General features: G+C 62.9%; 64 protein-coding genes and 1 pseudogene (2 of these 65 cut by a window edge). 23 read left to right on the forward strand and 42 right to left on the reverse strand.

The features are described 5' to 3' along the window. The 4 genes in view from RQ479_RS30495 to RQ479_RS30510 are tightly spaced (at most 3 nt apart) and all read right to left on the reverse strand, a layout consistent with a single transcriptional unit that may run on beyond the window. Nucleotides 1–856, reverse strand: the 5' portion of a protein-coding gene (locus RQ479_RS30495) for a hypothetical protein (protein WP_376703473.1). 1,232 nt of this gene lie to the left of the window's left edge; only the first 856 of its 2,088 coding nucleotides appear in the window; it begins with the start codon at nt 854–856; the stop codon falls past the left edge of the window. A 3-nt stretch (nt 857–859) separates the two neighbouring features. Next, nucleotides 860–3,682 carry a DUF4159 domain-containing protein gene (locus tag RQ479_RS30500; RefSeq protein WP_376703474.1) on the reverse strand — a complete coding sequence of 941 codons (2,823 nt, stop codon included), beginning with the start codon at nt 3,680–3,682 and terminating at the stop codon, nt 860–862. Next, nucleotides 3,679–4,593: a DUF58 domain-containing protein gene (locus RQ479_RS30505; protein WP_352466815.1), complete on the reverse strand. Its 915-nt coding sequence runs from the start codon at nt 4,591–4,593 to the stop codon at nt 3,679–3,681. Before RQ479_RS30505 ends, RQ479_RS30500 begins: the two co-directional genes overlap by 4 nt. Next, nucleotides 4,593–5,597 carry a MoxR family ATPase gene (locus RQ479_RS30510; protein ID WP_352466816.1) on the reverse strand — a complete coding sequence of 335 codons (1,005 nt, stop codon included), beginning with the start codon at nt 5,595–5,597 and terminating at the stop codon, nt 4,593–4,595. Before RQ479_RS30510 ends, RQ479_RS30505 begins: the two co-directional genes overlap by 1 nt. Before the next feature lie 145 nt (nt 5,598–5,742). Between RQ479_RS30510 and RQ479_RS30515 the strand changes: the two genes are divergently transcribed. The 3 genes from RQ479_RS30515 to RQ479_RS30525 are packed head-to-tail and all read left to right on the forward strand — an operon-like array spanning nt 5,743 to nt 8,283. Then, nucleotides 5,743–6,372, forward strand: a complete 630-nt coding sequence (locus RQ479_RS30515; RefSeq protein WP_352466842.1) for a DUF1285 domain-containing protein — start codon at nt 5,743–5,745, stop codon at nt 6,370–6,372. 13 nt (nt 6,373–6,385) lie between these two features. Further along, entirely contained in the window at nt 6,386–7,018 is a 633-nt protein-coding gene (locus RQ479_RS30520) for a CoA pyrophosphatase (RefSeq protein ID WP_376703475.1), read from the forward strand. After that, nucleotides 7,015–8,283 carry a CCA tRNA nucleotidyltransferase gene (locus tag RQ479_RS30525; RefSeq protein WP_376703476.1) on the forward strand — a complete coding sequence of 423 codons (1,269 nt, stop codon included), beginning with the start codon at nt 7,015–7,017 and terminating at the stop codon, nt 8,281–8,283. The genes RQ479_RS30520 and RQ479_RS30525 overlap by 4 nt, the downstream gene beginning before the upstream one ends. A 3-nt stretch (nt 8,284–8,286) precedes the next feature. On the opposite strand, the gene RQ479_RS30530 is transcribed toward RQ479_RS30525, so the two are convergent. The 3 genes from RQ479_RS30530 to hemF all read right to left on the reverse strand — a co-directional run bounded on the left by RQ479_RS30530 (nt 8,287) and on the right by hemF (nt 10,190). Beyond that, nucleotides 8,287–8,472: a DUF1059 domain-containing protein gene (locus RQ479_RS30530; protein ID WP_292662162.1), complete on the reverse strand. Its 186-nt coding sequence runs from the start codon at nt 8,470–8,472 to the stop codon at nt 8,287–8,289. A 284-nt stretch (nt 8,473–8,756) separates the two neighbouring features. Further along, nucleotides 8,757–9,017: a DUF1344 domain-containing protein gene (locus RQ479_RS30535; protein ID WP_352879080.1), complete on the reverse strand. Its 261-nt coding sequence runs from the start codon at nt 9,015–9,017 to the stop codon at nt 8,757–8,759. A gap of 258 nt (nt 9,018–9,275) precedes the next feature. Next, nucleotides 9,276–10,190: an oxygen-dependent coproporphyrinogen oxidase gene (gene hemF, locus RQ479_RS30540; RefSeq protein WP_352466818.1), complete on the reverse strand. Its 915-nt coding sequence runs from the start codon at nt 10,188–10,190 to the stop codon at nt 9,276–9,278. Nucleotides 10,191–10,295: 105 nt separating this feature from the next. On the opposite strand from hemF, the gene RQ479_RS30545 reads away from it, so the two are divergent. After that, nucleotides 10,296–10,553, forward strand: a complete 258-nt coding sequence (locus tag RQ479_RS30545) for a hypothetical protein (RefSeq protein ID WP_023679487.1) — start codon at nt 10,296–10,298, stop codon at nt 10,551–10,553. Here the strand turns inward: RQ479_RS30545 and soxR are convergent. Further along, on the reverse strand, nt 10,550–10,996 hold the full coding sequence (gene soxR, locus RQ479_RS30550; RefSeq protein WP_352466819.1) for a redox-sensitive transcriptional activator SoxR: 447 nt from the start codon (nt 10,994–10,996) through the stop codon (nt 10,550–10,552). The two genes, RQ479_RS30545 and soxR, sit on opposite strands and share 4 nt — an antisense overlap. A gap of 170 nt (nt 10,997–11,166) precedes the next feature. Further along, nucleotides 11,167–11,625 carry a tRNA (cytidine(34)-2'-O)-methyltransferase gene (locus RQ479_RS30555; RefSeq protein ID WP_352466820.1) on the reverse strand — a complete coding sequence of 153 codons (459 nt, stop codon included), beginning with the start codon at nt 11,623–11,625 and terminating at the stop codon, nt 11,167–11,169. Nucleotides 11,626–11,908: 283 nt separating this feature from the next. Between RQ479_RS30555 and RQ479_RS30560 the strand changes: the two genes are divergently transcribed. The 4 genes from RQ479_RS30560 to RQ479_RS30575 are packed head-to-tail and all read left to right on the forward strand — an operon-like array spanning nt 11,909 to nt 16,584. Then, nucleotides 11,909–12,451, forward strand: a complete 543-nt coding sequence (locus RQ479_RS30560; RefSeq protein ID WP_376703477.1) for a hypothetical protein — start codon at nt 11,909–11,911, stop codon at nt 12,449–12,451. A gap of 26 nt (nt 12,452–12,477) precedes the next feature. Then, nucleotides 12,478–14,367, forward strand: a complete 1,890-nt coding sequence (locus RQ479_RS30565; protein WP_376703478.1) for an ABC transporter ATP-binding protein — start codon at nt 12,478–12,480, stop codon at nt 14,365–14,367. Next, on the forward strand, nt 14,364–16,247 hold the full coding sequence (locus RQ479_RS30570) for an ABC transporter ATP-binding protein (RefSeq protein WP_352466823.1): 1,884 nt from the start codon (nt 14,364–14,366) through the stop codon (nt 16,245–16,247). The genes RQ479_RS30565 and RQ479_RS30570 overlap by 4 nt, the downstream gene beginning before the upstream one ends. A 22-nt stretch (nt 16,248–16,269) precedes the next feature. Then, on the forward strand, nt 16,270–16,584 hold the full coding sequence (locus RQ479_RS30575; protein ID WP_376703479.1) for a DUF6665 family protein: 315 nt from the start codon (nt 16,270–16,272) through the stop codon (nt 16,582–16,584). A gap of 27 nt (nt 16,585–16,611) precedes the next feature. Here RQ479_RS30575 and RQ479_RS30580 read toward each other — a convergent pair whose 3' ends face one another. Then, nucleotides 16,612–16,968, reverse strand: coding sequence for a cupin domain-containing protein (locus RQ479_RS30580; protein ID WP_376703480.1), 357 nt, complete (start codon nt 16,966–16,968; stop codon nt 16,612–16,614). 280 nt (nt 16,969–17,248) lie between these two features. Here RQ479_RS30580 and petA point away from each other — a divergent pair, with 280 nt between their 5' ends. The 4 genes from petA to RQ479_RS30600 all read left to right on the forward strand — a co-directional run bounded on the left by petA (nt 17,249) and on the right by RQ479_RS30600 (nt 20,849). Then, complete coding sequence (gene petA, locus RQ479_RS30585) at nt 17,249–17,809, forward strand: ubiquinol-cytochrome c reductase iron-sulfur subunit (RefSeq protein ID WP_292662137.1); 561 nt, start codon at nt 17,249–17,251, stop codon at nt 17,807–17,809. Between the two features lie 16 nt (nt 17,810–17,825). Beyond that, nucleotides 17,826–19,127 (forward strand): cytochrome bc complex cytochrome b subunit, encoded by a 1,302-nt coding sequence (locus RQ479_RS30590; RefSeq protein ID WP_376703481.1) that lies wholly within the window; start codon nt 17,826–17,828, stop codon nt 19,125–19,127. A gap of 89 nt (nt 19,128–19,216) precedes the next feature. Next, nucleotides 19,217–20,089 carry a cytochrome c1 gene (locus RQ479_RS30595; protein ID WP_292662132.1) on the forward strand — a complete coding sequence of 291 codons (873 nt, stop codon included), beginning with the start codon at nt 19,217–19,219 and terminating at the stop codon, nt 20,087–20,089. 214 nt (nt 20,090–20,303) lie between these two features. After that, nucleotides 20,304–20,849 (forward strand): adenine phosphoribosyltransferase, encoded by a 546-nt coding sequence (locus RQ479_RS30600; RefSeq protein WP_254819181.1) that lies wholly within the window; start codon nt 20,304–20,306, stop codon nt 20,847–20,849. A gap of 46 nt (nt 20,850–20,895) precedes the next feature. Here the strand turns inward: RQ479_RS30600 and RQ479_RS30605 are convergent, their stop codons facing one another. The 7 genes from RQ479_RS30605 to RQ479_RS30635 all read right to left on the reverse strand — a co-directional run bounded on the left by RQ479_RS30605 (nt 20,896) and on the right by RQ479_RS30635 (nt 26,298). Beyond that, entirely contained in the window at nt 20,896–21,366 is a 471-nt protein-coding gene (locus RQ479_RS30605) for a MaoC family dehydratase (protein ID WP_376703482.1), read from the reverse strand. Next, the gene (locus RQ479_RS30610) at nt 21,363–21,824 is read right to left on the reverse strand and encodes a MaoC family dehydratase (protein ID WP_352466830.1); all 462 of its coding nucleotides are present in this window, start codon (nt 21,822–21,824) and stop codon (nt 21,363–21,365) included. The genes RQ479_RS30605 and RQ479_RS30610 overlap by 4 nt, the downstream gene beginning before the upstream one ends. Nucleotides 21,825–21,959: 135 nt before the next feature. After that, entirely contained in the window at nt 21,960–22,934 is a 975-nt protein-coding gene (gene corA / locus RQ479_RS30615) for a magnesium/cobalt transporter CorA (RefSeq protein ID WP_376703483.1), read from the reverse strand. A 213-nt stretch (nt 22,935–23,147) separates the two neighbouring features. Beyond that, the gene (gene ychF / locus RQ479_RS30620; RefSeq protein WP_376703484.1) at nt 23,148–24,251 is read right to left on the reverse strand and encodes a redox-regulated ATPase YchF; all 1,104 of its coding nucleotides are present in this window, start codon (nt 24,249–24,251) and stop codon (nt 23,148–23,150) included. 77 nt (nt 24,252–24,328) lie between these two features. Continuing rightward, nucleotides 24,329–24,892 carry a hypothetical protein gene (locus RQ479_RS30625; RefSeq protein ID WP_376703485.1) on the reverse strand — a complete coding sequence of 188 codons (564 nt, stop codon included), beginning with the start codon at nt 24,890–24,892 and terminating at the stop codon, nt 24,329–24,331. A 3-nt stretch (nt 24,893–24,895) separates the two neighbouring features. Then, complete coding sequence (gene pth / locus RQ479_RS30630) at nt 24,896–25,630, reverse strand: aminoacyl-tRNA hydrolase (RefSeq protein WP_352466834.1); 735 nt, start codon at nt 25,628–25,630, stop codon at nt 24,896–24,898. Between the two features lie 23 nt (nt 25,631–25,653). Next, the gene (locus tag RQ479_RS30635) at nt 25,654–26,298 is read right to left on the reverse strand and encodes a 50S ribosomal protein L25/general stress protein Ctc (RefSeq protein ID WP_352466835.1); all 645 of its coding nucleotides are present in this window, start codon (nt 26,296–26,298) and stop codon (nt 25,654–25,656) included. 224 nt (nt 26,299–26,522) lie between these two features. On the opposite strand from RQ479_RS30635, the pseudogene RQ479_RS30640 reads away from it, so the two are divergent. Beyond that, nucleotides 26,523–26,609, forward strand: a pseudogene (locus RQ479_RS30640) (alpha/beta hydrolase); the annotation flags it as partial. Nucleotides 26,610–26,667: 58 nt separating this feature from the next. Here the strand turns inward: RQ479_RS30640 and RQ479_RS30645 are convergent. Both RQ479_RS30645 and RQ479_RS30650 read right to left on the reverse strand, forming a co-directional pair. Further along, entirely contained in the window at nt 26,668–27,417 is a 750-nt protein-coding gene (locus RQ479_RS30645) for an SDR family oxidoreductase (protein WP_352466836.1), read from the reverse strand. Nucleotides 27,418–27,612: 195 nt separating this feature from the next. After that, the gene (locus RQ479_RS30650; RefSeq protein WP_376703486.1) at nt 27,613–28,857 is read right to left on the reverse strand and encodes an MFS transporter; all 1,245 of its coding nucleotides are present in this window, start codon (nt 28,855–28,857) and stop codon (nt 27,613–27,615) included. Nucleotides 28,858–28,986: 129 nt separating this feature from the next. Here RQ479_RS30650 and RQ479_RS30655 point away from each other — a divergent pair, with 129 nt between their 5' ends. Beyond that, on the forward strand, nt 28,987–29,868 hold the full coding sequence (locus RQ479_RS30655; RefSeq protein ID WP_376703487.1) for a helix-turn-helix domain-containing protein: 882 nt from the start codon (nt 28,987–28,989) through the stop codon (nt 29,866–29,868). 92 nt (nt 29,869–29,960) lie between these two features. On the opposite strand, the gene RQ479_RS30660 is transcribed toward RQ479_RS30655, so the two are convergent. From RQ479_RS30660 to lgt, 6 genes are all read right to left on the reverse strand, one after another. Further along, a complete protein-coding gene (locus RQ479_RS30660; RefSeq protein ID WP_254819191.1) occupies nt 29,961–30,896 on the reverse strand; it encodes a ribose-phosphate pyrophosphokinase in 936 nt (311 codons plus the stop codon). A gap of 252 nt (nt 30,897–31,148) precedes the next feature. Then, nucleotides 31,149–31,769, reverse strand: a complete 621-nt coding sequence (locus RQ479_RS30665; RefSeq protein ID WP_376703488.1) for a hypothetical protein — start codon at nt 31,767–31,769, stop codon at nt 31,149–31,151. Nucleotides 31,770–31,821: 52 nt separating this feature from the next. Continuing rightward, nucleotides 31,822–32,973, reverse strand: coding sequence for a M24 family metallopeptidase (locus tag RQ479_RS30670; RefSeq protein WP_376703489.1), 1,152 nt, complete (start codon nt 32,971–32,973; stop codon nt 31,822–31,824). Beyond that, nucleotides 32,973–33,761, reverse strand: coding sequence for a peptidoglycan editing factor PgeF (pgeF, locus tag RQ479_RS30675; protein WP_376703490.1), 789 nt, complete (start codon nt 33,759–33,761; stop codon nt 32,973–32,975). The genes RQ479_RS30670 and pgeF overlap by 1 nt, the downstream gene beginning before the upstream one ends. 164 nt (nt 33,762–33,925) lie before the next feature. After that, nucleotides 33,926–35,014: a class I SAM-dependent methyltransferase gene (locus RQ479_RS30680; protein ID WP_376703491.1), complete on the reverse strand. Its 1,089-nt coding sequence runs from the start codon at nt 35,012–35,014 to the stop codon at nt 33,926–33,928. Beyond that, a complete protein-coding gene (gene lgt / locus RQ479_RS30685; protein ID WP_376703492.1) occupies nt 35,011–35,862 on the reverse strand; it encodes a prolipoprotein diacylglyceryl transferase in 852 nt (283 codons plus the stop codon). Before lgt ends, RQ479_RS30680 begins: the two co-directional genes overlap by 4 nt. Nucleotides 35,863–35,992: 130 nt before the next feature. On the opposite strand from lgt, the gene RQ479_RS30690 reads away from it, so the two are divergent. The 3 genes from RQ479_RS30690 to RQ479_RS30700 all read left to right on the forward strand — a co-directional run bounded on the left by RQ479_RS30690 (nt 35,993) and on the right by RQ479_RS30700 (nt 37,492). Beyond that, a complete protein-coding gene (locus RQ479_RS30690) occupies nt 35,993–36,295 on the forward strand; it encodes an accessory factor UbiK family protein (protein ID WP_352469177.1) in 303 nt (100 codons plus the stop codon). 330 nt (nt 36,296–36,625) lie between these two features. After that, on the forward strand, nt 36,626–37,126 hold the full coding sequence (locus RQ479_RS30695; protein ID WP_023678420.1) for a YbjN domain-containing protein: 501 nt from the start codon (nt 36,626–36,628) through the stop codon (nt 37,124–37,126). 6 nt (nt 37,127–37,132) lie between these two features. After that, nucleotides 37,133–37,492 carry a tRNA-binding protein gene (locus tag RQ479_RS30700; RefSeq protein ID WP_376703493.1) on the forward strand — a complete coding sequence of 120 codons (360 nt, stop codon included), beginning with the start codon at nt 37,133–37,135 and terminating at the stop codon, nt 37,490–37,492. A gap of 12 nt (nt 37,493–37,504) precedes the next feature. Here the strand turns inward: RQ479_RS30700 and RQ479_RS30705 are convergent, their stop codons facing one another. The 4 genes from RQ479_RS30705 to RQ479_RS30720 all read right to left on the reverse strand — a co-directional run bounded on the left by RQ479_RS30705 (nt 37,505) and on the right by RQ479_RS30720 (nt 41,434). Continuing rightward, nucleotides 37,505–38,527: a glycosyltransferase family 4 protein gene (locus tag RQ479_RS30705; protein WP_376703494.1), complete on the reverse strand. Its 1,023-nt coding sequence runs from the start codon at nt 38,525–38,527 to the stop codon at nt 37,505–37,507. A 206-nt stretch (nt 38,528–38,733) separates the two neighbouring features. Next, nucleotides 38,734–40,149, reverse strand: coding sequence for an ATP-binding protein (locus tag RQ479_RS30710; RefSeq protein WP_376703495.1), 1,416 nt, complete (start codon nt 40,147–40,149; stop codon nt 38,734–38,736). Between the two features lie 51 nt (nt 40,150–40,200). Continuing rightward, nucleotides 40,201–40,920, reverse strand: coding sequence for a response regulator (locus tag RQ479_RS30715; protein ID WP_023678415.1), 720 nt, complete (start codon nt 40,918–40,920; stop codon nt 40,201–40,203). Then, on the reverse strand, nt 40,907–41,434 hold the full coding sequence (locus RQ479_RS30720) for a MarR family transcriptional regulator (RefSeq protein WP_352456926.1): 528 nt from the start codon (nt 41,432–41,434) through the stop codon (nt 40,907–40,909). The genes RQ479_RS30715 and RQ479_RS30720 overlap by 14 nt, the downstream gene beginning before the upstream one ends. A 249-nt stretch (nt 41,435–41,683) precedes the next feature. Between RQ479_RS30720 and RQ479_RS30725 the strand changes: the two genes are divergently transcribed. The 3 genes from RQ479_RS30725 to RQ479_RS30735 all read left to right on the forward strand — a co-directional run bounded on the left by RQ479_RS30725 (nt 41,684) and on the right by RQ479_RS30735 (nt 43,853). Then, on the forward strand, nt 41,684–42,577 hold the full coding sequence (locus tag RQ479_RS30725; protein WP_376703496.1) for a branched-chain amino acid aminotransferase: 894 nt from the start codon (nt 41,684–41,686) through the stop codon (nt 42,575–42,577). 145 nt (nt 42,578–42,722) lie between these two features. Continuing rightward, nucleotides 42,723–43,034, forward strand: a complete 312-nt coding sequence (locus RQ479_RS30730; protein WP_352615707.1) for a hypothetical protein — start codon at nt 42,723–42,725, stop codon at nt 43,032–43,034. A 177-nt stretch (nt 43,035–43,211) separates the two neighbouring features. Continuing rightward, entirely contained in the window at nt 43,212–43,853 is a 642-nt protein-coding gene (locus tag RQ479_RS30735) for an MBL fold metallo-hydrolase (RefSeq protein WP_352469167.1), read from the forward strand. A gap of 70 nt (nt 43,854–43,923) precedes the next feature. Here RQ479_RS30735 and RQ479_RS30740 read toward each other — a convergent pair whose 3' ends face one another. The 3 genes from RQ479_RS30740 to RQ479_RS30750 all read right to left on the reverse strand — a co-directional run bounded on the left by RQ479_RS30740 (nt 43,924) and on the right by RQ479_RS30750 (nt 45,181). After that, a complete protein-coding gene (locus tag RQ479_RS30740; protein ID WP_352469166.1) occupies nt 43,924–44,334 on the reverse strand; it encodes a BA14K family protein in 411 nt (136 codons plus the stop codon). 192 nt (nt 44,335–44,526) lie between these two features. Further along, nucleotides 44,527–44,739 (reverse strand): cold-shock protein, encoded by a 213-nt coding sequence (locus tag RQ479_RS30745; RefSeq protein ID WP_006202521.1) that lies wholly within the window; start codon nt 44,737–44,739, stop codon nt 44,527–44,529. A gap of 229 nt (nt 44,740–44,968) precedes the next feature. Beyond that, nucleotides 44,969–45,181, reverse strand: coding sequence for a cold-shock protein (locus RQ479_RS30750; protein WP_006202520.1), 213 nt, complete (start codon nt 45,179–45,181; stop codon nt 44,969–44,971). A 497-nt stretch (nt 45,182–45,678) separates the two neighbouring features. Between RQ479_RS30750 and RQ479_RS30755 the strand changes: the two genes are divergently transcribed. Then, a complete protein-coding gene (locus RQ479_RS30755; RefSeq protein ID WP_352469176.1) occupies nt 45,679–46,077 on the forward strand; it encodes a Kazal-type serine protease inhibitor in 399 nt (132 codons plus the stop codon). Nucleotides 46,078–46,087: 10 nt separating this feature from the next. On the opposite strand, the gene RQ479_RS30760 is transcribed toward RQ479_RS30755, so the two are convergent. The 5 genes from RQ479_RS30760 to RQ479_RS30780 form a co-directional block, all read right to left on the reverse strand. Further along, nucleotides 46,088–46,312, reverse strand: coding sequence for a hypothetical protein (locus RQ479_RS30760; protein ID WP_292661267.1), 225 nt, complete (start codon nt 46,310–46,312; stop codon nt 46,088–46,090). Between the two features lie 35 nt (nt 46,313–46,347). Then, nucleotides 46,348–46,485 carry a hypothetical protein gene (locus RQ479_RS30765; protein WP_352664699.1) on the reverse strand — a complete coding sequence of 46 codons (138 nt, stop codon included), beginning with the start codon at nt 46,483–46,485 and terminating at the stop codon, nt 46,348–46,350. Nucleotides 46,486–46,523: 38 nt separating this feature from the next. Beyond that, nucleotides 46,524–46,769: a hypothetical protein gene (locus RQ479_RS30770; protein WP_352469164.1), complete on the reverse strand. Its 246-nt coding sequence runs from the start codon at nt 46,767–46,769 to the stop codon at nt 46,524–46,526. Then, nucleotides 46,766–47,032: a hypothetical protein gene (locus tag RQ479_RS30775; RefSeq protein WP_352469163.1), complete on the reverse strand. Its 267-nt coding sequence runs from the start codon at nt 47,030–47,032 to the stop codon at nt 46,766–46,768. Before RQ479_RS30775 ends, RQ479_RS30770 begins: the two co-directional genes overlap by 4 nt. A gap of 352 nt (nt 47,033–47,384) precedes the next feature. Then, nucleotides 47,385–47,594: a hypothetical protein gene (locus tag RQ479_RS30780; RefSeq protein WP_376703497.1), complete on the reverse strand. Its 210-nt coding sequence runs from the start codon at nt 47,592–47,594 to the stop codon at nt 47,385–47,387. Here RQ479_RS30780 and RQ479_RS30785 point away from each other — a divergent pair. Next, nucleotides 47,593–47,859, forward strand: coding sequence for a DUF1488 domain-containing protein (locus RQ479_RS30785; RefSeq protein WP_352469161.1), 267 nt, complete (start codon nt 47,593–47,595; stop codon nt 47,857–47,859). The genes RQ479_RS30780 and RQ479_RS30785 overlap by 2 nt on opposite strands. 183 nt (nt 47,860–48,042) lie before the next feature. After that, nucleotides 48,043–49,698 carry a sulfotransferase gene (locus RQ479_RS30790; RefSeq protein ID WP_376703498.1) on the forward strand — a complete coding sequence of 552 codons (1,656 nt, stop codon included), beginning with the start codon at nt 48,043–48,045 and terminating at the stop codon, nt 49,696–49,698. Here the strand turns inward: RQ479_RS30790 and RQ479_RS30795 are convergent. From RQ479_RS30795 to RQ479_RS30815, 5 genes are all read right to left on the reverse strand, one after another. Continuing rightward, nucleotides 49,685–50,038 carry a DUF1428 domain-containing protein gene (locus RQ479_RS30795; RefSeq protein ID WP_376703499.1) on the reverse strand — a complete coding sequence of 118 codons (354 nt, stop codon included), beginning with the start codon at nt 50,036–50,038 and terminating at the stop codon, nt 49,685–49,687. The genes RQ479_RS30790 and RQ479_RS30795 overlap by 14 nt on opposite strands. Nucleotides 50,039–50,095: 57 nt before the next feature. Further along, nucleotides 50,096–50,524 (reverse strand): VOC family protein, encoded by a 429-nt coding sequence (locus RQ479_RS30800; RefSeq protein WP_376703500.1) that lies wholly within the window; start codon nt 50,522–50,524, stop codon nt 50,096–50,098. Nucleotides 50,525–50,667: 143 nt separating this feature from the next. Continuing rightward, nucleotides 50,668–50,841 carry a hypothetical protein gene (locus RQ479_RS30805; protein ID WP_023719167.1) on the reverse strand — a complete coding sequence of 58 codons (174 nt, stop codon included), beginning with the start codon at nt 50,839–50,841 and terminating at the stop codon, nt 50,668–50,670. 213 nt (nt 50,842–51,054) lie between these two features. Further along, nucleotides 51,055–51,444, reverse strand: a complete 390-nt coding sequence (locus tag RQ479_RS30810) for a nuclear transport factor 2 family protein (RefSeq protein ID WP_376703501.1) — start codon at nt 51,442–51,444, stop codon at nt 51,055–51,057. A gap of 98 nt (nt 51,445–51,542) precedes the next feature. Further along, on the reverse strand, nt 51,543–52,994 hold the 3' portion of the coding sequence (locus RQ479_RS30815; RefSeq protein ID WP_376703502.1) for an ABC-F family ATP-binding cassette domain-containing protein. Its footprint extends 78 nt past the window's final position; 1,452 of the gene's 1,530 nt are visible here — the last part of the coding sequence; its start codon lies off the right edge, out of view; its stop codon occupies nt 51,543–51,545.

A 52,994-nucleotide genomic window follows, 5' to 3' on the forward strand; every position in this document is an offset into this window, starting at 1 on the left:
CGCCGGAAACAAGCAGCACGCGCAGATTTTCGCGGATGCCGTCGATCAGCGCGATGGCGCGGTTGTTGGTGTCGGTAAGTTCGCCCGGCTCGTGGTTGATGGCGAGTTCGACGATGTTGCGCCCGGCGTTGGGAATGGTCACCTGCAGCGGCATCGCCTGGCCGATGTTGGCGTGCTCGACCGATACCTGCTCGCCATTGACCGATACGCGGACGTCGACCGGGCCGGTTTCGTTGTTGGTGGCAATGACGCGATAGGTCATGTCGAGCGGCTTGCCGACGAGGCCGAAACGCGGCGCATTCTCGAAGCGGATGCGGCGGTCTTTTTCATGGTCGTTGCCGGTAATCAGCGCATGCAGCGGGGCATTGAAGTCGGGCGCGCCGGGTGGCGCGTCATGGACCTCGCCATCGGTAATCATGATGGCGCCGCCAATGCGCGACGGCGGCACGTCGCGGAAAGCATTTTCGAGCGAGGAAAACAACCGCGTCTCGGTGCGCTCGTCGGCGGCTTCGGACTTGCCGGCTTCGACGACACGGACGTCGAACTGCTTGAAGCGGCCTAGACGCTGCTGAAGCCCGGCCAATGCCGTGTCGGTCTGCTTGGTGCGGTCGCCGATATCCTGGCTCTGACTGCGGTCGACGACGACGGCGACGATGCTTTTCAGTGGCTCGCGTTCTTCGTCGAGGAACACCGGATTGAGCAGCGCCGCAGCCAGAGCAATCAGGGCTGCCAGGCGGAAGACCGCGCCGCGCTGGCGAAACCAAACGCCGACCAGCGCCAGCAGCAGCAGCGGCACCACAACCGCTGCGAGCAGCGGCCAGGTGATGAGCGGTTCGAAGGCGAGTGACCAGTTCATGGCCTATTGCCCCAGCCGTTCGAGCAGCACCGGGACGTGCACCTGGTCGGATTTGTAGTTGCCGGTCAGCATGTACATCATGATGTTGACGCCGGCGCGCAGCGCATAGATGCGCTGCATCGGATCCGACGGCACGGTCGGCAATAGCGGGTCGCCATTCTCGTCGACGGCCCAGGCGCCGGCGAAATCATTGGCGGTGATCATGATCGGCGAAACGCCGTCGCCGGTGCGCACCGGGCGGTTCTCGGTGTTGCTGGCTTCAAGCGATGCCTCGACCCAAAGCGGGCTGCCGGCAAAACGGCCGGGAAACTCCGGAAGGATGTAGAAGGATTTGGTCAGCACGTGGTCCGACGGCACCGGTTCCAGCGGTGGCACGTTGAGGTTGCCGAGGATGTCGCGCAGCCGCTCCGTTGCCGGGCTGGTCGAATCCGCACCAATGCCATTGGCGAACTGGTCGCGGGTGTCGAACAAGACAGTTCCGCCCTGCTGCATGTAGGCGTCGATGCGGGCGATGGCGGCCTCGCTGGGCATCGGGGCCGAGGGATCGATCGGCCAGTAGATCAGCGGATAGAAGGACAGTTCGTCCTTCGAAATGTCGACGCCGGCCGGTGCTCCGGGTTCGAGCGCGGTTTTTTCGATGAGGAAGCGGGCCAGGCCTTCGAGCCCGGCGCGGCTGATCGAATCGACACCCGGCTCGCCGGTCAGCACGTAGGCGATCCGGGTCTTTGAAATGTCCCCGATCGCCTCCGTATCTTCCGGTTTGGCGTCATCGGCGCGCGCGACGTCCGCGTGGCCAATCAAGGCGCCGAGCGCAATCAGCAGGACGGCTGCCGTCGCCGCAGCGCCGCCACGGCGCGGCCGGCGCGACAACAGGCCGCCCATCCAGAATACGGCAAGCGTGTCGAGCACCATCAGCACCAGGGCCGCCGTGACCAGCGGACCTTTGAGGTTGCGCTGCTCGTCGAAGGCATACTGGATGGTGGTGACCGGCACGGTGATTTCAGGCCGGGCCAGCGGCGTGAATGCGCTGTCGCCAACGAGCAGATTGTGAGCGAACACTCCCGTCTCGGAGCCGTAGAGGCCGGGCGGGTTTTCCAGCGTCACCGGCAGCGGGCCGGCGCCGGGCACCAGCGGCCTGGCATCGGGCGTCGGCGGCACCAGCGTGCCGTCGGCGGCGATCATGCGATAGGGTGCCAGCGACGTGGCGGCGGCCTCGGCATTGGCGACCGCCGCGCCCTGGTTGCGCGACAGTTGCACGATGCGCCGCAGCATCTCGACGAAGCTGCCGGAGATCGGCAGGTTGGACCACGTCGCCTCGGGGGTGACGTGGAACAGCACGAGGGTGCCCTTGTCCTTCTTCATCCCGGTCACCAGCGGCGTACCGTCGGCAAGCGTGGCCCAGGTGCGCTCGACGATGTCGGGCGTCGGTTCGGCCAGCACCTGCCTGGTGACGGTGACCTCGGTGGGCGGCGCGAGGTCGGCGAAGGGGCCGGTTTTCGGGAATTCAGTGACCGGCTGCGGTGCCGTCCATGACAGCGCGCCGCCAAGCGATCGCTCGCCGGTACGCAGCCGGACCGGCAGCAGATCGTCGTCATTGCCGGCAGCCGCCAGCCGCGAACCGGCAAAACGCACCAGCGTGCCGCCCTTGTCGACCCAGTCGACCAGCCTTCGCCGTGCCTGTTCCGGAATGGTGCCGACATCGGCCATGACGATCATCGCCGGTTTCTGGTCGAGCAGTTGCGGGATGGCATCGGCGAGATCGACGCTCGACGGCTCGACGAGATCGGCGAAAGGCTGCAGGGCGCGGCGGATGTAGTAGAGCGGCGACAGCAGCGGTTGCGCCTGGTCGGCCTCGGCCTGCGACAGCAGCCCGACGCGGCGGCGTTTTGAGCTCTCATCGAGCACGCGGACGGCACCGGCCTGGCGCTCGCCATCGAGCGCGATGTAGGCGAAGTCGTTACGCAGTTCGAACGGGACCGCCATCGTGCTGGTGGCGGTGGTTCCGCCCGGGGCGAAGGTCAGCGTCGCGTCGGCGATGCGGCGGCCCTTGTCGTCGAAGGCGCCGGCCGTCACCTGTGCAGGTGCCGGATCGCCCGGTGCGCGGATAGCGGTCAGGGCGAAGCCGTCGACCTGGTTGTCGGCGCCGGTCAGGCCGGTCAGCGACAGCCGGTCGGAGACGGCCCAGACGACGCGTGCCGCATTCTTCGACAACAGCGTGTTGAAGGCGGCTTCGTCGCCTTGCGCCGCCAAGCCATCGGCGAGCACTGCGACGCTGGCGCCCGGCAGCGACTCCAAGGCTGACGCGACGCGGGCGTAGACGGCGGGGCGGTCGGTCGGGATCGGCCGCGGCTTTGCCGCGCGCAGCCGGTCGAGCGCGGCAGCGGCATCGAAGGGACCGATCTCGGCATTCGGCTTCTCGGCAGTGAAAGCGATGAGCACCGGCACGCCGTTCGAATTGGCATCGGCGATCAGCCGCTCGGCGGTGGCGACGCGCTTGCCCCAGTCGGCGGCACTTGCCCAGTCATTGTCGATCACCAGCGCCAAGGCGGCGCCCTCGGCCGGCAGCTTTTCGCGCGGGTTGAAGACGGGTTCGGCAAGTGCTGCTACGATAAGCGCGGCCATCAGCAGCCTGAGCAGCGTCAGCCACCAAGGGCTCTGCTGCGGCGTTTCTTCGCGCCTCAGCACACGGGCGAGAATCCTGAGCGGCGGAAACACTTCGGTTTGCGGCCTGGGCGGGGTCAGGCGCAGAAGCCACCAGATCACCGGCAGCGCCAGCAGGCCCCACAGCACCATCGGCGCCCCGAAAGAGAGAGGCAGCCAACTCATGCGCGGGCCCTCCCGGCAAAGCTGCCCTCGGCGGTCATCGCCATATGGATGCGCACCAGCGCCTCGGAGGCAAGGCGATCGGTATGATTGACGGTAAAGCTCCAGCCAAGCCGTTTGCACCAGGCGGCCAGTTCCTGGCGGCGGGCGGCATAAAGCAGGCGATATTCCTCGCCCAGCATTTCGGCGCGGCCGGCGGTCAGCTTGTCGCCGGTCTCAGGATCGGTGAATTCGGTGCGCCCGGCATAGGGGAAGCTTTCCTCGGCCGGATCGGCGACCTCGATCAGATGTGCGCGCACGCCGTGGCGGGCGAGCACGTCCAGCCAGGCCATGGTGTCCTCGACCGGGTCGAGGAAATCGCTGACGAGGACGATGTCGCAGAAGCGGCGAATGCCGGACAGGTCGGGCTTTGCCGGCAGGTCGGCGGCGTGCATCAGTTGCGCCGCGATGCGCTCGGCCCCATTGCGGGCGGTGAACGGGTCGGTCAGGCCCGGCCAGGCAATGCGCTCGCCGCTGCGCGACAAAAGCTCGGCCATGGCCAGCGCCAGCACCAGGGCGCGCGATTCCTTGGAAACGCTGGCTCCGGTCGATTTGTAGAGCATGGAGGGCGAGGGGTCGGCCCACAGCCACACCGTATGGGCGGCCTCCCATTCACGGTCGCGGACATAGGTGTGGTCGTCGCGAGCGGAACGGCGCCAGTCGATGCGCGAGGAATCGCCTTCGACATAGGGCCGGAACTGCCAGAAATTCTCGCCGATGCCGCGCTTGCGGCGGCCATGCCAGCCGGCAATTACCGTGTTGACGATGCGGCGCGCCTCGACCAGCAGGTCCGGCACCAACGAAGCCCGCAACCGGCCTCTGGCGAGCGCATCGCGCGTCGCTGCCGGTGCCTGCGCTTCACCGATGCGCGCCATCAAATCCCTTTCGCGAGCTTCGCCACAATATCGCGAACCGTGGTGCCCTCGGCGCGGGCGGCGAAGGTCAGCGCCATGCGGTGCTGCAGCACCGGCTCGGCCAGCGCGCGGACGTCGTCGACCGACGGCGCCAACCGGCCGTCATAGAGGGCGCGGGCGCGGGCGCACAGCGTCAGCGCCTGACTGGCGCGCGGGCCTGGGCCCCAGGCGACGTGCTTGTCGGTATCGGCGTTGCCCTGGCCGGGGCGCGCCGAACGCACCAGCTTGAGGATCGCCTCGACGACGCTTTCAGGCACCGGCATGCGGCGGATGAGCGTCTGGATGTCCTTCAGCCGCGCCGGCTGCAGCACGTTTTCAGCCTTGGCATCCTCGATGCCGGTGGTTTCCAGCAGGATGCGGCGCTCCGCCTCGATCTCGGGGTAGAGGATGTCGACCTGCATCAGGAAGCGGTCGAGCTGCGCTTCCGGCAGCGGATAGGTGCCTTCCTGCTCCAGCGGGTTCTGCGTCGCGAGAACATGGAACGGTGACGGGAGGTCATGGCGCACGCCGGCAATGGTGACGTGGTATTCCTGCATCGACTGCAGCAGCGCCGACTGGGTACGGGGCGAGGCGCGGTTGATCTCGTCGGCCATCAGCAGTTGCGCAAAGATCGGCCCGGAAATGAAGCGGAACGAACGCTTGCCGAATTCATCTTGCTCCATCACTTCTGAGCCGAGAATGTCGGATGGCATCAGGTCGGGCGTGAACTGGATGCGGCGCGAATCGAGGCCGAGCACGATGCCCAGCGTTTCGACCAGCTTGGTCTTGGCGAGGCCGGGCACGCCGACCAGCAGTGCATGGCCGCCGGCCAGCAATGCAACCAGCGTGCGCTCGACGACACTTTCCTGGCCGAAGATGACCCGGCCGACGCCGTCGCGGATTCTCGAAATGTCGGCCAGCGCCTTCTCGGCCTGTGCCACCATGTCCTTTTCGCTGATCGGGCTTTCCTTGATCATAACGCTCATGCAGCATCGATCCTTCTGGTTGGAAATACCGCTTGGCACCTTGGGTGCCGCAGAATGCCGCGATTCGGCCTCGCATGGCGCCTGCAATGAACTTAAATCACAGACTTAGGCTGACAAGCGGAACAACAGTGACTATTTCGTGACCATGACGGAAGCCGCCGACCATCGTGAAGAGAGCCTGACGGCCGCGACCGAGGCGCGCGGGCTGGAGGCGCTGGTCTCGCGCGCGACGCGCGCCGGCAAGGGGCAGGCGCCGGTGGAACGCTGGAATCCGGCGTTTTGCGGCGATCTCGACATGGAGATCAAGCAGGATGGCACCTGGTTCTATCTGGGAACGCCGATCGGCCGGATGCCGCTGGTGCAGCTTTTTTCCTCGGTGCTGCGCAAGGACGAGGACGGTAGGACCTACCTGGTGACGCCGGTGGAAAAGGTCGGGATCCGCGTTGCCGACGCGCCCTTCATTGCCGTCGAGATGGACGTGTCGGGCGCCGGCGACGGACAAATCATCACCTTTCGCACCAATGTCGGCGACGTGGTCGAGGCTGGGGCGGGGCACCCGCTGCGCTTCGTCGATGAGGACGAGACAGGTGGCCTGAAGCCCTACGTGCTGGTGCGCGGGCGGCTGGAGGCGCTGGTGGCGCGGCCGGTGATGTACGAGCTGGTCGAGCACGGCGAAGAGATCGACATCGATGGCAAGACGACGTTTGCCGTCCGTTCCAAAGGCGAGGTCTATCCAATCATGCCGGCTGAGAAACTGAAACGGCTGAGCGCATGATGGACCGCCTATGATGGATCAGGTGACGCCGTTGCCGTTTTCCGCTGCCGGGTTTCGCCAGCGCGTCGCGGAGCAGCCGCTGGCGCATGCCGGCGACGATTTTGGCGACCACCGCTTCAATCCGGGCCATCCCAGGCTGAAGCTGGCCAAGGCGCTGCGCGATGCCGCCGTGCTGATCCCGGTGATCGATCATGGCCATGAAGCCACGGTCCTTTTGACCAGGCGGGCGGAAAAGCTGCGCAACCATTCGGGGCAGGTGGCTTTCCCCGGCGGAACCGTCGATCCAACCGATGCGAGCCCGGAAGCGGCGGCATTGCGCGAGACATTCGAGGAGATCGGTCTCGATAGGGATTACATCGAGATCATCGGCCGTCTGCCGGACTACGTCTCCGGCAGCGGCTATCGCATCGCCCCGGTGCTCGGGATTGTGCGGCCCGGTTTCAGCCTGACGCTGAATTCGGACGAGGTCGATGCCGTCTTCGAGGTGCCGCTGGGCTTTCTGATGGAGCCCGCCAACCACACCAGAGACAGTCGCATGTGGAACGACCTCGAATGGTTCTTTTACGAGATGCCCTATGGCGGCCAGCGCATCTGGGGCGTCACCGCGGGCATCATCCGAACGCTTTATGAAAGGCTCTATTCGTGAGCAATCCGGTGTCGATCGCGGGCAAGGCCGGCTGGCTCGGCGAAAGCCACCTGCAGCGCCTGCTCGCCGCGCTGACTGATGGCGGCGAGGAGGCACGCGTCGCCGGCGGTGCCGTGCGCAACGCGCTTATCGGACAGCCTGTCGCCGACATCGACATTGCCACCACCACGGTGCCTGAGGAAACCATCCGGCGCGCCGAGGCGGCGGGCTTCAAGACGGTTCCGACCGGCATCGAGCATGGCACCATCACCGCGGTCGCCCACGGCAAGGCCTATGAGGTCACCACGCTGCGTGCCGATATCGAAACCGACGGCCGGCGCGCCAAAGTGTCGTTCGGCCGCGACTGGAAAGCCGACGCTGAGCGGCGCGATTTCACCATCAATGCACTCTATGCCGAAGCTGACGGAACGGTCGTCGATCTGGTCGGCGGTATCGCCGATATCGAAGCGCGGCGGCTGCGCTTCATCGGCGATCCGGAAGCGCGCATCCGCGAGGATTATCTGCGCATCCTGCGTTTCTTCCGTTTCTTCGCCTGGTATGGCGACGGCAGGCCGGATGCCGAAGGATTGAAGGCTTGCGCCCGGCTGAAGCCGGGGCTCGACCAGCTCTCGGTCGAGCGTGTCTGGTGGGAATTGAAGAAATTGCTGTCAGCGCCAGATCCGTCGCGGGCGCTGCTGTGGATGCGCCAGGCCGGCGTTCTGACCGCCGTTTTGCCGGAAAGCGAGAAATGGGGCATCGATGCGATGCATGGGCTGATCAAGACCGAGAAGGATCTGGCCTGGGCGCCGGACCCGCTGCTCAGGCTGGAAGCCATCGTGCCGCCGGATGCCGCGCGCATGAAAACGCTTGCCGAGAGATTGAGGCTTTCCGTGAGCGAGGCAAGCCGCCTGCGGCATTGGGCGATCACGGCTGCCGTCGATCCGAAAACGACCGAAGGAGAGTTGGCGAAAAGGCTTTATTTTGGCGACCGCCAAGGCTTTGTCGATCGGTTGCGGCTGTCGCTCGCTTCCGCTCGTGCCCGCGCGGTCGAAGACAATGACGCACTGCTCGAAGCCGGCGGCTTCTCGCGCCTGCTTGCCTTCGCCGCAAAATGGCAAAACCCTGTTTTTCCGCTCAAGGGCGCCGATCTGACGACACTTGGCGCATCACCGGGGCCGAAGCTTGGTGCAACGTTGAAGAATCTCGAAAAGGAATGGGTCGAGTCCGGTTTTGCGCTTGATCGCGGCGCGCTGCTCAAGCGCGCCGCAGAGGCACTCGAATCCTAACCGTCACGCTGCGTCGCGAGCCTTTTCGATGCGCGAGCGGATCGCCTCGATCATCGTCTCGCGGATCACCGTCTCGCCGTGCGTCTCGCGCAGATGCTCGACGGCACGGCGCATGACCTCAGCCTCCTCCTCGGCGCGTGTGTGCCACTCGCAGCCGGGTACGAGCGACCCGCAATGGAATTCCTTCATCGGCTTCTCCTCATTTCCTCCTTGGAGCGCCGCGCCGCGCAATGACACGGTAGCTCCAGACCTTTGACCTCGCACATGATCCGGAACCGGATTCCGGTATCGGGATTACACGCTGGCCGGCTAAGCATAACACGATCGAACGGTTTTGGTTGCCTTAGAGCGCCGCGCGTCCAAGCTGACACGCGGCCCCCTAGTGATCGGGTTGCGAAAAGGCGGAGCAGCGCTGCTCCGCCCTCTTACGCTACCCAGGACGCAAGACCTCGTCTTGCTTCAGCGGGCAGGCATCACTTCACGATCTTGACCGCCTCGGCAATTTTGTCCTTGCCGTTCATATCCCACGTGACGCGGACCTTTTCGCCGACCTTCAGGCCAGGATCCTTGAAGGTCTGGGGCAACGTAAAGGTGGCTCCGTTATCCAGAACCAGGCTCATCGCCGTTCCATCAAAGCTTTTGATCGTGCCGGTGGTGTGCTTGACCGCAGCGAATGCGGCAGTACCAGAGGCGAGAACGGCAGCGGCGGCTGCAGTCATAATAAGCTTGCGCATGGCATGCTCTCCTGGAAAATGCGGGCACCCGCTTGGGAAAGGTGCCCCATTCGATCATGGGCCGTCCGGTCACGTCGGGTCGCGGATCTCGGGAGTAAAGAACCGCCGGCGTTTCCCGGCCCGACGCGACAAATAACCCAATCTTTTGAATAGAATATTAGACGAAAAAGATATTTTCTGGCGCGCGTTGCGCCACATTCGCCGTCAAATTCTGGGGATTTGGACCCGATTGCGGCTCACGTTGCGCTCACCGAGATTTTACGGCCATTTCACCTCAGGCGGCAGGCTGGACAGGATCGACGCGACATTGCCGCCGGTCTTCAGCCCGAAGATGGTGCCGCGATCGTGAAGCAAGTTGAATTCGACATAGCGGCCGCGGCGGATGAGCTGCTCGTCACGGTCGCCATCGGTCCAGTTATCATTGAAGTTGGCGCGCACCAGATGTCCGTAGACGACGAGAAAAGATCGCCCGACGTCCTGGACGAAGTTGAAATCGGCGTCCCAGCCGCCTTTGTCCTCGCCCGAATGCAGCCAGTCGAAGAAGATACCGCCGGTACCGCGTGGCTCGTCGCGGTGCGGCAGATAGAAGTACTCGTCGCACCAAGCCTTGAATTTCGCGTAGTCGGCGATCGCCGCGTTCTTCTCGCAGGCAAATTGCATCGCCCTGTGGAAGGCGATCGTGTCGGGGTCGTCCTGGCTGCGGCGGCGGTCGAGCACCGGTGTCAGGTCGGCGCCGCCCCCGAACCACTGGCGCGAGGTGACGACCATGCGCGTGTTCATATGCACGGCCGGCACGTTGGGGTTCCACGGATGGGCGATCAGCGAGATGCCGCTCGCCCAGAAGGACGGGTCCTCTTCGGCGCCCGGCATCTGCTTCCTGAATTCGGGCGAGAACTCGCCATGGACGGTCGAGGTGTGGACGCCGACCTTCTCGAAGACGCGGCCGTGCATCATCGACATGATGCCGCCGCCGCCCTTGCCGGCCTCGCGTTGCCACGGCGTCTTTTCGAAGCGGCCGGGCGACCAGCTGGCCTGCGGCCCGTGCAGGTCCTGCTCGATCTGCTCGAAGCTGGCGCAGATGCGCTCGCGCAACGTCTCGAACCACAGCCGTGCCTTCATCTTCTTCTGTTCGATGTCGGCTGGCAGCCCCGCCGGTATCTCGGGTCGTTGCAAATCCTGTCTCCGGTTGCGGGGCGTACCCCGACAAATGACTCGTCTTTTCCGGCCGCGATCCCTAATCTCTTAGGTGCAAGGGTCAAGTGTGAATGGAGTTCTTTCGTGCGCACCCCGGCAAGACCGCCGCTGGATGGCCTGAAGAAGAGGCTCGACCGTTCACGCGCCGAGAACGCGCGCATGCCGCGCGACGGATTTCTGCGCGAGACCTTCGTGCTGCCGCGCTCCGATGCTCGTCTCAAGGCGAAGGAATGGTTCGAGCGCTTTCCCAAGCAGGCCTATTGGACCGAGATCGAGAGCTGGTTCGAGCGGCCGGGCGACGTCATCGAATTCACCATCAGGCGGCTGCCGGCGGCGGATTAACGCTCGATCAGCAAACGTCTCGCTCCCGGCCCCCGGGTGCTCAGCCGGTCGCCCTTGTTCCTCAGCGGGCATTTGTCGATCGACATGCAGCCGCAGCCGATGCAGTCGGTCAGGCCATCGCGCAGCTTCTTGAGCTGGGCAATCTTCTGGTCGAGCTCGTCGCGCCAAGCCGTCGAAAGCAGGTTCCAATCCTCGCGCGTCGGCGTTCGGCCTTCGGGCAATGATCGAAGTGCGGCGCCGATCTCGGCCAACGAAATGCCGACCTCCTGCGCTACCTTGATGATCGCCACACGTCGCAGCACGTCGCGGCCGTAACGCCGTTGGTTGCCTGATGTGCGGTGGCTGCGGATCAGCCCGCGTGCTTCGTAGAAATGCAGCGCCGACACCGCCACGCCGCTGCGCGTGGCCACTTGGCCGACTGTTAATTCCGTTGCCGCAGCCATCTCCGATTTTCCGCTTGACCTCAAGTTAAGTTGAGCTTGTAGCGAAGAAGCCTCGAAGATGCAAACGGCAGGAGAAGGCGATGTGCGTCTGGATGAGAATGACCGGAGAGGACGCAGTGTTGCGTGAGGACGACGCCTTAGTCGCTGCGGCCGGCGATCACGTACACATCCTAGCGGAGCTGCCGGATCGCCTCGGCCGCCACCATCGCAACGGAAAGCGCGACGTTGATGCTGCGCGCGCCGGGCTGCATCGGGATGATCAGTCGCGCATCCGCCGCCTCGTGGACGGCATCCGGCACGCCTGCGGATTCGCGGCCGAACAGGAGAATGTCATCGGTGGCGAAGACGAAATCCGTGTAGGCGACAGCGGCTTTGGTCGACAGCAGCACCAGCCGCCGCTTGCCAAGTTTGCGCCAGTCCTCGAAGGCGTGCCAGTCGACATGCCGGGTGAGCGCCGCCATTTCGAGGTAGTCCATTCCGGCCCGTTTCAGCGCCCGGTCACTGAGCGGGAACCCCGCCGGTTCGACGATGTCGACGCCGAGACCGAGGCAAGCGGCGAAGCGCAGGATTGTCCCGGTGTTGCCGGCGATATCAGGCTGGTAGAGCGCGATGCGGAGACGGTCGTTCATTTCCGCGTCTTTCTAATAAGTGGCAGATCAGCCACAGAGCTCTCGCGGTTTTGGAAATTCCTGGACTGGCGGGTGGTCATTTTCTGCGAAGTCGGTTATATGGCCAGCATTGTCAACCCGAACCGATGGAGGGGTAATTCATGATGGCCATGCACATCCACCACCCCTCTCGTGGGCTTACCAGCCCGACGGCGGATTCGGCACGACGATTCTCCTGACTTTCTAGACTTCAATCGCACCGATTCCCGCCGAAACCTTTTTCGGCCTTTGAAGGAATCCTGCGATGTTTTTCAAGCTGTGGAAGGGGCTGAACGCCCCACCTGAACACACTTCGACCGATGTGACCTTTGCCGCGCTGCGCGTGCCCGCGGCCTGGGTTGGTTCACCCTTCTATCTGCATCTTCAACTGGAGGACGGACCGATGTTCGATCCCTGTAGAATACCCGGCTCAAGAAGCCTGCACGAGCGCAAGACTGCGACCTGGGCGCTTTTGATCGGCGAGACCTACTCGTCAGCGGTTCACGCCGAGACCCGCCAGCGCCCGCATCGCGGCATGCTGCCGGACGTCGATTTCTCGCGCGCCGTTCCGGACCATAGCCGGCCGTCGCTGGTGCGCCGGATCATCAGGCTGATCCGGCCTGGTGCAAAAACCGGCTCGAAAATCCGGATCGTCAAAACGTCGTCAGCATCGTCAAACGAGACTGTCGGCGAAAGGCCCGCGACAACCTATATAGCGCGAAGCAGGACCGGCGAGGCGGACGATTCCGTATCGCCGGTCCTTGACGCCATGCGGTCTGGGCACCTCGTCCGTTCCCGTGCCGCGTGAGCGGAACCAATATTGTGAGCATCACTATGTTTAGCTGGTTTGAAAAAAGGCTCGATCCGTTCCCTGCCAAGGAGCCGGTCGAGCCGCCAAGGACACTGATCGCCTTCTGCGTGCATTATACGCGCGGCGCGTGGCCCTACATCGCTCTCGATGCGGTGCTGGTGACGGCCATCGCGCTTGCCGAGGTGTGGATGTTCGGCTTCATGGGCCGGATCGTCGACTGGCTGTCGGCGCAGAATCGCGAGACGTTCCTGCAGACCGAGAGCTTGAAGCTGGCCGGCATGGCCTTCATCGTGGTTTTCGCGCTGCCGGCGACGGTCTGGTTCCATTCGCTGCTCAACCAGCAGACGCTGATGGGCAACTATCCGATGCGCATCCGCTGGCAGGTGCATCGCTATCTGCTCAAGCAGTCGATGAGCTTCTATCAGGACGAGTTCGCCGGACGCATCGCGACCAAGCTGATGCAGACGGCGCTCGCGGTGCGCGAATGCGTCATCAAGCTCATCGACGTCCTCAATTATATCGTCGTCTATTTTCTTGGCATGCTGTTCATCGTCGGCTCGTCAGACTGGCGGCTGGCTGCGCCGCTTGCCGTCTGGCTTGCCGGCTATGTCCTGCTGTTGCGCTATTTCATCCCGCGGCTGGGCAAGGTCGGCGAGGAGCAGGCCAATGCGCGCTCAACCATGACCGGCCGGGTCGTCGACAGCTACTCCAACATCCAGACGGTCAAGCTGTTCTCGCATGCGCGGCGCGAGGCATCCTTCGCCAAGGACGGTATGGCCGGCTTTCTCGACACGGTTTACCGATCGATGCGGTTGGTGACGCAGCTCTACGGCCTGCTCTACGTCCTGAATTCGCTGCTGTTGTTTTCGGTCACCGCAATCTCGCTATGGCTGTGGCTCGGCCAAGCCGTGACGATCGGCGCGGTCGCCCTGGTCATCGGCCTCGTGCTTCGGCTCTGGGGCATGTCGCAATGGATCATGTGGGAGATGTCCACGCTGTTCGAGAATATCGGCACGGTGCAGGACGGCATCGCCTCGATCTCGCTGCCGCGCCTCGTCGAAGACCGGCCTGGCGCCAAGGATATTGCCGTGACCAAGGGGGAGATCCGTTTTGAGGACATCCGCTTCCACTACGGCAAGCAGAAGGGCGTGATCGAAAGCCTGTCGCTGACGATGAAGCCGGGCGAGAAGGTCGGCATCGTCGGCCGTTCGGGTGCCGGCAAGTCGACGCTGGTCAATCTTCTGTTGCGCTTCTACGACCTCGAAAGCGGCAAGATCCTGATCGACGGCCAGGACATCGCGGCGGTGGCGCAGGACTCGCTGCGCGCCCAGATCGGCATGGTCACGCAGGACACCTCGCTGCTGCATCGCTCGGTACGCGAGAATATCCTCTATGGCCGGCCGGACGCCAGCAACGAGATGCTGATCGAGGCGGCGCGGCGCGCCGAGGCGCTGGATTTCATTGCTGGATTGTCGGATTCGAGCGGCCGCAAGGGTTTCGACGCGCATGTCGGCGATCGCGGCGTCAAATTGTCCGGCGGCCAGCGGCAACGCATTGCCATTGCCCGCGTCATGCTGAAGGACGCGCCGATTCTCATTCTCGACGAGGCGACGTCCGCGCTCGATTCCGAGGCCGAGGCGGCCATCCAAGAGAACCTCTACAAGCTCATGCAAGGCAAGACCGTCATCGCCATTGCGCACCGGCTGTCGACGATCGCAGCCATGGACCGCCTCGTCGTCATGGACAAGGGCCGCGTCATCGAGGAAGGTTCGCATGTGGAACTCGTTGCCATAGGCGGGCTCTACGCCCAGCTTTGGCAGCGCCAGTCGGGCGGCTTCCTGCTCGACGACGGCCCCTCTGTCAACGATGCAGCCGCCAACGATGCACTCGCCAAGGGTGAAGCCGCCGAATGATGACTGCCATCTACCGCTGGTTCGAGAACTGGGTCTATCCATTCCGGGAGCCCGCGGACCTTCGGCCACCTGCCGGCGTCAGGGGTTTCCTCTGGCACTATGTCGGGCAGGCGAAGATCGCCTTCTTCGCCATGCTGGTGATCGGCGGCATCGCGCCGCTGGTCGAAGCCGGATTGTTCTATTTCGTCGGGCGGCTGGTCGACATCCTCGACCAGCTTCCAGGCGAACGCAGCTGGCACGCGCTGTGGACTGCCGCCGGCCCGGAACTTGTCTTCATGATTGCCGTGGTGCTGGTCATCCGCACCATCGTCGTCGGCCTGTCGGCGCTGGTTGACGAGCAGACGATCACGCCGGGTTTCTACAATCTGGTGCGCTGGCAGGCGCATCGCCATGTCTCGCGCCAATCCTACGCCTTCTTCCAGAACGACTTTGCCGGACGTATCGCGACCAAGGTCTGGCAGGCGGGACAGGCGACCGGCGATCTGATGGAAAGCTTCATCGAGGTCGTCTGGTTCATGGTCGTCTATACGGTGACGACGCTGGCGCTGGTCGCCGGGCTCGACCTCCGGCTGGCGGTGCTGGTGGTGATCTGGATTACCGCCTTCGGCCTGCTGGCCAGACGCTATGTGCCGGCGATCCGCAAGCATGCCGAAGCCACCGCCGAAGCCGGCTCGATGATCACCGGCCGCATCGTCGATTCCTATTCGAACGTGCAGACGCTGAAGCTGTTCTCGGCCGATGGCGACGACCGCTATATCAGGAACGGCTTCGACATCTATCTCGACGCGCTGCGCCCGTTCACCCGCCGGCTGACCGGCGTGCGCATGGCGCTGACGATGCTGTCGGGCATCATGATCACGGCGATCGCCTGCTTTGCCGTTTATCTCTGGGTCGAGGGCTCGATCACGGTCGGCGCCGTCGCCTTCACGCTGTCGTTGGTGTTGCGGCTGAACATGCTGCTCGGTCGGCTGATGATGCAGCTCAACAGCATATTGCGGAACCTCGGCGTGCTGGAAAACTCCAAGGCGCTGATCTCGCAGCCGCTCGGCCTGACCGATGCACCGGACGCGAAAGAGCTTGTCATCGGCGGCGGCCGCATCGACGTAAGCAACGTCGAGTTCCACTACGGCAAAGGGTTCGGCGTGCTCAACGGCATCGACTTGGTGGTGCGGTCGGGCGAAAAGGTCGGGCTGGTCGGACCGTCCGGCGCCGGCAAGACGACCTTGGTCAATCTGATCCTGCGCCTCTACGATCTTGAGAGCGGCAAGATCGCCATTGACGGGCAGGACGTTGCCAGGGTCACGCAGAACTCGCTGCGCGCCAATATCGGCGTTGTTAGCCAGGATACGGCACTTTTCCACCGCTCGCTGCGCGACAACATCAAGCTCGGCATGCCGGAAGCGACCGACGCCGAGGTGGTCGCGGCAGCGGAGAAGGCCGAGGCGCACGAGTTCATCCTCGGTCTGCGCGACAATCGCGATCGTATTGGCTATGAGGCCTATGTCGGCGAGCGCGGCGTCAAGCTCTCCGGCGGCCAGCGCCAGCGCGTGGCGATCGCCCGCGTCTTCCTCAAGGATGCACCGATCCTGGTGCTCGATGAGGCGACCTCGGCGCTCGATTCCGACATCGAGGCGGCGATCCAGGAAAATCTGGCAAGGCTGATGGAAGGCAAGACGGTCATCGCCATCGCGCATCGGCTGTCGACCATTGCGGCACTCGACCGGCTGGTGGTGCTCGACGAGGGCCGCATCGTCGAGCAAGGCACGCATGACGAGTTGGTCGGGCTCGACGGGCTCTATGCAAGGCTGTGGAAGCGGCAGTCCGGCGGCTTCCTGTTCAACGAGGAGAGCGCGCTGGCCGAGACCCGGCCGGCGGAGTAGTTTCTAAAAACCGGAGTAGACCATGGCGGTGAGAATGCCATCGAATTTCGGACGGTCCGGCGCGCAGGAGAGCGCGTTGGACCTGCTTGGCCATGAAATCCTCGGCGAGAAGGCGGCCGCGCTCGGCCGCGCCGGCCGGCGCGTCGAGGAAACATTGACGAGGCTGCGCGAGAATTGCGACAGCGACGATCGAGCCCGGCTGCTCAGGGATGCAGCCGAAGCGGTGCAGGGGTATTTCATCCAGCGCGAACTCTGCGGCTTGCGCAAGCACGACGCGGTGATCCGGGAATACAACATTCCCAAGGCCGTGCTGGCCAGGCTCGGCGCCAGCGCATGATCCGAACCGGAACTGGTTTGGGAACCGTTATTCCAGCCACTCGGTGATGAAGCTGCCGTTCTCGTGTATGTCGGTGGTTTCCAGCGGGCCTGGCCCGAGATTGGTGAATTTGTGCGGCGTGCTCGGCGGTACGACCAGGATCTGGCCGGCTGTGGCCTCGATCTGCCGGTCGCCGACGGTGAACAGACCGGTCCCGGTCCGGATGATAAAAATCTCGCAATAGGGATGGCTGTGCAGCCTGGGGCCGCCGCCGATCTCGGGCAGGTGGTTGAAGATCAGGCAGCTGCGGGAGCCGTAAGCTCCGCCTTGCAGCTCGCCCTGCCAGTGGTCGGGCCAGCGGTCGGGCGCTTCGGCCCATTTGTCGCGGTCTATGACATGCGCCATAGGCCGAGGATAAACCGGGCCAGCGCCAGCTGTCGAGGCGAACGCAGCCATTTGGTTTTGCTGCTGTTTTCCAATCGTTCCGCCGTGCGAATTACGCCCCCGCGACAATCTGCCCTTGTGCCTTCACCCGTCTGGACAAAAACAGGCTTCACGCATAAACCCAAGTCCAAATGCCGGAGGAATTCGCTAGCCTGTTCGCCATGCGCTGTCCGGCCGGCGCGATTGAGCGGGGAACAAGGCTCGGCCGCCGGCACCGAAGAGGCGAAAGGATCAGGCACCCGTGAGCGCAACCGACACCCAGGATCCCAACCGTCGTGATTTTCTCTACATCGCCACCGGCATGGCCGCAGTGGTCGGCGCGGGCGCCGTTGCCTGGCCGTTCATCGACCAGATGCGCCCGGATGCCTCGACGCTGGCCCTCGCCTCGGTCGAGGTCGACGTCTCTTCGCTGACGCCGGGAATGTCGCTCGTCGTGAAGTGGCGCGGCAGGCCGGTGGTCGTGCGCAACCGCACCGAAAAAGAGATGAAGGACGGCGAGGCGGTCAATCTCGCCGAGCTCAAGGATCCAATCGCCCGCAACGCCAACCTGCCGGCCGACGCGCCGGCAACCGACGCCAACCGAACCACGCCGGGCAAGGAAGCCTGGATGGTGATGGTCCAGGTCTGCACCCATCTCGGCTGCATCCCGCTCGGCCAGGAAGGCGATTTCGGCGGCTGGTTCTGCCCGTGCCATGGTTCCGTATACGATACTGCCGGCCGCATCCGGAAGGGGCCAGCGCCCGAGAACATGGCGGTACCGGTGTTCCAGTTTATTTCCGACACCAAGATCCGTATCGGCTGAGGCAGGGGATATTTCCATGAGCGAGGGACACTCGACCTATACGCCCAAGACCGGCATCGGACGCTGGTTCGATTCGCGCATGCCACTGCCGCGGCTGGTCTATGACAGCTTCATCGCCTATCCGGTGCCGCGCAACCTAAACTATGCCTGGACCTTCGGCGGCATCCTTGCGCTTATGCTGGTGGCGCAGATACTGACCGGTATCGTGCTGGCCATGCATTATGCGGCCGACAGCACTCTCGCCTTCGATTCGGTCGAGAAGATCATGCGCGACGTGAATTCCGGCTGGCTGCTGCGCTACCTGCATTCGAACGGCGCGTCGTTCTTCTTCATTGCCGTCTACATCCATATCTTCCGTGGCCTCTACTACGGCTCCTACAAGGCGCCGCGCGAGTTGCTGTGGATCCTCGGCTGCATCATCTACCTGCTGATGATGGCGACCGGGTTCATGGGCTATGTGCTGCCCTGGGGCCAGATGAGCTTCTGGGGCGCCACCGTCATCACCGGCTTCTTCACCGCCATCCCGCTGGTCGGTGACTGGATCCAGCAGCTTCTCCTCGGCGGCTTCGCCGTCGACAATCCGACGCTGAACCGCTTTTTTGCGCTGCATTACCTGTTGCCGTTCATGATCGCCGGCGTCGTCGTGCTGCACATCTGGGCGCTTCACGTTGTCGGCCAGAACAATCCGACCGGCATCGAAGTCAAATCGAAGACCGACACGCTCGCCTTCACGCCTTACGCGACCATCAAGGACGGGTTCGGCATGATCGTGTTCTTGTTCGTCTTCGCCTATTTCGTCTTCTACCTGCCGAACTATCTCGGCCATCCGGACAATTACACCGTGGCCAACCCGCTGAAGACGCCGGCCCACATCGTCCCGGAATGGTACTTCCTGCCGTTCTACGCGATCCTGCGCGCCATCACCTTCAATATCGGGCCGATCAACTCCAAACTTGGCGGCGTGCTCTGCCTTTTCGGGGCGATCGTCATGCTGTTCCTGGTGCCGTGGCTCGACACCTCAAAGGTGCGCTCGGCGGTCTACCGGCCCTGGTATAAGCTGTTCTTCTGGCTGTTCGTAGCCGATTCCATCCTGCTGGGCTGGCTGGGCTCGCAGCCGGCCGAGGGCAGCTATGTGTTCATGGCGCAGATGGCGACGTTGTTCTACTTCGCCTTCTTCCTGGTAGCGCTGCCGGTGCTCGGGCTGATCGAAAAGCCGCGGCGGCTGCCGAATTCGATCACCGAGGCGGTGCTCGAGAAGAACAAGGGCGGCGGTGGACATCCTGCCGGCGCCACGGCCGCGCCGGAAACCAAGGGCTGAGCATGATTCCGAAAAGTGGAAACCGGTACTCGGACAAGGTCATGCTCGAGACGGTGACAGCGCGTCAGAGAATCTCAAGGGGATTTGGCATGAAGAAGATTCTCACCTCGCTGGCGCTGCTTGGCCTTGTGGCCGCGGGCATTGGGGTCGCGGGCACTGGAGCCAACGCCCAGGAAGAGGCGCACAATGAGGCGGCGCCGACGCATTTCCCGATACACGAACCGAAGGAAATGGATTGGAGCTTCGCCGGGCCGTTCGGCACCTATGACAAGGCGCAGCTGCAGCGCGGGCTGAAGGTCTATAAGGAAGTCTGCTCGGCCTGCCATTCGATGAATTTGGTGGCGTTCCGTACACTGGAGGGCCTTGGCTATTCGGATGCGCAGATCAAGACGCTGGCGGCCGAATATACGATCCATGACGGACCGAACGATGCCGGCGACATGTTCGATCGTCCCGGCAAGCCGTCCGACCATTTCCCAGCGCCGTTCCCCAATGCGGAAGCGGCGGCGGCGGCAAATGGCGGCGCAGCACCGCCCGACATGTCGCTGTTGGCCAAGGCGCGCGGCATCGAGCGCGGCTTCCCGCGCTTCGTGTTCGATATCTTTACCCAGTATGCCCAGGGCGGTCCCGACTATATCCACTCGCTGCTGACCGGCTACGACCAGCAACCGCCGGCGGGCATGGTCATACCGGAAGGTACGCACTACAATCCGTACTTCCTGTCCGGCGTGTCGCTGAAGATGCCGAAGCCGCTCTCCGACGGCCAGGTTACTTATGATGACGGCGCGCCGCAGACGGTCGACCAGTATTCGCGCGACGTGTCGGCCTTCCTGATGTGGGCCGCCGAGCCGCATCTCGAGGACCGCAAGAAGACCGGCTTTCGTGTACTGGTCTTCCTGCTGCTGTTCGGCGCCCTGGTCTACCTGACCAAGCGCAAGGTGTGGGCCGGAGTGGCGCACTGAACCCTGCGACATACGAGAGTGCGAGGGCGTCGAAAGGCGCCCTTTTCATTGCAGGCATATTCGATTCATCGCAGCCGGCGCGGAGCGGGCCCTTTGCCGGACAATTTTCCGTCAGGCGTCACATGGCGGTAGCCGGACTTAGCTGCGCCGGGTTACGATTGGCCAATTCCTTTCACGTCTTTAGCCGAATCTGAATGGCCCGGAGAGCCGCTTGATGAAGTCCTCGCTCGAAGAGACGCTGCTTGCGGCGATCCGCACCATTCCGGATTATCCCAAGCCGGGCATCCTGTTTCGCGACATCACCACGCTGCTCGGCAATGCGCGGGCCTTCCGCCGCGCTATCGACGAACTGGTGCATCCCTATGCCGGCCTCAAGATCGACAAGATCGCCGGCATCGAGGCGCGCGGCTTCATCCTCGGCGGCGCCATCGCCCACCAGCTCTCGGCCGGCTTCGTGCCGATCCGCAAGAAGGGCAAGTTGCCTTACGAGACGGTGCGCGTCGCCTACAGCCTGGAATACGGGCTGGACGAGATGGAGATGCACAAGGACGGTGTTTCTCCAGGCGAGAAGGTAATCCTCGTCGACGATTTGATCGCCACCGGCGGCACGGCCGAGGCGGCCGTCAAGCTATTGCGGCAGATCGGCGCCGACATCCTCGCCGCCTGCTTCGTCATCGATCTGCCGGACCTTGGCGGCCGAGAGAGGTTAGAGGCGCTCGGCGTGCCGGTGAGGACGCTGATCGGGTTTGAGGGGCATTGAGCGTTTCTTCCTTCTCCCGTTCTGTGGGAGAAGGGAAGAACTCCGCTCACTCCACCTTCACCAGCACGGCACTTTCGAATTCGATGACCTTGTCACCGGTCGAATCGAAGGCCTCTGAGCGGAGCGTCAGCAGCCGCCAGCTCGGTCGCGAGGCAATGGGGCGATGGGCCAGCGCGGTGCGGGTGAAAGTCACGGTTTCCCCGGCATAGACAGGTTTGGGCCATTTGAGGTTCTTGAAGCCGGGCGAGGGGCCGAATTCCGGCACCGGCCCAGGGCCGGGCCAGCGGGCGACCTCTGCCTCAATGCCAGCCTCGAGGTTCAATTTCATCCAGGTGGCGGCGGTGTGCCAGCCCGAGGCGCAGAGCCCGCCGAATATGCTGTTCCTCGCCGCCTCTTCGTCGATATGGAATATCTGCGGGTCGTATTTGCGGGCGAAAGCCTTGATCGACTCCGGTTCGAATTGATGCGAACCGAGCGTGACGGTGATACCGATGCAGAAGAATTCGTCGAGGCTCACGCACTGCCCTCGCGGGTGAGGAACATGACGGTGTTTTCGAGCTCGAAAACACCTTCGCCGCGCTGGTTGAACAACTCGCTGCGCATGGTCACCAGGCCAAGCCGGGGCTTCGATCTGGACAGTCGCTTGGCAAGGACCGTGGTGCTGCCGCTCAACAGGTCGCCGGCCAGGACTGGCCGTTTCCATTTGACCTGGTCGACGCCCGGCGCGCCCTGGGAGGTCGAGTCGAGCAGGAAGGCATCGCACAGCATGCGCATGAACATGGCGCAGGTGTGCCAGCCCGAAGCCGCCAGCCCGCCGAGGATACTGGCCTTGCCCGCGGCCTCGTCGAGATGCATCGGCTGGGCATCGAATTCGCCGGCGAATTCTATGATTTCGGCGGCACTTACCAGCTTGGTGCCGAGGTCGAGCGAAGCGCCCTCGACAAAATCCTCATAAGCCCAGGTCTTTGCGGTCATGGTCTGGAAATCCGGTTCAGGATTGTACAATCGCTACGGGTCGGGGTCCCGGATGCAGGCAGGGCGGCATTTGGTCAAGCAATTTCTACTGCGCCAGCCCGCTGCGCCCAAGCCGCAGCGGAGGTATTGATGACCCTATAGCCAGCCGCGGCGGCGGAAATACCAGAAGGGCAGGATTGCCGAAAGCACCATCATGCCGATGGCGAAGGGATAGCCAAAGTGCCATTTGAGCTCGGGAATGATATCGAAATTCATGCCGTAGATCGAAGCGACAAGCGTCGGCGGCAGGAAGATGACAGCGGCGACGGAGAAGATCTTGATGATGGCGTTCTGCTCGATCGAGATCATGCCGAGCGTCGCGTCGAGCAGGAAGCTGATCTTCTGCGACAGGAACGTGGCGTGGTCGGCGAGCGACAGCACGTCGCGCGACAAGGTCTTGATGCGGGCGCGGGTATCCTTGCTCATCCTGGTTTGCGTGGAGGCATGGGCGAGAAACCCGGCAAGGCGCTGCAGCGAGATCAGGCTGTCGCGGATCGAGGAGGCGAGGTCCTCCTTGCGGCCAATGCCTTTCAACAGCTCCTGGAAGTCGCGGTTGCGCTTGGAAACCTTGGTCGAGCGTGCCTGGAAGATGTCGCGCGAGATCGCCTCGACGTCGCGGCCGGCGCGCTCCAGAATGTCGGCGAGGCGGTCGACGATCGCCTCCAGTAGTCCGATCAGGATGGTGTCGCCGCTGGTGCAACCGGTCGCCACCTTCTCGGCGCGTAGCGGAAAGGTCTTGAACGCCTTCGGTTCGTGGTACCGCACGGTGATCAGCCTGTTGCCGGCGAGCACGAAGGTAACCGGCGACATCAACGGATCGTCCACCTCGGTCTGCGCAGGCAGAATGGCGGTCATGAAGTAGGCGCCGTCCTCGACGTAGAGACGGCTCGAGATCTCGATCTCTTCCATCTCTTCGCGGGTCGGAACGGCGATGCCGAGCCAGGTCTCAATTGTCGTCTCTTCTTCCTTTGTCGGGTTGAAGAGGTCGACCCAGACGACAGTGTCGCTGTTTTGCAGGAGATCGTCGACCAGGCGCAGGCGATCATTGTCGACGACGAAGGCCTTGATCATCGCCGGGTCTCCCTTGCTGTTGCCAAAGAGCGTTCGTTCGGAGGGGGCGCGTCAGTCAGATCGCACGGACACGGGCAGGTGAGGCGCGAGGCCGGTGCAGAGGCCCCTTAGACCCAGCACGACGGCCCGTCAAGCAGCGCAAGAGGCACTGCGACACCCCTGCTTTGAAGTTTGTCATCGAGCGACGGCAATGACCATTGGGCTCCCGCGCGGTCAGGTGTTGAACTTGAACAGCATGATGTCGCCGTCCTGGACGACATACTCCTTGCCTTCGTCGCGCGCCTTGCCGGCCTCCTTGGCCGCCACTTCGCCGCCCAGCCTGACGAAGTCGTCATAAGCGATGGTCTGGGCGCGGATGAAGCCGCGCTCGAAATCGGTGTGGATGACGCCTGCCGCCTGCGGCGCCTTGGCGCCCTTGTGCACGGTCCAGGCGCGCGTCTCCTTGGGCCCGACGGTAAAGTAGGTGATGAGCTGGAGCAGCTCGTAGCCGGCGCGGATGACCTTGTTCAGGCCGGGTTCGTCCAGACCGAGCGTTGCCAAGAATTCCATTTCCTCTTCGTCCGAGAGCTGGGCGACCTCGGCCTCGATCGCCGCGGAAATCACGACGGTGCGGGCACCTTGCGCGGCGGCCATGTTCTCGACAGCCCTGGTATGCGCGTTGCCGGTGGCGGCGTCGGCTTCCGCGACGTTGCAGACGTAAAGCACCGGGTGTGAGGTCAAGAGATTCAGCCCCTGCAGGATGCGCAGATCCTCAGCCGAGATGCCGTTGAGCAGGATGCGGGCGGGCTTGCCGGCCTGCAGCAGTTCAAGCGCCGCTTCCATCATCGGAAGTACGGTCGCTGCTTCCTTGTCCTTGCCGGCGGCACGCTTGCGTATCTGCACTATGCGGCGCTCGAGGCTGTCGAGGTCGGCAAGCATCAATTCGGTCTCGACGGTCTCGGCATCGGCGACAGGATCGATGCGGCCCTCGACATGAGTAATGTCGTCATCCTCGAAGCAGCGCAGCACATGGACGATGGCGTCGACCTCACGGATGTTGGCGAGGAACTGGTTGCCAAGCCCTTCGCCTTTCGAGGCGCCACGCACCAGGCCGGCAATGTCGACGAACGAGATGCGGGTCGGGATGATCTCCTTCGACTTGCCGATCGCGGCGATCTTCTGCAGGCGCGGGTCGGGCACCGCCACCTCGCCGGTATTCGGTTCGATGGTGCAGAACGGATAATTGGCGGCCTGCGCCGCCGCCGTCCTGGTCAGCGCATTGAAGAGCGTCGACTTGCCGACATTGGGCAAGCCAACGATGCCGCATTTGAAACCCATTTTTGTCTGGTCCTATCGGGAAATCGAAATTTGATCAGGGCTATGGGCGAAAGCGCCGATGATCGTCAAGGAGCAATTCAATTCAGACGCTGCGCGATGTCATCGGTGCCTATGGCCAACGAGCGAACGCCGGACCTGCTCAGTATTTGCAGGAGATGCCAGAACGCGTCGACCTCAGCGGTTCCGAAATCGATCGTCAGTTGCCCGTCGAGCAATTGCGCGCTGTGAATGATGTTTCCTACGGTCTCCGATGTTTCACGCTCGCCATCGATATCGAACCAGCCGCGAAACCATTCGTCGAAGAGATCGCCGTCAAGCTCATTTACGGGGAATTTGAAATGAACCTCGTCCCACTTGAACGGTGAGATGAGGACATCCATTCCACCGATCCCGGCGTGAATATCCGGAGAGAATTTCACATAGGTATCGCTATTGATGAATTGCGGATTTGGCTGTCCGTCATTGCCGACGAAATCAACCGCGATGAGATTTCGATAGAAGGAATCGACATTCGAAAACTTGATCTCGGTTGCATGCGACCCCTGGCCGTTGCGAGCAAGTTCGCCGGCAGCGGCGACGAAATAATCAACATACTTCTGTCTGATGAGACGGACCAATTCCTGAACGTCATCCATATCCATGGCTCAGTCCTTGCCGCCAAAAAGCTTCTTCAGCATAGCCGCCATCGGGCCGGTTTCGGGCAGCTTGGCCGCCGGCTGTTGCGGCCGCGCCTGGCGGACGTGGCTTTGTGCCGTTGGCGCCTTGGGCGCCTTGGGCGGCGGGCGATCGTCGTCGCCCGTCGGCGTGAGCTTGTCGCGCAAGGCCAGCGTCACGCGGTTCATGAAGGAATTGTCGTCGCCCTTAGCAAGCAATCCGGCACCATCGGCGATTGCGTCGAGCAGCACATCCAGCCATTCGCGGTCGCCCTTAGCGAAATCGCCGAGCACATGGCCATGCACCATTTCCTTCACGCCGGGGTGGCCGACGCCGATGCGCACACGGCGAAAATCCTTGCCGACGTGCTGGTCGAGCGAGCGGATGCCGTTGTGGCCGCCGGAACCGCCACCGACCTTGACCCGCACCTTGCCGGCGGCAAGGTCGATCTCGTCATAGAAGACAGTCAGTGCCGAAGGGTCGAGCTTGTAGAAGCGTAAGGCTTCGCCGACCGCCTGGCCGGACAGGTTCATGAAGGTCTGCGGCTTGATCAGGATCACCTTTTCGCCGGCAAGCGTGCCTTCGGCGATCAGGCTCTGGAATTTCTTCGACCAGGGCGAAAAGGAATGGCGGCGGGCGATCGCGTCCGCCGCCATGAAGCCGACATTGTGCCGGTTGTTGGCGTATTTCGCGCCCGGATTGCCGAGGCCTGCAAAGACAAGCATCGTCGCCTCCGGGCGGGAAGGGGTTACTTCTCTTCGGCGGCAGGAGCCGCTTCGGGCTCAGCCGCTTCAGTTGTCTCTTCCGCGGCCTCCGGCTTCATCGCCGAGGAGCCGGCAATGGTCGCGATGGTGAAGTCGCGGTCGGAGATCACCGGCTTGACGCCGGCCGGCAAGGTGACGGCCGAAATGTGGATCGAATCGCCGATATCGGTACCGGTGAGATCGATGGTGATGAAATCCGGAATCGCATTGGCCGGGCAGTGGAACTCGACCTCGTGGCGCACGATGTTCAGCACGCCGCCGCGCTTGATGCCGGGTGACTTGTCTTCATTGATGAAGTGCACGGGCACATCGACATTGACTTCGGTGTCCTTGCCGATGCGCAGGAAATCGACATGGACCGGGAAATCCTTGACCGGGTCGAGCTGGAAGTCCTTGGGCAGAACCTGGATCTTGTTGCCGTCGACATCGATCGTGGCGACCGTGGTCAGAAACCCGCCGCCATGGATCTTGTAGTAGATGTCCTTATAGGTCAGCGCAATCGCCAGGGGAGGCTGCTTGTCGCCGTAAATCACTGCAGGCACTTTACCGTTGCGGCGAACTGCACGGGCGGACCCCTTACCGACCTGTTCGCGCGCTTCGGCCTTGAGCTCGTAAGTATCGTGGCTCATGGCATTTCCTTTCGCGTTGTTCTGGAGCGTTCGCGGCCGGCAACGTGCCGGGGCCGTAAACGTCGAAAGCCGCCATAGCTAACGCATGACCTGGTCCGAAAACCGGAATCCACTTTTCGGGATCATGCGGGAAGGCGGCCTTCCGCCGCGTTGCCTCCAAGGGTGTCTACGCGGGTGGCGGCTCTATAGCGGAAGGCGGCGCGAGGTGCAAGTCATGGCAGGCACAGGTCTACAAGGGTTTCCCCGATGGCATGGCGACCACCCATGCCGATGTCATCAACGCCGACCTGCTGGCCTTCTTCAGGGCGTAAGGCCTTTCAGGACGTAACAAAAAACACCCGGGTGTTCTTGTGTCAGGTCGTGCCGATGTCAGGCGATGCTCAAGCCGCCATCGATCAGCATTTCCGCACCGACCATGAACGGGCATTCGTCCGAAGCAAGAAAGACCACTGCGTTGGCAATTTCCTCGGCGGTTCCGAAACGACGGGCAGGCACCAGGCCGACCACAGCTTTCGCGCGCGCCTTCGCCGCTTCGGGGTCCAGCCCAAGTTTGTCGTTGAGCGGCGTGTCGATCGGACCCGGGCTGATCACATTGGCGCGAATACCGCGTTCTATCAGTTCGCCCGAGAGCGTCCGGGCGAGCGAAATCATGCCGGCCTTGGCCAGCGCATAGACGTGCGTTCCAGCCATTCCCATATGTGCGTTGACCGAGCCGCTGAGGATGATCGACGACGGGTTCGAAAACAGCGGAACGAGCGCCTTGACCAGGAAGTACGGCCCCTTGAGGTCGACATCGATGCTCCTGTCAAACGCGGCCTCGGTCCAGTCGCCAAGCGGGCGCAGGTCGGCGATACCGGCATTGAGGAAGAGAGCGTCGAGCTTGCCGAAGGTTTCCTCGATCCGCCGCGCTATGTCGTTCTGGGCAGCAGCATCTCCGGCGTCGGCGGCAATGACAAGCACATCACTGCCGAGCATGGTGCGCGCCTCCTCGAGACGGCTCGCATTGGTTCCCGTGATAGCGACGCGCGCACCTTCCTCGATGAAACGTCGCGCCGTCACCAGGCCGATGCCGCTGGTGCCGCCGGTAATCAATGCGGCCTTGCCTTTTAGTCTGGACATAAGCGAATTGCCTTTCCTAGCGCGGAGCATCAGGGCTGAGCCCGGTATGTTCAACTTGAAGGCGTTGCTGACCAAAATTTTGCCTTCAGGGGTGACCCTCTCTAACAGGCTTTTCACCCGGCGTATGGTGAAGGAATCATCGAGGGCGCGGCAACTGCCGCGCCCTCGTATCAATTCCGAAAGATGAACTGATTTTTAGCTGGCCGCCGCCTCCACCTTCCTCACTTCCTTCATGTTAGGCAGGAGGACCGTCAGTAGCCCGAGTAGCGGCAAATACGAGCAGACCTGGAAGACGAAATCGATGCCTTTCATGTCGGCGACGACGCCAAGCACGGCGGCCGCGATGCCGCCCATGCCGAAGGCGAAGCCGAAGAAGATGCCGGCGATCATGCCGACCCGGCCGGGCACCAGCTCCTGGGCGAAGACGACGATGTTCGAGAAGGCCGAGGACAAGATCAGGCCGATCAGCACGGTCAGCACCATCGTCCACTCGAAATTGGCGTAGGGCATGGCCAGCGTGAAGGGCAGCACGCCGACGATCGAGAACCAGATCATCGCCTTCTGTCCGTAGCGGTCGCCGAACGGACCGCCGAGCAGGATTCCCAGGGCCGAGGCGCCGAGGAACAGGAACAACATGACTTGCGACATCTGCACCGAAACGCCGAATTTATGGATGGCATAGAAGGTGTAGTAGCTGGACAGGCTGGCGATGTAGGCGTTCTTGGTCAGCACCAGCAAGGTCAGCACCGCCAGCGCGCCTATCACCTTGTGGCGTGGGAAGGGTGAGACGAAGCTTGCCGCCTTACGGCTGCCGAGTGCTGCGCGCAGGCGGCTGTACCAGCCGCCGACCTGCCACAGCACGATAATGCCGATCAACGAGCCGCCGGCAAACCACGCGATGCTGGTCTGGCCGAAGGGCACGACGATGAAGGCTGCCAGCAGCGGCCCCATCGCCTGGCCGAAATTGCCGCCGACCTGGAACAGCGACTGTGCAAGACCGAACCGGCCGCCGGAGGCGAAGCGGGCGATGCGCGAGGATTCCGGGTGGAAGATCGCCGAGCCGATGCCGATCAGCGAGGCGCCGATGAGGAGCAGCGAGTAATGTCCGGCATAGGCCAGCACGATCAGCCCGATCAACGAGGACGCCATGCCGTAGGGCAGCGAATAGGGCATCGGCCGCTTGTCGGTGATCATACCGATCACAGGCTGCAGCAGGGATGCCGTCACCTGGAAGGTGAAAGTCAGAAGGCCGATCTGCCAGAAATCGAGACCGTAATTGTCCTTCAGCAGCGGATAGGTCGCCGACAGCAGCGACTGCATGATGTCGTTGATACAATGGCAGAAACTCACCGCCAGGATAACGGTGAAGGCCGTCGCCTGGGCTGAAATGTGGTTGGCCGCTGCCGGCTTGGCATCGGCGGTTGCTGTGGTATCGGTCAAGGCAGGCTCCGTGGTCTTTTTGGCGGGCGCTCCCGCAGTCGGTCTTATGGGCCGGCTGCCTTATACGTTGCTTGTCACGCGACTTCTTTCGTGGTTTGGTCCAATAGTTTCGCAAGTGGGCCATAGCCGATGCCGCATGGCAGGGAAATGTTCAGAGCGGGCGACACCGATCTCGGGCTGTTGCATGAGCGTCGCTGGCAATGGCTGGAGCAGGCCGTCGGGCCGGCAGTGGCGCTGCCGACCGAATATCCGGACGGCTACCATGTGCCACGCCACTATCACAGCCGCAGCCAGTTGCTGCACGCGCTGGTCGGTGTCGTGCTGGTAACGACGCGGCATGGGCGCTGGATGGTGCCCCCCGACCACGCGATGTGGATCCCCGCCGGCACCGAACATTCGGTCGAGATGCTGGGCGACGTCAGCATGCGGTCCGTCTATGTGATGCCGGAGGCCATTCCCGGCCTGCCGGACGGGTTGCGTGTCGTCGGCATCACCGACCTGATGCACAGCCTGATCGTGGAATCGGAAAAGCTGCCGCAGGGCGCCGAGCTGGAGGGGCGGGGTGGGCTGATCATGAAGCTCCTGCTGCACGAAATCCCGAACCTGCCGGAACGGCCACTCGGACTGCCGTTCCCGTCCGACGCAAGGCTGGCAGCGCTGTGCCGGCGCTTCGTCTCGGCACCGTCACCGCATGCGACGATCGACGAGTGGGCCGCTATCGTCGGCATGAGCCGCCGCTCTTTCACCCGCGCGTTCCACCGCCAGACCGGATTGTCGCTGTCGACCTGGCGTCAGCAGGCCTGCCTGTTCGCGGCGCTGCCACGGCTGGCCGACGGCGAGCCGATCACGAGGGTGGCGCTCGATCTCGGCTATGACAGCGTGCCGGCCTTCATCACCATGTTCAAGCGCATGCTGGGAGCCTCGCCGCGCGGTTATATGCGCGGCGCCCGTGATGCTGGCGAAGGTGTGCGACGAATAAGCGGTCCGGCTCGGCCCGAGTCGCAGCCCTAAAGGGCGTCGCGTTCGGCCGGCCTCATGCGACGCGTTCTTGTTTTACGCATGTTGTTATCGCAAAACCGCTGCACAGTTTTGCGCGACATGCATTAATCGAACAGGCTCGACACCGATTCCTCGGTCGCCGTGCGCGAGATCGCCTCGCCCATCAGTTCGGCGATGGAGATGACGCGGATGTTGGCGGCGTCCAGCACTGCCTGGGTCGGCTGGATCGAATCGGTGATGACCAGTTCCTGCAGTTTCGAGGCGCCGATGCGGGCGATGGCGCCGCCGGACAAAACGCCATGGGTAGTGTATGCGGTGACACTGGTGGCGCCGTCGGCAAGCAGCGCATCGGCCGCATTGCACAGCGTGCCGCCCGAATCGATGATGTCGTCGATCAACAGGCAATCCTTGCCGCGCACGTCACCGATGACGTTCATGACTTCCGATTCGCCGGGGCGCTCGCGGCGCTTGTCGACGATGGCAAGCTGGGCATCGATGCGCTTGGCGAGCGCGCGGGCGCGGACCACGCCGCCGACATCCGGCGACACCACCATGACATTGGCAAGCTGCTTGTATTTCGCCTTCACGTCGCGGGCCATGACCGGCACGGAAAACAGATTGTCGGTCGGGATGTCGAAGAAGCCTTGAATCTGGCCGGCATGGAGATCCAGGGTCAGCACCCGGTCGACGCCCGCCCTCGTGATCATGTTGGCGACCAGCTTGGCCGAGATCGGTGTGCGGCCAGAGGCACGGCGATCCTGCCTGGCATAGCCGAAATAAGGAATAACCGCAGTGATGCGCTTGGCCGAGGAGCGCATGAAGGCATCAATCATGATGAGCAGTTCCATCAGATGATCGTTGGTCGGGAACGAGGTGGACTGCAGGATGAACACGTCCTCGCCGCGCACATTCTCCTGGATCTCGACGAAGATTTCCTGGTCAGCGAAGCGCCTGACGCTGGCCTTGCCCAGCGGAATGTTGAGGTAGCGGGCGACTGATTCGGCCAGCACCCTGTTGGAATTGCCCGCGAAGAGCTTCATGCACCGTTCCTGGCGAAGGATTGAGAGACTCCGATAGACACTCCAGCCTCTTAGTCGGGCTTTTAGCGGCCCGCGCCGGTATTGCAAGCGTCGTGAATGGGAATCCGCCGGCTAATCTCAATAAACGCTTACGGCTTGACGATGCGGCGATAGGTCCACTTCAATGCCGACGGAATCGGGATAGCTCTATCTTTCAGTCTGAGCATGATCTTTCCGAAAACCGGATTCCACTTTTCGGAATCATGCTCCAGGTCAGCCGGCGCCACCGCCAAGCCAGGTGGCGAACTGGTCGATTGTCTGGTCGGCGATCGCCTGCATGGTCGCCGGCGCCACCGCCGCCCAGCCTTCGCCGCCACCAACGGAGGGCGCCTTCTGCTGGCCATTGATGCGATGCAGCCGGTTGCCGGCCGGGTCATAGATGTCCCAGACGTAGATGACCGTGGTGTCCTTGCCTTCCGTCATGGTCGAGAAATAGCCCTTGAGCACATGCGTTGGGGTCTGGTCGGTGCTGCCGGCCAAGGTGATGCCGCGCTGCCTGGCGCGTGTCTGAAGCTCGGCGGTCAGCGGTGTCGCGGCTTCTACCGAGGCGCCGACGATCGGCGCCACCTGCAGCCGGGTTCGGGCAATGGCAGCCGCGCTTTTGGCGGGCGGCACGGCCGCTGCAGCGGAAGGCTGCGCTGTATCTGCAGTTTGCGCGGTGCCGGCAGGCTGAGCCGGAGTTGCGGGGGGCGTTGCGGCACCTCCGGCTCCGGAGAGCGATTGCGTCGATTGCGGGGCAATGGCCGAGGGTTCGAGAACGTCCTTCGCATTGGTGCAGGCCGCCAGTGCCAGCGCCACGAGCAATGACACGGTCGTCACATGCGATCGTCTCATTAGCCTGAAAACTCCTTGGCGACGAACGCCCCTCACTCTTTCCATTATGGATTCACTGCACGATCAAGTCGAGATCATGGCGGGACAAGGGCTTCGGCTGGGATTCGGTCGTCAGGTAGGTGCGGCCAAGGGTCATCGCCGTTTCGGTTTCGGAGTCCATGATGATCATATGGGCGAACAGCGTCATGTTCGGCGCAATCGGTTCGGGATTACCCTGATAGAACATCGGCATATCCATCCAGGACGGGGTGAAGCGGGCGCCGAGCGAATAGCCGCAGGCATTGAGCCGGTGCTTGGTCAAATTGTGGGCCTCGAGCGTGCGGGCATGGGCGTCGAACACGTCGCCGAAAGTGTTACCGGGTGTCATCGCCTTCTCGACTGCAAGTAGCGCGGCGCGGGCGGCATCGAACAATTCCTGGTGGCGTTTCGATACCTTGCCGGTCAACACCGTGCGCATCATTGCCGCATGGTAGTGGTGGAAGACACCGGCCCATTCGAGTGTCAGCTGGTCGTTCTTGGTGAGCTTGCGGCGACCGGCCTTGTAGCGGCAAAGCAGGGCGTCGATGCCGGAGCCGATAATGAACTCGTTGGCCGGATAATCGCCGCCGCCGGCAAAGATCGCACCTTGCATTGCGGCCAGGATCAGCGCCTCATCGCCGCCCTGCTTGATCAGCGGCAGTGCTGCGTCCAGCGCGTCGTCGGCCAGATTGGCGGCTTTTTCCGCCTTGGCGATTTCGGCCGGGCTCTTGAACAGCCGCAACCGGCTGACAATGCCGGAGGCATCCGCGATCTGCCCGAAGGTCTGCAACTGCTCGTCGAGGCGCCGGCCATTATAGGCCGTCAGGCCGTGGGTATCGTATTCGACGCCGATGCGGGCGCCGAGCAGGTCGAGCTCGTTGAGCAGATTGCGCAGGTCGACCGCCGGATTGGCGCCGTTGCGGTCCGTCCACAAAACGATGTTGTCGATGATCGAGGTGTGGCGCGCCTGGCGCAAGTCGGCCGAACGCGTCAGCAGCACCATCGAGCCGTCGGCCTTGACCACCAGGCACTGGAAAAAGCAGAAGCCGAATGTGTCGTAGCCGGTTAGCCAATACATGCTTTCCTGGGCAAACAGCAGGACGGCGTCGAGCTTCTTTTCGGCGATCTCGATCATCAGTCGATCGCGCCGCGCGTCGAATTCCGAGCGTTCGAAATGCAGCGCCATCAGTCAGTCTCCAAAACGATTGCCGAAACCTGCCGCCCGTAGTCGGGCTCGTTGCGATGCGTGCTGCGCCGATAGGAGTAGAAAAGCTCTTCCTCGGCATAGGTGCAGCGGCCAAGCCCTTCGGCGCTGACGCCAGCCTTGGTCAGCCGGTCGACCGTGTAGCGGTTGAGATCGAACATCGCATGTCCGGCATTTGCGGAGGGCGCGAAATAGCGGGTATTGCCAGCATCGGCGTCGACGAAGCGGGCGACGAATTCCGGTCCGACCTCGTAATTCTGTGGGCCGATGGAAGGACCGAGCACTGCGACGATGCGGTCACGTCTGGCGCCGAGGCTCTCCATTGCCGCGACGGTGTTTTCCAGCACGCCGGTGAAAGCGCCTTTCCAGCCGGCATGGGCGGCGCCGATAATGCGCGCCTCGGCGTCGGCGAAGAGGACCGGTCCGCAATCGGCGGTCGAGGCGCCGACGGCAATGCCCGGCCGGTCGGTGACAATGGCGTCAGCCTTGGGCCGCTCGCCGGCAAAAGGCTCCCTGGCAATGGCGACGTCCGGCGAATGAACCTGGTGAGCGGTCAGCAGATGGTTTGCAGGCACACCCATCCATTCGGCGACCCGGCGGCGATTCTCGCGCACCAGCGTCTGGTCGTCGTTCGAGCCGGTGCCGATGTTGAGGCCCCGGTAGATGCCGCTGGAAATGCCGCCAACGCGTGTGAAGTAGCCGTGGCGGACGCCTTGCGCCGTTTCCAGCAAGCGCGACCGAACGGGATCCGGTTTGGTCTGATTCAGCATGGCGGCTTTGTTGTCCGTATGGGCGATTTCGTCAAGCGAGTTGAAAACGGGCGAGTTGAAGACGGGCGAGTTGAAGACGGGCGCAGTTGGTAAGTTGAAGGCTGGCGCGGTTGATGTCGGGCGCTAGTCGGAGATGGGAGAGTGGGAGATGCGGCAGCGAAAAGTCAATCCGTGCTTGGAAACGGCGGAACGGCAATGCCGGCGGGGAGGACGGCAAGCACCTTGAAGAGTTCGCCCATGGCTTGCGGGCCGGCGAGGCGCTCGACGTCGGCCGCGATCTGTTCGCGAGCTGCCTCATCGGCATTGGCGCCGAGCCGGCCTGCCCGTTCGAGAAGCCCCATCTTGAGCAGGAATTCACCTTGCGTGGAGAGGTGGGCATCGAGGCCGTGTGCCCGAACGGTTGCCGCGAGGGCAGCGAAATCGACATGGGCGGTGAGATCGGCCTGCCCCGGATTGGCCAGCACGTCCTCATGACCGTGCTTGCGCAAGGCCTGCAAGGTGTCGCCGATCCCGGGCTGGAGGTGACCGTAGTCGAGAAACAGGCCGGCGCCGCCAAATCCGGCAAGTCGCCCGGCGATGGCCGCCACCAGGGCGGCGCGGGCTGGCGCCACCTCGACGATCGCACCTTGCGGCGCATTCTCGGCACCCTCCGGCAGCAGCATCGGGTCGAGCGAGCCGGCGCCGACGAAAAAGCGCAGCCGGTTCGCATTGTCGAGACCGATCATCCGTTCGCGCCAGCCGGCTCCAGCGCGGACGAACTGGCGGATGGGCACCGCGTCAAACAGCTCGTTACCAACAATCAGAAGCGGCCCCTGCGGTAGTGTGTCGACGGCCCCATGCCAGGCGATGGTGGCCGACGTCCCGGCAAGCGTCCGTTTCTGGACTTCGGTCAACCGCGGACTGGTCTCGATCAAGGCGAACGATGCGCTGGCGGTAAGCGTCCGATCGAGCCGCGAAAGCGTGCGCAGCATATCTCTCATCAGCGTGCCGCGGCCGGGGCCTATTTCGGCGATGGCGACCGGCGTCGGCCGGCCGATCGCCAACCACGCCTGGTAGAGCCAGATGGCGACCAGCTCGCCAAACATCTGGCTGATCTCCGGCGCGGTGACGAAGTCGCCGGCGGCGCCAAACGGCTCGCGTGTCGTATAATAGCCGTCCTGCGGATCGAACAGGCAGAGCGCCATGTATTCGCTGATGGGGATCGGTCCCACCGCACCGATCAGCTCGGCGATGCGGGTCTTCAGCCGCGTCATGCCGGCTGCGGTTTTGTCACCGGCCTAGCTGTAGCCATCGCCCAGATGCCGGCCAGCACCATCGGCAGTGACAGCACCATTCCCATGGTCAGCCAGCTCGTGCCAAGGAGGTAGCCAAGCTGCTGGTCGGGCTCGCGAAAGAATTCGACGAAGATCCGCGAGGCGCCATAGCCGGCGATGAAGGCGCCGCCGACGAAGCGCGGCGTCTTCAGCTTGAGCCGCGAATGGGTGAGGAAGCGCAGGACAAGGAACAACACCAGCCCTTCGAGGAGCGCCTCGTAGATCTGGCTCGGATGGCGTGCAAATGGGCCGCCATTGGGGAATTCGAATGCCCATGGAACGTCGGTCGGCCGGCCCCATAGTTCGGAATTGATGAAGTTTGCCAGGCGAACGAGGCCAAGCCCCACCGGCACGCCGGCGGCAACCACGTCGAACAGCGACCATGTGCGGATGCTGCGAGACCGGGAAAACAGCGTCATTGCGAGAATGACGCCGAGCAGGCCGCCATGAAACGACATCCCGCCCTGCCAGACGGCGACGATATCAAGCGGATTGGCAATGTAGCGCGGCAGGTCGTAGAACAGTACGTAGCCGGTGCGTCCGCCGAGCACCACACCGATGGCTGCCCAGACGATGAAGTCGTCGAGGTCGACGGGCTTCATCGGCAAGGTGCCGTCGGGCCACAGTTTTGGGTTGGTGACGAGGCGCTTGGCATACCACCAAGCGAACAGAATGCCGACGATGTAGCCGACGCCGTACCAATGCACCGCCAGTGGTCCGATCCGGACGATGACCGGGTCGATGTTGGGAAAGGGCAGGGCGGCCAGCGGCAGCAAATATTCGCTCAACAGGGTCTCCGGGTTCCAATCGGGTTCGGGCGCGGACCATGCGGCAGGCTTTTGGCGGGGTCAAGGCAAGCGTGTGCTTGCATTCCGCATCGTGCGCCACTACGTCAATTCGACCAAGCGAGGATTTGCCATGGCGACCGGACCGAACCGCATTCTCGATGAATTCGCCAAGCTGATGACCGACGCAGCCGGTGCCGCGCAAGGCGTGCGGCGCGAGGTGGAGACCGCCTTCAGGGGCCAGGCCGAGCGCATACTCAACTCCATGGACGTGGTGCAGCGCGAGGAATTCGAGGCCGCTCGCGACATGGCGGCGAAGGCCAGGGAAGAAAACACCCGCCTCGCCGCTCGCATCGAGGCGCTCGAGGCCAGGCTTGCCGAATTGACCGGTCAAGTAGCGCCTGCGGCTGCGGCAAAGCCGCGTGCAAAAAAATAATAAGAAATAAATCGTAAACTTTTCCACAAAGCCGGATCGCAAAAAGCGCTTTGTCGTGAATCGCTTACCGGTACTGCGTGGATCTTTGTGACGGCGCCTTTCCACATGCGAATGACGCAGTGCGAAAAATTGGGCTGGTCACGCGACTCCCGATCAATAGACTGAATTTGTTGCATGATTCGGAGCAGGGTCATGCGCCGGGCGGTGGGGTCCGGTCCGGGGTCTTTGCGTTGACGAAGTCCTGGCCGTCCGAGTTCTAGGCAGAATTGTTCGAGTGTGCCTCTCCCGCGGAGCGTGTGGTGGCGCTCCCAGAACGACAGGAAGCATTTCATGGAACTTCTCGAACTCGAATTCTCCCGCGAAATCCATCCGGTGGATGTTATCGAGCAGGTGGCGCACAACAACGATTGGTCCTTCGAGCGGGCCGGCGACGACGAGATCTCGATCTCGGTTGCCGGAAGCTGGACCGACTACCACGTTTCATTCTCCTGGATGGAGGACTACGAGGCGCTGCACCTGGCCTGCGCTTTCGACATCAAGGTGCCTGAGGCGCGCGCGCTCGAGGTGATGCGGCTGCTTTCGCTGATCAACGAACAGATGCTGTTTGGCCATTTCGACCTCTGGGAGCAGGAAGGCGCCATCATGTTCCGCCAGTCGCTGCTGCTGGCCGGTGGGGTCGAGCCGTCGAGCCAGCAGGTCGAGGTGCTGCTGTCGTCGGCGCTGGAGGCCTGCGAATGCTATTTCCAGGCGTTCCAGTTCGTCGTCTGGTCGGGGACTTCGGCCAAGGATGCGTTGGCCGGCGTGCTGTTCGAAACCTACGGAAACGCCTGACAGTCGATGAGTTTGAGCAACGCGCGAAAACCAGAGATCAGCTTTGCCGATTTCGACCGCGTCGACATCCGCGCCGGCACTATCATCGAGGCCGAGCCTTTTCCCGAGGCGCGCAAGCCGGCGATCAAGTTGAAAATCGATTTCGGTCCCGTGATCGGGGTGAAGAAATCCTCGGCCCAGATCACGAAATACTATACGCCCGAAACCCTGATCGGCCGGCAGGTGTTCGCTGTGGTCAATTTCCCGCCGCGTCAGATCGGGCCATTCATGTCGGAAGTGCTGACGCTCGGCTTTCCCGATGAAGAGGGCGCCGTCGTCCTTGGCGCGATCGAGCGCAAGGTGCCGGACGGCGGCAGGCTGTTCTAACTGCGCTGTTGCTCAGGCAGCCAGTTTACGCGTGGTACCCAGCGCCTCTTCGACCGTTTCCATGAACATTTCCGCGCAGGCCTTCCAGCTGTAGCGCATAGCACGTTGCCGCGCCTCGGCGCGGTCGACGTGAAGGGCGGCGAGCGCTGCTTGCCGCAGGTCGTCCGATACCGCGCCGCCGATGCCGTCACCCACAATATCGATCGGTCCGGTGACGGGATAGGCTGCGACCGGCGTGCCGCTGGCCAGCGCCTCGATGATGACGTTGCCGAATGTGTCGGTGCGGCTGGGGAAGACGAAAGCATCGGCCGAGGCGTAGATCTCGGCGAGTTCGTCGTTCGGGCGATGGCCGAGGAAATGGGCATCGGGATATCTGGCCTTCAGCTTCGCCAATTCCGGCCCTTCGCCTACGACCACCTTGCTGCCGTGCAGGTCGAGATCGAGGAAGGCCGGCAGGTTCTTTTCGATCGCGACGCGGCCGACGCAGAGGAAGATCGGTCCGGGAAATCCCAGGTCCTTTCTTTTATCCGGTCGAAAATGATCTGTGTCGACGCCGCGCGTCCATGGCCGGAGCTTGGTGAAGCCGCGCGCCGCAAGATCGTCGGCGAGCGACTGGGTGGCGACCAGCGTGCCCTGTCCTGAATTGTGGAAATCGCGCAGCCAGCGATAGGCCCATGCTTCAGGCACCGGCAGGCGCGCGCTCAGATATTCCGGAAAACGTGTGTGATAGCTGGTCGTGAACGGGCGGCCGGCGTTGCGGCAGTAGCGCCGAGCCATAATGCCGAGCGGTCCTTCGGTGACGATATGGATGTGGTCCACCTTGCGTGCCTCGATCAGCTGCGCCACGCGGTGCGGAGTCGTCAGCGCCAGCCTGATGTCCGGATAGGTCGGCAGCGGCAGGGTGCGAAAGATGTTCGGCGTCAGGAAGTCCGTCTCGACATCGAAGGATTTCAGGGTCTCCGAGAGGCGCTCCAGCGTGTGGACGACGCCGTTGACTTGCGGGCGCCAGGCGTCGGTGACCATCAGGATGCGCATGGCGGTCCCTTGGCGGAGAGCTTGATTGCCTCGCCGCGACGCCTGAGCGGCGACCACGCCGCAGCTCTGGCGTCGCACCAGCGCACCCGGGCAGGCGCGGGGTCGAAATGAGGCCGCAGGGCCGAATCAATCAGGATCGCGCGCTTCATTGGCGCTCTTCACCATGGTTTCATGACGGCCGGATGAACGGCCGGGTCTCGCTGCCGTCAAGCCGGAACCTTGATCACCGCCCGAAGGCCGCCGAGCGGGCTGCGTTCGAGGACGATGTCGCCGCCATGGCTGCGGGCAATGTCGCGTGCGATTGAGAGGCCAAGGCCGGTGCCGCTGGCGTCGAGGTTGCGGGCCTCGTCGAGCCGTACGAACGGCTTGAATACATCCTCCCGCTTTTCGGGCGGAATGCCCGGACCGTCATCGTCGATGGTGACGAGCAGTGAACCGCGTCCATGATTGGCGTTGATCTCCACCGTCTTGGCATAGCGAAATGCATTGCCGACGACGTTGGACAGCAGCCGGGCAAAGGCATTGGGGCGCACATGCACGTGCGGATCGCCGACAAGCACGGTCGACAGCTTGCGCTTGCGCAGCGCGGCTTCCTCGCGAAGCTTGTCGAAGAAGGCTTCGAGATCGAACCGACCGGCGTCTTCCGACGCTTCGCCGCGTGCAAAGGCAAGGTAGCCTTCCAGCATCGACTGCATGTCGTCGATGTCCTGGTCGAGTGCCTGGGTATCGGCCGCCTTGGTCCCGGCAAGCGCCAATTGCAGCTTGAAGCGGGTGAGGATAGTCCTCAGATCGTGGCTGACGCCGCTCAGCATGGCGGTGCGCTGCTCGAGCTGGCGTTCGATGCGTTCGCGCATCTGGATGAAGGCAAAGCCGGCGCGGCGGACCTCCTCGGCTCCGCGCGGGCGAAAATCGCGCGGCATCGGCCGGCCCTTGCCGAAGCTCTCGGCCGCCTCGGCCAGCGTTAGAATCGGCCGGATCTGGTTGCGCAGGAAAGGAATGGCAATCATCAGCAGCACCAGTGAGGTGCCGACCATCCAGATCAGGAAAATATGGGTGTTCGATGCATAGGCTTGGCTGCGGCGCACGAAGACCCGCAGCACCTTGTTCTCGAGCTGGACGCGGACCTCGACGATATTGGAATTACCGACCGTATCGATCCAGAACGGACGGTTGATCTGGCGGGTAATCTCGGACGAAAGGATCTCGTCGAGGATCGAGAAGAACGGCTTTGGCCCGGGTGGCGGCAGCGGGTCGGGCGGTAGGAGGTCGACCTTCAGTTGCATGCGATCCTGGGCGATGCGGATGACGTTGGCGTAATCGGCGTCGTGCGGATAGGTCTCTATCAGGTCGATGATGGCGGCGATGTCGCGCACCGTGGCCTGCGACAGGCGCTGCGTCACGGTCTGCCAATGGCGCTCCATGAAGACAAAGGCGACGACCGACTGCAGCATGATCATCGGCGCGATGACGATGATCAGCGAGCGGGCATAGAGCCGCTTCGGCATGTAAAGCGACACCAGGCGCCAGAAACGGTTCCAAGCGCGCGGCACGGCCTTGAGCGCCCGAGTCGCGCGGGCGCTCAAGCCGCCATCTTCCGGCCGTTCGAGTTGCGTGGTCGCCATTCGTCTTTTCGCTCACCGGCGGCCCAGCAAAGGACCGCTGTCGGCGGCATTCTATTCCACGCTGAGCCGATACCCAATACCGCGCACGGTCTGCAGCCAGACCGGATTGGACGGATCGCGTTCGATCTTGCGGCGCAGCCGGTTGATCTGGACATCGATCGTGCGCTCGCCGACCTCGGACTCGTCGCCGACAAGCTCATGCCGCGGTATCGTCTCGCCGGCGCGCGCAGCGAAGATCGCCAGGATTTCCTGCTCGCGGTCGGTCAGCTTGAGCGCCTCGCCGCCGCGCTTCAGCTCACGCCTGGCGATCTGGAAGGTATAGGGGCCAAAGACCAGCTGTTCGACCTTGGGCGTCGTCGCGGGGCCGCCGCGGCGCAGGATATTGTTGATGCGCAGGATCAGCTCGCGCGGGTCGAACGGTTTTGGCAGATAGTCGTCGGCGCCGGCCTCGAGCCCGGTGATCCGGCTGTCGGTTTCGGACAGTGCGGTGAGCATCAGGATCGGTACGTTTTTTTCTGCCCGCAGCGCCTTGGTGAGGTCGACGCCGCTTTCACCCGGCATCATGACGTCGAGCACGATCAGATCGAAGTCGAGGCCGGCGAGCTTGCGCCGCGCCTCGCCGGAATTTCCGGCGACGGTGACGCGAAAGCCGTTTTCGGTCAGATATTGTTTCAGAAGATTGCGGATACGGGTGTCGTCATCGACCACAAGCAGATGCGGCGCATCGTCTTCCGGTGCTGTCGGATGATCAACCCTCTCAATGGTCTCCATGGTTTTTCCCTGACATCTTTGCGGGCACAATGTCGATCTGCGCCCTTAGTTCCGGATTGACCATCGCTTCAAGGAACCGTTCGATGACGGCGCGTTCGGTGGCTCCGGAATCTTCCAATGCAGCATGGATGCGGCGCGACTGTGGCCGCGCCAGTGCCAGCGCCAAGGCACGGCCCTTGGCCGTCGGATAAAGCTCGCGCTGGCGGCGGTCGCGAGGGCCCTGCAATTGCACGATATGGTCGGTGTCGATCAGTTGTTTGAGCACGCGCGCCAGGCTCTGCTTGGTGATCTTGAGCACGTCGAGGAGTTCGGCGACCGTCAGCCCGGGCCGGCGATTGACGAAATGCAACACCCGATGATGGGCGCGGCCAAAACCGTAATCGGCCAGGATCTGGTCCGGATCGGAGGTAAAGTCGCGATAGGCGAAGAAGAACAACTCGATGATGGCGAAATCGATGCCGTCCTCGTCGGTGATCGCCGTCCTGATCGGCTCTGCGGCTGCGTGGCTCGTCATCTTTTCTCCGTGTGAAGCAGGAAATTATGTCAGCACTATTGACGTATTTTCCGCGCGATGGTAATTTTTGGCAAGCTTTTCGGCGGATTGCGAACGAAAAGGCAAGCGAAGCTGTTTTTTCCGGAACTTCCTGAGTTTGCCAGACCTTAAATATCCGCCTACGCTTTAAGACAATGGCCGCCTGCAGCGGCCGAAACGAAACACGCAATGACACAACGATGTGCGGGCTGCCGCCCGCGGGAGGTTACCATGGCATCCGTTCCCTTCGACCAACTGGACGGCTTTATCTGGATGAACGGCGAATTCGTCAAATGGGCCGACGCCAAGATCCACGTCTTGACCCACGGGCTGCATTACGCCAGCGCGGTATTCGAGGGTGAGCGCGCCTATGGCGGCGAAATTTTCAAGCTGACCGACCACAGCGAACGCCTGCATGAATCGGCGCGCCTGCTTGGCTTCAAGATACCCTACTCGGTCGCCGAGATCGACGACGCCTGCCGCACGCTGTTGAAGAAGCAAGGTTTCCAGGACGCCTATGTCCGGCCGATCGCGTGGCGCGGCAGTGAACAGATGGGCGTTTCCGCGCAGAACAGCCGGATTAACTGCGCCATCGCCATCTGGCAGTGGCCGAGCTATTTCGATCCGGCGCAGAAGCTCAAGGGTATCCGCCTCGACATGGCCGAATGGCGCCGCCCCGACCCGCGCACCGCACCGTCGAAATCGAAGGCGGCCGGCCTCTACATGATCTGCACCATGTCCAAGCATGCCGCCGAGGCCAAGGGCTACGCCGACGCCATGATGCTCGACTGGCGTGGCCAGGTGGCCGAAGCGACAGGCGCCAACATCTTCTTCGTCAAGGACGGCAAGATCCATACGCCCAAGCCTGATTGCTTCCTCGACGGCATCACCCGCCGCACGGTCATCGGCCTTGCCAAGGACCGCGGTTTGGAGGTGATCGAGCGCGCCATCAAGCCGGAGGAGCTTGAAGGCTTCCAGCAGTGCTTCCTCACCGGGACGGCGGCCGAGGTGACACCGGTTTCGGAGATCGGTCCCTACCGATTCGAGGTCGGCGAAATCGCCAAGACATTGATGAACGACTATTCTGCGGCGGTTCAACCCAAGCACGCGATTGCTGCAGAATAACGAAAGTCACAGGTTTTTTATCAAGTAGGGGCGGTTTTCGGGCCGCCCCTTTTATTTAAGCGTTTGCGCATTTGACTTTCATTCAATTCGGCGTCTCATGATGGCGTCGGCCTGGGAGGCTGGCAGCTATGGAGGGACTGGAAATATGGATATGAACACGCTTCTTCCGATCATCATTCAGGTGATTACGGGCATCATCGGTGGTCAGGCGGTGGGTGCGGCTATCAAGACTGCGGCGATGGGGCAGCTTACCAAAATCCTGGGCGGCGCTGTCGGCGGCGTCGGCGGTGCGGCCATCCTCAACAGTCTGCTGGGTGGCGCGGTCGATCCGGCAGCAGCCGCCACGGCGGCAGGGGCCGGCAGCGCGTTGAACATTTCAAATATCGTTGGCGGTGCCGGCGGCGGCGCCATCCTGACCGGCATCATCGGTGCGGTCATGAACGCGATGAAGAAATAAGCTTCGACGTTTCAGGCTTTTCAAATGGGCGGCTTCGGCCGCCCATTTCGTTTGCCGTTTGTGGGAGCGGTGGACGCCGTTCGCGTGTGTCTCTACATCAGGGCCTGGTTCAAGGTTAGAGCTTTCCTGACGCGTACGAGGGGACGCGCAGCGCTCCGACAGCGTGAAAGGACGAATATGGGTCAGCTCAACGCCGGCATCGTGCCGGTCACGCCGTTCCAGCAGAACTGCACCATCCTCTTCGACATGGACGACAGACAAGGCGTTGTCGTCGATCCGGGCGGTGACATCGACAAGGTGCTGGCGGCGCTCGAGGACAATGCAATCACTGCCGGCGCGATCTGGATTACGCATGGCCATATCGACCATGCCGGCGGGGCCATGGAGCTGAAAGAGGCGCTCGGTATCGAGATCATCGGCCCGCATGCCGCCGACCGGCCGCTGCTCGCCAATCTCGAGAACCAGGCGAAGCGCTATGGCATCACCGATCCCGTGCGCAACTGTGTCCCTGACCGGTTCCTTGCCGAAAGCGAGACCGTTTCGTTTGGCTCACATGTGTTTGAGGTGATCCATTGTCCGGGCCACGCACCCGGCCACGTCGTCTACTATAACCGGGCCGCGAAGTTCGCCCATGTCGGCGACGTGCTGTTCCGCGGTTCGGTCGGCCGCACCGATCTGCCGGGCGGCGACCACGCCGCGCTGATCGCCTCGATCAAGGAGAAGCTTTTGCCGTTGGGCGACGACATCGGCTTCATCTGCGGCCATGGTCCTGGCGGCCGTTTTGGTGAGGAGCGGCGGAGCAATCCGTTCCTGATCTGAAACCGCTTGCCGGAAACAAAAAAAGCGCGGCCTGTGCGACCGCGCTTTTTTCCGGCGGAAACTGCCTCCGTTAATTGGCGGTGCAGAAATGCTGTTCGCCGTCATAGCCGGTGAACGTGCCGGTACGCGAGTTGAAGCTCCGGTAGCGGTCCGAGCAGTATTCGTACCAGCCGCGGGTCCAGGGCTCCGCATAGCTTTCGGCATAGGCCACTCGCGGCTGCACGTAATAACGGCGCACCGGGGCAGGCCTGTAGTATTCATCATCATAGGCCGGGTCGTAATAGCGGGGCTGCGGACTGGCGAGCGCACCGCCGATCAGGGCACCTGCCGCAAGGCCGAGGACGCCGGCCGCAACGGCGTCGCCGTGGCCGTGGTGACGGCGGTGATGGCGCCATTCATCGGCACTGGCCGCGGGCAAGGTCGCAAACGTGGTCGCAACGACCGCAGCGGACAGGATGGCAGTCTTGAAAATGCGGTTCATGTCGGTCTCCTTCGTGCCGGCCCGGGTCGTTTTCGGGGGATGCGGTCCGGCTTTAACGAAGATTGATATGCGACCGTGGCTGAACGGGGGCTGAACGAAATTTGACCAGGCGGTTCATCTAACTGGGCGGTTCAAGCGTGCGGCAAACACCGCAGGCCAGACCGGCCCACGTCCATTCAGTCCAGGGCTGGTTCAGCCGATCGACAGGTTGACGGCTTTCGGACCCTTGCCGCGCTTGTCCGGCTCGGTGTCGAATGTCACTTTCTGCCCATCCTCAAGACCGGGAAGACCCGACGCCTGCACGGCCGAAATATGGACGAAGACATCCTTTGCCCCGTCGTCCGGCGTGATGAAGCCGAAGCCCTTGGCGTGATTGAAGAATTTGACGGTGCCGGTCTGCGGCATGGGAAGCTCCTTTGATCCCACAAGTCCAGTCTCGGGCCGGCAAATGCCCGGACGGAAATTTGTCCTTTATTTTAGTGCCATCGGCAAGAGAAAGTTTTGCGCGTGCCTGCAAGCATCCCGGAACACAAAAGGCGCGACGAAAACCGCCGCGCCTTTACAGAATTCAAGTTCACTCCAAAAGCCTTGCAGCATCCTCACACCCCGAAAGGACGCGCGGCACGCTGCGGTTTCAGGCAGCGCGGAGATTGACCGCTTTCGGACCCTTGCCCATACGGTCGGGCTCGACATCGAAGGTGACCTTCTGACCGTCGACGAGCGTGCGCAGCCCGGAAGCCTCGATCGCCGAGATGTGCACGAACACATCCTTGGCGCCGCCATCGGGCGTGATGAAGCCGAAGCCTTTGGTAGCGTTGAAGAATTTAACGGTGCCGGTCTGGGCCATTGGGGAAACTCCTTCACCCGTGTCAGTCTTGGTGGTTCCGCCCGCCGCCTGGCGCCGTGGGCAAGTCCCGGTGGTTGCTTCGGCAGTCATGCATTGGCGCATGGTAAAACCCCCCGCCGAAAACGGGGCTGTCAGAGATTCACAGTATCGGGGAAAGGTCGTCCAAAACGTTCCGCTCTCCGGGTCGCAAATGCCCGAACACAAAATTTATCGCACGGAAACGTGATGCTTGCAAGATAGAGCCGCGGGCGGCCCAACAGGCGCATCCCGACGCATCGCACCGATAGCCCCGGTTCTCCGCGCGGTCATCGGCCAGACGCCACCCACGCATGGTCCAGCAAGCGGGGCAGGTGCTGTTTTGGCTTGCGCCGGCATACCGCCCGGGTTCGTCATGCCGCCAGTTGCAAACAGGGGTTGCATTTGGCAGCGTAATGACGAGGATCGGCCGGACGCAGGCACCATTTGTGCAGGCAGGAGTTTCGAGGGAGGGAACATTCATGCGGCTTCTTGCGGCAATCTTTCCGCGGCAGGTTTTTTCCATCCTGTTCCTGTCGGCAATTCTCGCAGCCTGCACCGTCGTGGTGGATGAGGGGCCGGGGCCGCGCCCGCCACGGCCGGGCCCGCAATTCTGCACCAAGCAATATGACCCGGTCTGCGCCCGGCGCGGTGGCGACCGCCAGACCTTCGCCAATGCCTGCCTTGCCGAACGGGCCGGATATCGCATCATTCGCGAGGGCGAGTGCCGCGGCGGTGGTGGTGGCGGTGATGAGCAGACATTCTGCACCCGCGAATACCGCCCGGTCTGCGCCCGTCGCCATGGCGAACTGCGCACATTCCCCAACGAATGCGAGGCCCGCGCGGCGGACTATCGGGTCGTCGATGATGGGCCGTGCTAGCGCACCGGCCTCACTGTTCGTCCGGATAGGCACCATCGGCGGGGCCGACGTAGAGCTCGGCGCCGTCCTCGTTGGAGATGCGCAGGCGATCGGGGATCTGCGGCATCATCAGCGTGTGAAGTAGCGTGGCGGCGCCTTGCAGGGCGGCGCGCAGGTTCGGTGCCTCCAGCGACACTCGATCGAGTATCGCTTCGTCGGCATCGCGCGAGCGGTAGAACTCGATGACGAAGTTCAAGCACGCCTCCAGGCAGATTGTCGTGCGATCGAACCCTAGCCTTTGGACTTGGGTTTCACAGCGGTCTCCGCCTGCTTGACCGCCGAGCCGAAGGGCGAGGCCGGTTTTGCCGCCACCTTCTCCTTCTTGGGCTTGCGTGTCTCGCGATTGCTGCGCTGTTGACCCTTGGCCATTTTCTGATCCCTTATACGTGTTGCGGATTGCTTTCGGCTCAACTGGCCGGGTTGTCGACCGGTTCGAGATTGTCTTCCGTGGTGACCCGCTCATAGGTCTCCTGATCACTGCGGATGCGATATTGCGGCGAGCCGTCCTTGACCGGCAGCCGGCTCTTGATCTGGAACAGCTCCGCGGTCTTTTGGGCAAGGCCGGTGCGGCTCTTCATGCGGACGGTCTGGCCGACGGTGAAGATATGCGCCGGCGTGTCCGTGCGCCGCGCACTCTGCTGGAAGCGGATCATGTGGCGTTCTCCTGGTCGTGCTGAAGCGCTGCGTCGAGCTCGGCATGGTCGACGGCGACAAGCTGGCTGGTCGCGCTTTTCACCGTCCTTGCCGGCAGATGGATGAAAGTGGCGACGCGGCGCCAGGCAGGCCACGACATGCCGTCGATCAGTTCTTCGTCGTGGTCGATGTCATAGTCGCCGGCCGGCTGCACGCCATCCAGCCCGCCAAGCACGAAAGGTGCCGCGAAATGCGCGATGGAATGGGTGGTGCGAGCAGACATTCTTGTGCCTCGAAGTTCTCGCTTGTGCCTTGAAGTTCTCGTGCCTTGAAGTTTCTTTCCGGCCTGCCCCGGAAGCGGAGCCTGCATTGCGGTACCAGGTGTCGGCGATTTGGATAAGTTTGGCGGGCCGAGAACCCCTGACGCCGCGGGGCCAAGCATGACCCAAAACGGTTTCATTACCACTAGTCTGAAAATACGGCTTATTCAAGAAGTTTTCGGCCTCTTACCCCTACCAACGTAAAATTACTTTTCTATAGTTATCTGCAGAACGATGATACGATCCCGGTGCACCTCAAAAATTGTTTGAAGAACTTCCGGAAAAATTCCTCCGGCATTTGTATTTATCCAGGTATCAAAGGATGTGAGTGATGAATTCCGCAAGAACACCTGATGTCCCGATAGTTGCAGTCAGTCCCGTCACCAAGCCGATAAAGGTCTTGTCGCCGCGCCTCACTATAAGAAGCGACGAGGCGGCGAGGCGAAGAATTGCCGACACCGACGGAACAGCGCGGCGGGCGCGCCAGCTTGCCGAAAGCAACCGCCTGATTTGACGCGCAACCATGACGCTCAGTTTTCCCAACCCCAGCCGCTCCTATGACGCGGCGGCCAAGCGCATTCGTTTCGTCGGCCATGACGGCATGCTCGAAGTCCCGTTCTTTGTCGAGGTTGCGGCACTTTCGGCGGCAAACCCGGCAGCAAGCGGAGCCGAGGCCGAATTTCTCAGCGCCTTCGACGCCAAGCGTTCGTCGATCCACGAGATTGCGCGCCAAGCCTACTCGCACGGCCGCAAGAACATGTATGTGCTGACGCCGGCCGACTTTCGGTAAGCTCCCCGAGTTCGGAGGTTTGCTTCGTAGCGACCGCCGTCTGCTCTTGCACGTGCCGCAGCGATGGCCTAGATCGCGGCAGGCGGACAACACGGCAGGTTTCCCATCAACAGAGATCCGAGACAAACGGCAGGCGCACGTTACGGCTCAGGCGGACAGCCGCCACTGGGGCTCGACCAGCACGTGCAGCAGGCGCTGCAGTTGCACCAGGCGGGGCGCCGGCAGGAAGCCGAGGCGCTTTACCGACAGGTGCTGGCGCAAAAGGCCAACCACCCGGCTGCTGCGCATTTCCTCGGGCTTCTGCTGCACCAGACCGGGCGCAGCGCCGAGGGGCTGGCGCTGATCGAACAATCGGTGCGTCTGCAGCCGAGCAATCCGGATTTCCTCAACAATCTCGGCACCGTGCTGCGCGACCTTGGCCGGGTAGCGGCCGCCGCCGATCTCTTCCGCAAGGTGGTGGCGATTCGGCCGGACCAGTTGGCGGCGCGTGACAATCTCGGCTCGTCGCTGAAGCAGCTCGGCCAATTCGAAGGCGCCGAAGATATTTATCGCGGCACGATCGGCCGCAACCCGTTCCATGTCCGCGCCCGCGTCGGGCTTGCCGAAACGCTGCAGGAAGCGGGCCGGCTGGATGAGGCACTGGCTGTTTTTCGCGAGGCACTGACGATCCGGCCGAAGGATGCCGATCTTTTGCACGGCTTGGGCGTCGGGCTGATGGAAAAGGGCAATCTCGACGAGGCTGCGGATCTTTTCAGGCAGGCGCTGGCGGTGGACCCCGGCATGGCCAGGGCCTGGCTGATGCTCACCCAGGTCAAGCGCCAGAAGGAGCGCGACGCCGAGCTTGCCCGCATGGAGGCGGAACACGCCAAGGCGCCGCAAGGCAGCCTGGCGCGCATGCAGCTTTCCTTCGGTCTCGGCAAGGCCAATGACGACCTCAGGGAGTATGGCCGCGCCTTCGACTATTTCGCCGAAGGCAACGCGATCCGCCGCCAGGGCATCGACTACGACGCCGGCAAGACGCGCGGCGAGTTCGAGGCGATGAAGGCGGTGTTCGACAAGGCCTTTTTTGAAAGGCACAGGCCGAGCGGGATCGCCGACGATGCGCCGATCTTCGTTGTCGGCATGCCGCGTTCCGGCACCACGCTGGTCGAGCAGATCATCGCCAGCCATCCGCAGGTCTATGGCGCCGGCGAGCTCAGCATATTGAAGACGGCGGTCGGCAAGCAGTTTCCGCTCAGCATGAAGGGCGGCTTTCCCTGGGGCATCACCGACATGCCCGACAAGGCCTATGCCGAGGCCGGCCAGGCCTATCTCGACATGCTGCACGCCCGCTATCCGGGTTTTCGGCACGTCACCGACAAGATGCCCGGCAATTTCCTCTTGGTCGGCTTCATCCATATGATGCTGCCGAAGGCCAAGATTATCCATTGCGCGCGCGATGCGGCGGCGACCTGCCTGTCGATCTACAAGGTGCACTTCCGCGGCGACAGCCATCGCTACGGCTACGATCTCGACGAGCTCGCCGATTTCCACAATCTCTACACCGATATCATGGCGCACTGGCACGCTGTGGTGCCTGATGTCGTGCACGACGTTCGCTACGAGGATTTCGTCGCCGACCAGGAAGGCCAGTCGCGGGCGCTGATCGCCCATCTCGGCCTGCCATGGGATGACGCCGTGCTGTCGTTCCACCAGACCGACCGGCCGGTGCGCACGGCGTCCGCCGCGCAGGTGCGCCAGCCGATGTATCAGGGCTCGGTCGATCTGTGGAAGCGCTATGGCGACCGGCTGAAGCCGCTGCTCGATAAACTTGATCGAGGGTCGCCTACAGCTCGATGAAGGGCTGAAAACCGCCAAAGATCATGCGCTTGCCGTCGAACGGCATGGTCTCCCAGTCCGACTTGAGCCGCGGGTCGGCCATCACCTTGGCCATCACCGCGTCGCGGCTCTGGCGCGATTCGTAGACCACCCATGAGAAGATGACGACCTCGTCGTCCTTGGCCTGCACGGCGCGCGGGAACGAGGTGATCTCGCCATAGGGCACGTCGTCGCCGACGCATTCGACATAGGCAAGCGCGCCATGCTCCTTCCAGACGCTGCCGGCGGTTTCCGCCAGCTTCTTGTAGGCATCGAGCTTTGCCTTCGGCACGGCAAGTACGAAACCATCGACATAAGACATTGGATTTCCTCCTGGGTAGGTTTTTCCTCCTCCCGCAAAGGGCGAAGGAAGAATGTGCTAAGCCTTCTTCACCGGTGCGTTCATCGCCCATTCGACGCCGAACGGATCACGCATATTGCCCCAGCGGTCGCCCCAGAACATCACCTGCAACGGCACGACTTCCTCGCAGCCTGCCTCGATGGCCCGCTTCCACCAGGCGTCGATGTCGTCGCTGCCGAGATGGAGCTGCATGGTGTAGCCCTGCGGCTTCACAGCGGCCATTCCATGCTCGGGATAGAAGTCGGAAAGCATCAGGGTCGAACCGTTGATGTGGAGATGGATATGCATGGTACGGCCCTGTTCGTCCGGCGGATAGGCAAAGACCTGCTTGGCACCGAAGGCCTTTTGGTAAAATTCTGCGGCTTTGAAAGCGCCGTCCAGCTGAAGGTAGGGCGTCAACCCGCCAAGCACTTTGGCGGCGGGCTGGGTCTGCGGCTGGTCATCCATGTCATGCTCCTCTTTGCGTCTGGTTTGCCTCTGCGAACCACAGGACGAACGAAACGGCGACGATCCTACACGGCCGATGGTTTTTTCAAATGCCGGGCGCGGGTCCGAAATGGCGCCTTGCTGCGACCGCCAACTGGCACCTTTCAACCTTCGATGCGAATCCGCGGGCTGTTTTGCGCGTCGACGACGATTTCCGGCCAGCCAATATCTTTGCGCAATTCGATCGGCAATGAAAGGATGGCGCGTTCGCTGCGGTAACGGGCGCGAGCCGCCGAGTAACGCGTCACGGCGTGACCTATGGATGACAGAATAGACATGATGCTTTCTCCTCGATTGGCGCCGGCATCACCGTGTCGGCGTCCCAAGGACGTGGCATGCGATCATCATCCGACAGGGCGCCGGAATTTTTTTCCGCAAGGCCGGATTCAGTCGAAGACGGCGTTTCTCACCTGCCGGGAATCGAGCGACGACCGCCAAGTCAGCGCACATCCAACCGGAAGCTGAGCTGCGTGCCGTCCGACGGACTGGACTCAGATGACAGATGCGGCCAGAGCGGTGTCGTAATATTCCACCAGTTCGATGATTTTGCCGTCGCGTACCGTCCAGAAATCGGCGGTGCGCAGGACAAACTCGTCACCGGTGGTTCGGCTCGTCAAATGGATCTCGACCTGCGCAGCAACCTTGTCGCCGCCGTCGATGATCTCGACCGGTATGAAGCGCCGGTATTCGAAATCGCTGTCCAGCGCCACAAGCCGGGCAAGGAACTCCTGCTTGCCGCGGGCCACTCCGGCATAGCGCGACTGCACCGGATCGGCGATCCAGCGAAAGACGACATCATCGGCGCAGTCGACCAGCGCGCCCTCGATGTCACGTTTTGCATAGGCATCATACAGCTTCTTAACGACGTCCGCGCCACGCATGACCGGTTTCCTCCCTCGGTTTGCGAGACCTCAGGATGCGCCTTTTCCGGCGAGCGGGAAAGTGTGCCGAGCCGCTCACCATTCATTGGGCAAGATCGTCAACCGCCTGCCTCGGCAACCTCCCGGAAGAACCCTTCCGGGCTGTCGATCTCGGTCAGCCGCCGTCTCTCGATCAGCCAGAAGCGGTTGCCGACAGCTCGGATGAAGGAGCGGTCGTGCGAGGCAAGCAGGCAGCTCGCCTGATGTTCCAGCAATTCCGCTTCCAGCGCCCCCTGGCCATCAATATCGAGGTGGTTGGTCGGCTCGTCGAGCAAATAGAAATTGGGATTGGCGAGCCTGAGCGCCAGCATCATCAGCCGCGCCTTTTGCCCGCCCGACAGCACGCCGATCCTGCGCTCCTGCATGTCGATGCTGACGCCGGCGCCCGCGAGCAGCGAGCGGGCGCGCTGCTCGCCGACATCGAATCTGCCCGAGAGCATCGCCAGCGGCGTGTCGTCGCCGCCGATGCCCGACAATGCCTGATCGCTATAGCCGAGCACGGTCGACGGCGTCACCTTCAGGCCTTGCGCTGCCGTTTGCGGCTCGACGATGGCATTCCGGATCAGGCCGATCAGCCGTGACTTGCCGACACCGTTACGGCCGAGCAGGACGATGCGGTCTCCTTGGCAGATGTGGCGCTTGCCGGTCCTGAACAGCAGCGTGCCGTCGGGCGTTTCCACCGCCGCGTCGTCGAGCGTGATCAGCACCTTGGCATGGCTGCCGCGATTGGCGAGCTTGATCGCGCCCGCCGATTTCTCACGATGCGCCGGGGCCGCCGCATCTTCCAGGCGCTCGGCGCGCTGGTTGAGCTGCTTGGTCTTGACCGTCAAAAGGTCGCTGCCCGAATTGATGCCGATATTGTTGAGCTTGGCGGCCTGCCGGCGCAATTGCTGCGCCACCTTCATGTCGCGCTGGAATTTGCGCTCGGCCGATGCGTCGGCTTCATCCAGTGCTTGCCTGGCGCGCGAATAGGGAAGCGAAAACACCAGGGACTGCTCCGGGCGCAGGAACAGCGTGCGGTTGGTCGTGGCGTCCAGGAAGGCACGGTCGTGGCTGGCGATCACCATCGGCACCTCGCGCGGCAGTGCGTTCAGCCAGTGTTCGAACTGGCTGATCTTGGCGAGGTCGAGATGGTTGGTCGGCTCGTCGAGCAGCAGCACGTCGGGATCGGTGACCCAGACGCGCGCGATCAGTGCCAGCCTTTGCCAGCCACCGCTCAAGGCCCGCATCGGCCGCTCGCGCATCGGCTGCGGCACGTCGAGCGAGTCGAGAACCACATCGACGCGCCACAGCTCGCTCTCGGCCTGCTCAGAGGGCAGGGCGCTGGCAACCACCTGATGGAAGCTGCGGTCGAGGAAGGCAGGCGGAACGGACTGCTCGACATAGCCGACGCGCAGGCCGCGGGTGCGGATGATGTCGCCGGAGGTCGGTTCGAGCTCGCCGGTCAGGCATTTGAGCAAGGTCGACTTGCCGCGGCCGTTGGCGGCGACGATGCCGAGCCGGTCGCCGGT

It is taken from the genome of Mesorhizobium sp. ISC25 (assembly GCF_042295465.1).
Classification (GTDB): Bacteria; Pseudomonadota; Alphaproteobacteria; order Rhizobiales; family Rhizobiaceae; genus Mesorhizobium.

Bases quoted from the DNA above. Each gene is read 5' to 3' on its own strand.
- RQ479_RS30500 (WP_376703474.1), bottom strand. From the start codon at position 3,682: ATGAGTTGGCTGCCTCTCTCTTTCGGGGCGCCGATGGTGCTGTGGGGC.
- pth (WP_352466834.1), bottom strand. From the start codon at position 25,630: ATGCTTGTCTTTGCAGGCCTCGGCAATCCGGGCGCGAAATACGCCAAC.
- RQ479_RS30520 (WP_376703475.1), top strand. From the start codon at position 6,386: ATGGATCAGGTGACGCCGTTGCCGTTTTCCGCTGCCGGGTTTCGCCAG.
- RQ479_RS30635 (WP_352466835.1), bottom strand. From the start codon at position 26,298: ATGAGCCACGATACTTACGAGCTCAAGGCCGAAGCGCGCGAACAGGTC.
- RQ479_RS30795 (WP_376703499.1), bottom strand. From the start codon at position 50,038: ATGTCTTATGTCGATGGTTTCGTACTTGCCGTGCCGAAGGCAAAGCTC.
- ychF (WP_376703484.1), bottom strand. From the start codon at position 24,251: ATGGGTTTCAAATGCGGCATCGTTGGCTTGCCCAATGTCGGCAAGTCG.
- RQ479_RS30625 (WP_376703485.1), bottom strand. From the start codon at position 24,892: ATGGATATGGATGACGTTCAGGAATTGGTCCGTCTCATCAGACAGAAG.
- RQ479_RS30785 (WP_352469161.1), top strand. From the start codon at position 47,593: ATGACGCTCAGTTTTCCCAACCCCAGCCGCTCCTATGACGCGGCGGCC.
- RQ479_RS30535 (WP_352879080.1), bottom strand. From the start codon at position 9,017: ATGCGCAAGCTTATTATGACTGCAGCCGCCGCTGCCGTTCTCGCCTCT.
- RQ479_RS30580 (WP_376703480.1), bottom strand. From the start codon at position 16,968: ATGGCGCATGTCATAGACCGCGACAAATGGGCCGAAGCGCCCGACCGC.
- RQ479_RS30560 (WP_376703477.1), top strand. From the start codon at position 11,909: ATGTTTTTCAAGCTGTGGAAGGGGCTGAACGCCCCACCTGAACACACT.
- RQ479_RS30720 (WP_352456926.1), bottom strand. From the start codon at position 41,434: ATGACGAGCCACGCAGCCGCAGAGCCGATCAGGACGGCGATCACCGAC.
- RQ479_RS30575 (WP_376703479.1), top strand. From the start codon at position 16,270: ATGGCGGTGAGAATGCCATCGAATTTCGGACGGTCCGGCGCGCAGGAG.
- RQ479_RS30670 (WP_376703489.1), bottom strand. From the start codon at position 32,973: ATGGCGCTGCATTTCGAACGCTCGGAATTCGACGCGCGGCGCGATCGA.
- RQ479_RS30555 (WP_352466820.1), bottom strand. From the start codon at position 11,625: ATGAACGACCGTCTCCGCATCGCGCTCTACCAGCCTGATATCGCCGGC.
- RQ479_RS30715 (WP_023678415.1), bottom strand. From the start codon at position 40,920: ATGGAGACCATTGAGAGGGTTGATCATCCGACAGCACCGGAAGACGAT.
- RQ479_RS30700 (WP_376703493.1), top strand. From the start codon at position 37,133: ATGAGTTTGAGCAACGCGCGAAAACCAGAGATCAGCTTTGCCGATTTC.
- RQ479_RS30695 (WP_023678420.1), top strand. From the start codon at position 36,626: ATGGAACTTCTCGAACTCGAATTCTCCCGCGAAATCCATCCGGTGGAT.
- RQ479_RS30740 (WP_352469166.1), bottom strand. From the start codon at position 44,334: ATGAACCGCATTTTCAAGACTGCCATCCTGTCCGCTGCGGTCGTTGCG.
- RQ479_RS30570 (WP_352466823.1), top strand. From the start codon at position 14,364: ATGATGACTGCCATCTACCGCTGGTTCGAGAACTGGGTCTATCCATTC.
- RQ479_RS30665 (WP_376703488.1), bottom strand. From the start codon at position 31,769: ATGAGACGATCGCATGTGACGACCGTGTCATTGCTCGTGGCGCTGGCA.
- RQ479_RS30645 (WP_352466836.1), bottom strand. From the start codon at position 27,417: ATGTCCAGACTAAAAGGCAAGGCCGCATTGATTACCGGCGGCACCAGC.
- RQ479_RS30735 (WP_352469167.1), top strand. From the start codon at position 43,212: ATGGGTCAGCTCAACGCCGGCATCGTGCCGGTCACGCCGTTCCAGCAG.
- RQ479_RS30750 (WP_006202520.1), bottom strand. From the start codon at position 45,181: ATGGCCCAGACCGGCACCGTTAAATTCTTCAACGCTACCAAAGGCTTC.
- RQ479_RS30745 (WP_006202521.1), bottom strand. From the start codon at position 44,739: ATGCCGCAGACCGGCACCGTCAAATTCTTCAATCACGCCAAGGGCTTC.
- RQ479_RS30510 (WP_352466816.1), bottom strand. From the start codon at position 5,597: ATGAGCGTTATGATCAAGGAAAGCCCGATCAGCGAAAAGGACATGGTG.
- RQ479_RS30515 (WP_352466842.1), top strand. From the start codon at position 5,743: ATGACGGAAGCCGCCGACCATCGTGAAGAGAGCCTGACGGCCGCGACC.
- RQ479_RS30505 (WP_352466815.1), bottom strand. From the start codon at position 4,593: ATGGCGCGCATCGGTGAAGCGCAGGCACCGGCAGCGACGCGCGATGCG.
- RQ479_RS30600 (WP_254819181.1), top strand. From the start codon at position 20,304: ATGAAGTCCTCGCTCGAAGAGACGCTGCTTGCGGCGATCCGCACCATT.
- RQ479_RS30690 (WP_352469177.1), top strand. From the start codon at position 35,993: ATGGCGACCGGACCGAACCGCATTCTCGATGAATTCGCCAAGCTGATG.
- RQ479_RS30770 (WP_352469164.1), bottom strand. From the start codon at position 46,769: ATGATCCGCTTCCAGCAGAGTGCGCGGCGCACGGACACGCCGGCGCAT.
- RQ479_RS30610 (WP_352466830.1), bottom strand. From the start codon at position 21,824: ATGACCGCAAAGACCTGGGCTTATGAGGATTTTGTCGAGGGCGCTTCG.
- RQ479_RS30710 (WP_376703495.1), bottom strand. From the start codon at position 40,149: ATGGCGACCACGCAACTCGAACGGCCGGAAGATGGCGGCTTGAGCGCC.
- RQ479_RS30755 (WP_352469176.1), top strand. From the start codon at position 45,679: ATGCGGCTTCTTGCGGCAATCTTTCCGCGGCAGGTTTTTTCCATCCTG.
- RQ479_RS30730 (WP_352615707.1), top strand. From the start codon at position 42,723: ATGGATATGAACACGCTTCTTCCGATCATCATTCAGGTGATTACGGGC.
- RQ479_RS30800 (WP_376703500.1), bottom strand. From the start codon at position 50,524: ATGGATGACCAGCCGCAGACCCAGCCCGCCGCCAAAGTGCTTGGCGGG.
- RQ479_RS30530 (WP_292662162.1), bottom strand. From the start codon at position 8,472: ATGAAGGAATTCCATTGCGGGTCGCTCGTACCCGGCTGCGAGTGGCAC.
- RQ479_RS30775 (WP_352469163.1), bottom strand. From the start codon at position 47,032: ATGTCTGCTCGCACCACCCATTCCATCGCGCATTTCGCGGCACCTTTC.
- RQ479_RS30705 (WP_376703494.1), bottom strand. From the start codon at position 38,527: ATGCGCATCCTGATGGTCACCGACGCCTGGCGCCCGCAAGTCAACGGC.
- RQ479_RS30805 (WP_023719167.1), bottom strand. From the start codon at position 50,841: ATGTCTATTCTGTCATCCATAGGTCACGCCGTGACGCGTTACTCGGCG.
- RQ479_RS30810 (WP_376703501.1), bottom strand. From the start codon at position 51,444: ATGCGTGGCGCGGACGTCGTTAAGAAGCTGTATGATGCCTATGCAAAA.
- RQ479_RS30725 (WP_376703496.1), top strand. From the start codon at position 41,684: ATGGCATCCGTTCCCTTCGACCAACTGGACGGCTTTATCTGGATGAAC.
- pgeF (WP_376703490.1), bottom strand. From the start codon at position 33,761: ATGCTGAATCAGACCAAACCGGATCCCGTTCGGTCGCGCTTGCTGGAA.
- RQ479_RS30765 (WP_352664699.1), bottom strand. From the start codon at position 46,485: ATGGCCAAGGGTCAACAGCGCAGCAATCGCGAGACACGCAAGCCCAAG.
- corA (WP_376703483.1), bottom strand. From the start codon at position 22,934: ATGATCAAGGCCTTCGTCGTCGACAATGATCGCCTGCGCCTGGTCGAC.
- RQ479_RS30565 (WP_376703478.1), top strand. From the start codon at position 12,478: ATGTTTAGCTGGTTTGAAAAAAGGCTCGATCCGTTCCCTGCCAAGGAG.
- soxR (WP_352466819.1), bottom strand. From the start codon at position 10,996: ATGGCTGCGGCAACGGAATTAACAGTCGGCCAAGTGGCCACGCGCAGC.
- RQ479_RS30780 (WP_376703497.1), bottom strand. From the start codon at position 47,594: ATGGTTGCGCGTCAAATCAGGCGGTTGCTTTCGGCAAGCTGGCGCGCC.
- RQ479_RS30655 (WP_376703487.1), top strand. From the start codon at position 28,987: ATGCCGCATGGCAGGGAAATGTTCAGAGCGGGCGACACCGATCTCGGG.
- RQ479_RS30595 (WP_292662132.1), top strand. From the start codon at position 19,217: ATGAAGAAGATTCTCACCTCGCTGGCGCTGCTTGGCCTTGTGGCCGCG.
- RQ479_RS30680 (WP_376703491.1), bottom strand. From the start codon at position 35,014: ATGACGCGGCTGAAGACCCGCATCGCCGAGCTGATCGGTGCGGTGGGA.
- RQ479_RS30660 (WP_254819191.1), bottom strand. From the start codon at position 30,896: ATGAAGCTCTTCGCGGGCAATTCCAACAGGGTGCTGGCCGAATCAGTC.
- RQ479_RS30590 (WP_376703481.1), top strand. From the start codon at position 17,826: ATGAGCGAGGGACACTCGACCTATACGCCCAAGACCGGCATCGGACGC.